General features: G+C 71.6%; 45 protein-coding genes, 1 tRNA gene and 1 pseudogene (1 of these 47 running past the window's edge). 29 read left to right on the top strand and 18 right to left on the bottom strand.

Going from position 1 to position 57,671, the window contains the following annotated elements; genetic code table 11:
• The 5 genes from AC3EUV_RS32370 to fxsT all read left to right on the top strand — a co-directional run.
• A protein-coding gene (locus AC3EUV_RS32370) for an AAA family ATPase (RefSeq protein ID WP_432146227.1) crosses the window boundary here: on the top strand, nt 1–809 show its 3' portion. It extends 247 nt beyond the left edge of the window; 809 of the gene's 1,056 nt are visible here — the last part of the coding sequence; its start codon lies beyond the left edge, outside the window; the stop codon is at nt 807–809.
• A 5-nt stretch (nt 810–814) separates the two neighbouring features.
• Complete coding sequence (locus AC3EUV_RS32365; protein WP_435604475.1) at nt 815–4,198, top strand: SAV_2336 N-terminal domain-related protein; 3,384 nt, start codon at nt 815–817, stop codon at nt 4,196–4,198.
• 105 nt (nt 4,199–4,303) lie between these two features.
• Nucleotides 4,304–4,522 carry a YxD-tail cyclophane-containing RiPP peptide gene (locus AC3EUV_RS32360; RefSeq protein WP_085922885.1) on the top strand — a complete coding sequence of 73 codons (219 nt, stop codon included), beginning with the start codon at nt 4,304–4,306 and terminating at the stop codon, nt 4,520–4,522.
• A gap of 159 nt (nt 4,523–4,681) precedes the next feature.
• Nucleotides 4,682–5,863 carry an FxsB family cyclophane-forming radical SAM/SPASM peptide maturase gene (locus AC3EUV_RS32355; protein ID WP_432146229.1) on the top strand — a complete coding sequence of 394 codons (1,182 nt, stop codon included), beginning with the start codon at nt 4,682–4,684 and terminating at the stop codon, nt 5,861–5,863.
• 133 nt (nt 5,864–5,996) lie between these two features.
• Nucleotides 5,997–9,008 (top strand): FxSxx-COOH system tetratricopeptide repeat protein, encoded by a 3,012-nt coding sequence (fxsT, locus tag AC3EUV_RS32350; protein WP_435604474.1) that lies wholly within the window; start codon nt 5,997–5,999, stop codon nt 9,006–9,008.
• Nucleotides 9,009–9,106: 98 nt separating this feature from the next.
• Here fxsT and AC3EUV_RS32345 read toward each other — a convergent pair whose 3' ends face one another.
• From AC3EUV_RS32345 to AC3EUV_RS32330, 4 genes are all read right to left on the bottom strand, one after another.
• Nucleotides 9,107–12,931 (bottom strand): multifunctional oxoglutarate decarboxylase/oxoglutarate dehydrogenase thiamine pyrophosphate-binding subunit/dihydrolipoyllysine-residue succinyltransferase subunit, encoded by a 3,825-nt coding sequence (locus tag AC3EUV_RS32345; protein ID WP_435604473.1) that lies wholly within the window; start codon nt 12,929–12,931, stop codon nt 9,107–9,109.
• Nucleotides 12,932–13,168: 237 nt separating this feature from the next.
• A complete protein-coding gene (locus AC3EUV_RS32340; RefSeq protein WP_386687869.1) occupies nt 13,169–14,293 on the bottom strand; it encodes a sensor histidine kinase in 1,125 nt (374 codons plus the stop codon).
• Nucleotides 14,290–15,030 carry a response regulator transcription factor gene (locus AC3EUV_RS32335; protein ID WP_042148648.1) on the bottom strand — a complete coding sequence of 247 codons (741 nt, stop codon included), beginning with the start codon at nt 15,028–15,030 and terminating at the stop codon, nt 14,290–14,292. The genes AC3EUV_RS32340 and AC3EUV_RS32335 overlap by 4 nt, the downstream gene beginning before the upstream one ends.
• Nucleotides 15,031–15,103: 73 nt before the next feature.
• Nucleotides 15,104–15,868 (bottom strand): spermidine synthase family protein, encoded by a 765-nt coding sequence (locus AC3EUV_RS32330; RefSeq protein WP_435604472.1) that lies wholly within the window; start codon nt 15,866–15,868, stop codon nt 15,104–15,106.
• A gap of 241 nt (nt 15,869–16,109) precedes the next feature.
• Here AC3EUV_RS32330 and AC3EUV_RS32325 point away from each other — a divergent pair, with 241 nt between their 5' ends.
• Nucleotides 16,110–16,973 (top strand): rhomboid-like protein, encoded by an 864-nt coding sequence (locus AC3EUV_RS32325; protein ID WP_435604471.1) that lies wholly within the window; start codon nt 16,110–16,112, stop codon nt 16,971–16,973.
• A 37-nt stretch (nt 16,974–17,010) separates the two neighbouring features.
• Here AC3EUV_RS32325 and AC3EUV_RS32320 read toward each other — a convergent pair whose 3' ends face one another.
• The gene (locus tag AC3EUV_RS32320; RefSeq protein WP_435604470.1) at nt 17,011–17,565 is read right to left on the bottom strand and encodes a hypothetical protein; all 555 of its coding nucleotides are present in this window, start codon (nt 17,563–17,565) and stop codon (nt 17,011–17,013) included.
• A gap of 98 nt (nt 17,566–17,663) precedes the next feature.
• Nucleotides 17,664–18,167 carry a YfbM family protein gene (locus tag AC3EUV_RS32315; protein WP_432146235.1) on the bottom strand — a complete coding sequence of 168 codons (504 nt, stop codon included), beginning with the start codon at nt 18,165–18,167 and terminating at the stop codon, nt 17,664–17,666.
• Nucleotides 18,168–18,277: 110 nt separating this feature from the next.
• On the opposite strand from AC3EUV_RS32315, the gene AC3EUV_RS32310 reads away from it, so the two are divergent.
• Nucleotides 18,278–19,171: a pentapeptide repeat-containing protein gene (locus AC3EUV_RS32310; protein WP_432146236.1), complete on the top strand. Its 894-nt coding sequence runs from the start codon at nt 18,278–18,280 to the stop codon at nt 19,169–19,171.
• 221 nt (nt 19,172–19,392) lie between these two features.
• Nucleotides 19,393–21,843 (top strand): endopeptidase La, encoded by a 2,451-nt coding sequence (gene lon / locus AC3EUV_RS32305; protein WP_432146237.1) that lies wholly within the window; start codon nt 19,393–19,395, stop codon nt 21,841–21,843.
• Nucleotides 21,844–21,964: 121 nt separating this feature from the next.
• Here lon and AC3EUV_RS32300 read toward each other — a convergent pair whose 3' ends face one another.
• On the bottom strand, nt 21,965–22,822 hold the full coding sequence (locus tag AC3EUV_RS32300; protein WP_432146238.1) for a lysozyme: 858 nt from the start codon (nt 22,820–22,822) through the stop codon (nt 21,965–21,967).
• A gap of 270 nt (nt 22,823–23,092) precedes the next feature.
• On the opposite strand from AC3EUV_RS32300, the gene AC3EUV_RS32295 reads away from it, so the two are divergent.
• Nucleotides 23,093–23,596 (top strand): MarR family winged helix-turn-helix transcriptional regulator, encoded by a 504-nt coding sequence (locus tag AC3EUV_RS32295; protein WP_432146239.1) that lies wholly within the window; start codon nt 23,093–23,095, stop codon nt 23,594–23,596.
• A gap of 94 nt (nt 23,597–23,690) precedes the next feature.
• On the opposite strand, the gene AC3EUV_RS32290 is transcribed toward AC3EUV_RS32295, so the two are convergent.
• Nucleotides 23,691–24,536 carry a hypothetical protein gene (locus tag AC3EUV_RS32290; RefSeq protein WP_432146240.1) on the bottom strand — a complete coding sequence of 282 codons (846 nt, stop codon included), beginning with the start codon at nt 24,534–24,536 and terminating at the stop codon, nt 23,691–23,693.
• A gap of 683 nt (nt 24,537–25,219) precedes the next feature.
• Between AC3EUV_RS32290 and AC3EUV_RS32285 the strand changes: the two genes are divergently transcribed.
• The 5 genes from AC3EUV_RS32285 (at nt 25,220) to AC3EUV_RS32265 (ending at nt 31,089) form a co-directional block, all read left to right on the top strand.
• On the top strand, nt 25,220–28,150 hold the full coding sequence (locus AC3EUV_RS32285) for a sensor histidine kinase (protein WP_435604469.1): 2,931 nt from the start codon (nt 25,220–25,222) through the stop codon (nt 28,148–28,150).
• Nucleotides 28,147–28,644 (top strand): roadblock/LC7 domain-containing protein, encoded by a 498-nt coding sequence (locus tag AC3EUV_RS32280; protein ID WP_435604468.1) that lies wholly within the window; start codon nt 28,147–28,149, stop codon nt 28,642–28,644. The genes AC3EUV_RS32285 and AC3EUV_RS32280 overlap by 4 nt, the downstream gene beginning before the upstream one ends.
• Before the next feature lie 73 nt (nt 28,645–28,717).
• Nucleotides 28,718–29,113, top strand: coding sequence for a DUF742 domain-containing protein (locus tag AC3EUV_RS32275; RefSeq protein ID WP_042148681.1), 396 nt, complete (start codon nt 28,718–28,720; stop codon nt 29,111–29,113).
• 37 nt (nt 29,114–29,150) lie between these two features.
• Entirely contained in the window at nt 29,151–29,765 is a 615-nt protein-coding gene (locus AC3EUV_RS32270) for a GTP-binding protein (protein WP_432146243.1), read from the top strand.
• Between the two features lie 70 nt (nt 29,766–29,835).
• Nucleotides 29,836–31,089, top strand: coding sequence for a styrene monooxygenase/indole monooxygenase family protein (locus tag AC3EUV_RS32265; RefSeq protein WP_432146244.1), 1,254 nt, complete (start codon nt 29,836–29,838; stop codon nt 31,087–31,089).
• Between the two features lie 91 nt (nt 31,090–31,180).
• Here AC3EUV_RS32265 and AC3EUV_RS32260 read toward each other — a convergent pair whose 3' ends face one another.
• From AC3EUV_RS32260 to AC3EUV_RS32250, 3 genes are all read right to left on the bottom strand, one after another.
• Nucleotides 31,181–31,444: a hypothetical protein gene (locus tag AC3EUV_RS32260; protein WP_042148688.1), complete on the bottom strand. Its 264-nt coding sequence runs from the start codon at nt 31,442–31,444 to the stop codon at nt 31,181–31,183.
• Nucleotides 31,445–31,480: 36 nt separating this feature from the next.
• Complete coding sequence (locus AC3EUV_RS32255; RefSeq protein ID WP_432146256.1) at nt 31,481–32,221, bottom strand: TetR/AcrR family transcriptional regulator; 741 nt, start codon at nt 32,219–32,221, stop codon at nt 31,481–31,483.
• A 73-nt stretch (nt 32,222–32,294) separates the two neighbouring features.
• Nucleotides 32,295–33,242 (bottom strand): AurF N-oxygenase family protein, encoded by a 948-nt coding sequence (locus tag AC3EUV_RS32250; RefSeq protein ID WP_435604467.1) that lies wholly within the window; start codon nt 33,240–33,242, stop codon nt 32,295–32,297.
• A gap of 180 nt (nt 33,243–33,422) precedes the next feature.
• Between AC3EUV_RS32250 and AC3EUV_RS32245 the strand changes: the two genes are divergently transcribed.
• Nucleotides 33,423–34,529 (top strand): ferritin-like domain-containing protein, encoded by a 1,107-nt coding sequence (locus AC3EUV_RS32245; protein WP_432146246.1) that lies wholly within the window; start codon nt 33,423–33,425, stop codon nt 34,527–34,529.
• Between the two features lie 30 nt (nt 34,530–34,559).
• Here the strand turns inward: AC3EUV_RS32245 and AC3EUV_RS32240 are convergent, their stop codons facing one another.
• From AC3EUV_RS32240 to AC3EUV_RS32215, 6 genes and pseudogenes are all read right to left on the bottom strand, one after another.
• A complete protein-coding gene (locus AC3EUV_RS32240) occupies nt 34,560–34,742 on the bottom strand; it encodes a hypothetical protein (protein ID WP_432146247.1) in 183 nt (60 codons plus the stop codon).
• A 186-nt stretch (nt 34,743–34,928) separates the two neighbouring features.
• On the bottom strand, nt 34,929–35,711 hold the full coding sequence (locus AC3EUV_RS32235; protein ID WP_432146257.1) for an ABC transporter ATP-binding protein: 783 nt from the start codon (nt 35,709–35,711) through the stop codon (nt 34,929–34,931).
• Between the two features lie 196 nt (nt 35,712–35,907).
• Nucleotides 35,908–36,393 carry an HD domain-containing protein gene (locus tag AC3EUV_RS32230; protein WP_432146248.1) on the bottom strand — a complete coding sequence of 162 codons (486 nt, stop codon included), beginning with the start codon at nt 36,391–36,393 and terminating at the stop codon, nt 35,908–35,910.
• A 69-nt stretch (nt 36,394–36,462) separates the two neighbouring features.
• Nucleotides 36,463–37,917: a penicillin-binding transpeptidase domain-containing protein gene (locus AC3EUV_RS32225; protein ID WP_432146249.1), complete on the bottom strand. Its 1,455-nt coding sequence runs from the start codon at nt 37,915–37,917 to the stop codon at nt 36,463–36,465.
• Between the two features lie 314 nt (nt 37,918–38,231).
• Nucleotides 38,232–39,590 (bottom strand): annotated as a pseudogene (locus AC3EUV_RS32220) (FtsW/RodA/SpoVE family cell cycle protein); the annotation flags it as partial.
• Nucleotides 39,591–39,705: 115 nt separating this feature from the next.
• Nucleotides 39,706–40,068: an SH3 domain-containing protein gene (locus tag AC3EUV_RS32215; protein WP_432146251.1), complete on the bottom strand. Its 363-nt coding sequence runs from the start codon at nt 40,066–40,068 to the stop codon at nt 39,706–39,708.
• Between the two features lie 798 nt (nt 40,069–40,866).
• Between AC3EUV_RS32215 and AC3EUV_RS32210 the strand changes: the two genes are divergently transcribed.
• Nucleotides 40,867–42,153 carry a cytochrome P450 gene (locus AC3EUV_RS32210; RefSeq protein WP_432146252.1) on the top strand — a complete coding sequence of 429 codons (1,287 nt, stop codon included), beginning with the start codon at nt 40,867–40,869 and terminating at the stop codon, nt 42,151–42,153.
• A gap of 413 nt (nt 42,154–42,566) precedes the next feature.
• Here the strand turns inward: AC3EUV_RS32210 and AC3EUV_RS32205 are convergent.
• Nucleotides 42,567–42,638 (bottom strand) — tRNA-Arg (locus AC3EUV_RS32205).
• Nucleotides 42,639–42,863: 225 nt separating this feature from the next.
• On the opposite strand from AC3EUV_RS32205, the gene AC3EUV_RS32200 reads away from it, so the two are divergent.
• The 13 genes from AC3EUV_RS32200 (at nt 42,864) to AC3EUV_RS32140 (ending at nt 57,670) form a co-directional block, all read left to right on the top strand.
• The gene (locus tag AC3EUV_RS32200) at nt 42,864–43,388 is read left to right on the top strand and encodes a response regulator (protein ID WP_432146420.1); all 525 of its coding nucleotides are present in this window, start codon (nt 42,864–42,866) and stop codon (nt 43,386–43,388) included.
• A gap of 99 nt (nt 43,389–43,487) precedes the next feature.
• Nucleotides 43,488–44,546 carry an ArgS-related anticodon-binding protein NrtL gene (nrtL, locus tag AC3EUV_RS32195; protein ID WP_432146421.1) on the top strand — a complete coding sequence of 353 codons (1,059 nt, stop codon included), beginning with the start codon at nt 43,488–43,490 and terminating at the stop codon, nt 44,544–44,546.
• Between the two features lie 26 nt (nt 44,547–44,572).
• The gene (gene lysA / locus AC3EUV_RS32190) at nt 44,573–45,964 is read left to right on the top strand and encodes a diaminopimelate decarboxylase (protein ID WP_432146422.1); all 1,392 of its coding nucleotides are present in this window, start codon (nt 44,573–44,575) and stop codon (nt 45,962–45,964) included.
• 137 nt (nt 45,965–46,101) lie between these two features.
• Entirely contained in the window at nt 46,102–47,394 is a 1,293-nt protein-coding gene (locus tag AC3EUV_RS32185; RefSeq protein WP_432146423.1) for a homoserine dehydrogenase, read from the top strand.
• Nucleotides 47,395–47,402: 8 nt separating this feature from the next.
• Entirely contained in the window at nt 47,403–48,479 is a 1,077-nt protein-coding gene (thrC, locus tag AC3EUV_RS32180; protein ID WP_042148722.1) for a threonine synthase, read from the top strand.
• Nucleotides 48,480–48,820: 341 nt separating this feature from the next.
• A complete protein-coding gene (gene thrB, locus AC3EUV_RS32175) occupies nt 48,821–49,738 on the top strand; it encodes a homoserine kinase (RefSeq protein WP_432146424.1) in 918 nt (305 codons plus the stop codon).
• Nucleotides 49,739–50,111: 373 nt separating this feature from the next.
• Complete coding sequence (rho, locus tag AC3EUV_RS32170; RefSeq protein ID WP_435604466.1) at nt 50,112–52,163, top strand: transcription termination factor Rho; 2,052 nt, start codon at nt 50,112–50,114, stop codon at nt 52,161–52,163.
• 410 nt (nt 52,164–52,573) lie between these two features.
• Nucleotides 52,574–53,698 (top strand): LCP family protein, encoded by a 1,125-nt coding sequence (locus AC3EUV_RS32165; RefSeq protein WP_432146437.1) that lies wholly within the window; start codon nt 52,574–52,576, stop codon nt 53,696–53,698.
• 174 nt (nt 53,699–53,872) lie between these two features.
• Entirely contained in the window at nt 53,873–54,094 is a 222-nt protein-coding gene (rpmE, locus tag AC3EUV_RS32160) for a 50S ribosomal protein L31 (protein WP_432146426.1), read from the top strand.
• Nucleotides 54,095–54,269: 175 nt separating this feature from the next.
• On the top strand, nt 54,270–55,349 hold the full coding sequence (gene prfA / locus AC3EUV_RS32155) for a peptide chain release factor 1 (RefSeq protein ID WP_432146427.1): 1,080 nt from the start codon (nt 54,270–54,272) through the stop codon (nt 55,347–55,349).
• Between the two features lie 86 nt (nt 55,350–55,435).
• Nucleotides 55,436–56,281 carry a peptide chain release factor N(5)-glutamine methyltransferase gene (gene prmC, locus AC3EUV_RS32150; RefSeq protein ID WP_042148741.1) on the top strand — a complete coding sequence of 282 codons (846 nt, stop codon included), beginning with the start codon at nt 55,436–55,438 and terminating at the stop codon, nt 56,279–56,281.
• 70 nt (nt 56,282–56,351) lie between these two features.
• On the top strand, nt 56,352–56,999 hold the full coding sequence (locus AC3EUV_RS32145; protein ID WP_432146428.1) for an L-threonylcarbamoyladenylate synthase: 648 nt from the start codon (nt 56,352–56,354) through the stop codon (nt 56,997–56,999).
• Complete coding sequence (locus AC3EUV_RS32140; protein ID WP_432146429.1) at nt 56,996–57,670, top strand: arsenate reductase/protein-tyrosine-phosphatase family protein; 675 nt, start codon at nt 56,996–56,998, stop codon at nt 57,668–57,670. The genes AC3EUV_RS32145 and AC3EUV_RS32140 overlap by 4 nt, the downstream gene beginning before the upstream one ends.
• Nucleotide 57,671 lies beyond the last annotated feature (1 nt).

The raw sequence follows: 57,671 nt of genomic DNA, 5'->3' as shown, positions 1-57,671 counted from the left end.
GCGCACCGGGCAGCGGCAAGAGCACCCTGGCCCATTCGGTGGCCTACGAGCTCGGGCTCGGCCGGGTGCTCGGCTGGCCGGTCGTCAGCCGCAGCACGCTCCGTGACGGTCTGTACGACTACGACGCCATCGGCCGCCTCCAGGATCTCCAGATCGCCCGTGCCGCCCCGGCCGCCGCGGAGGGCGCACCGGCGGCCCGCCCGGACCCCAGCGACGAACCCGGCGGCGGTATCGGCCGCTATATCCGCCTCGGCCCGCTGGGCACGGCCCTGTTGCCGGCCGCCCGGCCCCGGGTGCTGCTCGTCGACGAGCTCGACAAGAGCGATATCGATCTGCCCAATGACCTCCTCAATGTGCTGGAGGAAGGGGAGTTCCGGATTCCGGAGCTGGAGCGGCTGGCCGGATCCGCCCCCGAGGTGGAGGTGCTCAGCGACGACGGCACGCGGGTGACGGTGCGCGACGGCCGGGTGCGCTGCCGTGCCTTCCCCTTCATCGTCCTCACCAGCAACGGCGAACGGGACTTCCCCGCGCCGCTGTTGCGCCGCTGTATCCACCTCCACATCCCGGTGCCCGACAAGGAGCGGCTCGCCGCCATGGTGCGGGCGCATTTCGGCGAGGGGGCGGCGGAGCGCTACGAAGCGGTGATCGACCGCTTCCTGGACCGCGAGCCCGGCGATGTCCGCGCCGTCGACCAGCTCTTCAACGCCATCCACCTGACCCAGAGAGCGGGCTGGACGGACGAGGACGAGGAGGAGACGCGGCGGCGTCTGACGGCGGAGCTGATGCGGCCTCTTGACCGGACGAGGTGAGTCCGGTGCCCCCCGGGGAGCCCGGCCCGGGCCCCCTCGACGAACTCGTCGCCCGGCTGACCGCGGCGGGGCTGCCGGCCGACGCCCGCGGGATGGCCGATGCCCTCTGGCTCGCCCAGTGGATCACCCCGGGCCCCGCGCGGTCCGAGGGCGCCGCGGATGCCGGGCCCGCCCACGGGGACCCTCCGGACCGTACGGATTCAGCCACTTTCCGGGTGGGGCCCTCCGCATCCGCCGAGTCCGCGGGGACGGGTGGGACGGCACTGGCCAACGGGGCGGGGCCGGCGGACGGGGACCCCGCTGCGTCCGCGCTCCAAGAGGGCGCCCGACGCCGGGTCGCTGAGCTGCTGCCCACGCGTGACCCGGGGGAGCCGCCCGCGCGCTTCCCCGACCCGGACCGGCAGCGCCTCGGCGAGGTCGCGGTCCCGATCGCCTCCGCGTTCCCCGGCCTGCTGCCGCTCCAGCGCGCGCTGCGGCCCATTCAGCGCTACCGCCCGCCGGTCGCCCCGTTCCCCCGGAGGCTGGACGAGCCCGCCACCGCCGAGCTCTCCGCCCACGCCGAAATGATCATCCCGGTGCTGCGCGGGGTGCACCGCCGGGCGGCCGGCCTGCGGCTCCTGATGGACGGCTCGTCCTCGATGGCCGTCTGGGAGCAGATGCTGCACGACCTGCGCCAGGTCTGCGAGCGGGTGGGCGCCTTCCGCGATGTCACGGTGCACTACCTCCATCCGCACGGCCCGGACGTGGGGGTCGCGGCGGCCCCCGGCCCCGGCCGCCCGCTGCGCCCCGCCGACCAGCTGCACGACCCGACGGGCCATCACCTCACCCTCGTCGTCAGCGACTGCGCGGGCCCCCTCTGGCGGGACGGCCGGATGCAGCGGCTGCTCTACCGCTGGGCGGCCGACGCCCCGCTCGCCGTCGTCCAGCCGCTGCCGCAGCGGATGTGGGCGCGCACCCTGCTCCCCGCCGTCGCCGGCACCCTCGTCCGCCGCCAGGGCCCCTACCAGGCCCTCGGCTTCCGCCCGGCCCGGCGCCGCCGCCGTCCCGCCGGGCCTCCGGGCGCCGCCGAAGTGCCCCGCGAGCGCGCCATCCCGGTGCTGTCCGCCACCCCGTCCGCCCTCGGCTCCTGGGCCCGGCTGGCCGCCGCCGACGCCGGGCTCTCGCTGCGCGGCGCGGCCTCCGTCGTCCGGGCCGACCACGGCACCGAACACCCGGCCGGACCGCCGCCCGCCTCCGGGGCCGCCGGGCCGGCCCGTATGGTCCGCGAGTTCGACCAGCAGGCATCCCCGGCCGCCCGGCTGCTCGCCGTGCATCTGTCGGCCGTGCCGCTCGCGCTGCCCGTCATCCAGCTCGTCCAGCGCGCGATGCTGCCGCAGACCGGCCCGGCCGAGCTGGCCGAGGTGCTGCTCAGCGGACTGGTCACCCAACTCCCGCCGGACGAGCGGCCGTCGGGGGAGCAGGCCGGGGTGAGCGGCCCCTGGTACGACTTCGTGCCCGGTGTACGCGATGAACTCCTCGCCCGGCTCAGTGCGGGGGAGGCGGCCCTGGTGCTCAAGCACTGCTCGCTCTACGTCGAGCGCACCTTCGGCCGCAGCGCCCGCAACTTCCCGGCCGTCGCGGTCGCCATGCTTTCCGGCAGCGGCCGGGAGCCCGAGACCGGCCGGCGGGCCGTCCCCGAACCCTTCGCCCGGGTCTCGGAACGCGTGCTGCGCCGCTTCGAACCCGCGCTGCGCCCGCCCGCCCGGCGGCCGTACGCGACCGACGGACCCGCCGCGGAAGGCGCGGCCCTCCTGGAGCGCTACGAACAGGACCGCGCCGGCCGGGATCTGATCGAGGCGGTCCGGCTGCTGCGCGCCGCCACCGAACGCCTCCCGGTGGCCGGCACCGACCTGGCCCGCGCGCTGCTGCACGCCTGGGCGACCTGGCGCCAGCCGGACGCCCTGGAGGAGGCGGAGCACGCGGCCCGCGCCGCCGAACGCGCCACCGCGGGCGAGCCGGCCGCCGACGACCAGGAGGGCGCCACGGCCGGCCGGGAGGCCGAACGTACCCGGGCGCTGATCGTGCTCGGCCGGGTCGGCCACGCCCGCGCCCGGGAGCGCCGCACGGCCGGCACCCCCGCCGAGGAGCGCACCGCGCTCGCCGACGCCGCCCGTCATCTGCACGCCGCCTGCGGGCTGATGAGCCTGCTGGACCCCCGCGTCCTGGAGAGCATGGTGTTACGCACCGAGGTCCTGCGCCGCCTGGCCGCCCTGCCGCCCGTGCCGAGCACCGACGGAGCGACCGACCCCGACCCCCTCGACGAGGCGGAACGCTCCCTGACCACGCTCCTCGACCAGTGGCCCAGCGGAGAGCAGGTGCCCGGCGAGGTCTATGCCGCCCGCGGCGGCGTGCTGCTCGACCAGGCCCGGCGGGCCGCCCGCGGCGACACCGAAGGGCCGCGCCCCGCCGAGGCGCTCGCCGTCCGCGCCGCCGACGACCTCGACACCGCCGCGGTCCTGCTGCGCCGCCGCGGCGGCGCGGCCGACCGGCTGGTCTGCGAGACCCTGCTCGATCTCGCGGCGGCCCGCCAGCTCAACGGCGGCGCGGGCCTGCCGTCCGTGCTGCCCACCCTCGAACACGCCCGTGCGCTGGCCCATGAACTGGACGACCGGGCCCTGGAAGCGGACAGCCTGCGCCGTACGGCCGCCGCCCAGCGCGCGGTGCACACCCGCACCGGCGAGCTGACCGCGCTGGACGCCGCCATCGCCGCGCTGGCCGCCGCCCTCCGGCTGACCACCCCCGATTCGCCCGAGCACAGCGCGCTGCTCGCCGAGCGCGGCGCGGCACTGCTGCTGCGCGCCCGGCTGGAGCCGGCCGGGGAACCGGGCAAGCGGCTGGCCAACGAGGCGGTGCACGTCCTGCGCGAGGCGCTGGGCCGGGTCGCGCCGCAGGACCCCGACCTGGGCAACCACCGGCTGCTGTTCGGCCGCGCCCTGCGGCTGCGCTACGAACGCCAGCCCTCGCTCGCCGATCTGCACGAGGCCGACTGGATCCTGGAGCTGGCCGCCCGCGGCGCGGACGTACCGGACGCGGTGGCGGCCGAGGCCTGGCTCGAAGTGGGCGATGTGCAGCTGCTGCTGGACCGCCGCTTCGACTCCCGTGAGCGCCATGACCGGGCCGCCGCCTGCTACCGCCGGGCCGCCGCGGCCGCCCGGCGCGCCGACAGCGCCCTGCCGGCCGCCCGCGCCCACCACCGCCGCGGCGAGGTCCTGGAGGTCACCGCGGGACCCCGGCCCGCGCTGCACGCCTACCGCGAGAGCTGGGAGCAGTGGCAGCGGGCCGGCGAGGACACCGGCCCCGAGGCCCAGCGCACCCGCGCCCGTATGCGCGCCCTGGAATCCACCGCCTGACAGGTACTGGCACCCCGTCCGGCTGCCTGGCCGTCCGCACCGGAACGTGTTTCTGTGGACGGCAGTTCGGGAACACACCCGTCCAGCCGGCCAGAGGAGAGCAGCGTGGCGACTACCCCCCGCACCGAACCGGCTGTGGCCGCCCCGCCGGGGCCGTCGGCCGAGCGGCTGCCGGACTTTGCCGGGGTCGACGTGGGCGTTCTGGCGGCACGGACCGGCCATGCGGTGCTGGGCGAGGTGGCGGCGCTGCTGCTGCGCAACTGGCCGTCGGCGGAGGACGCCGTCGCCTATTACGAGGACGGTCCGGAGAAGGTCTTGCACTGAGGGTCGAGAACGGTTGTTTTTGGGCAAACGTGCAAGGAAACCGGCCAGTTGCCGGGGAAAATTGGTTCCTCGCCCGGGGGTGGAGCCATGTACCAGGCAACGGGCCGGAATGGACGGGCCCGTACCTCGACGCAGGCAGACGAGAGCAGGGGGCGACCCGTGGCGGGGGAGAAGACCGGCCCGACCGCTGTCGTGCCCTTCCGGCAGTTCGTGCTCAAGGTCCACAGCCGCTGCAACCTCGCCTGCACCTACTGCTACATCTACGCCGGGCCGGACCGCAGCTGGCGCGCCCGCCCGCCGACCGTCCCGGCCGCCACCATGCGCCAGACCGCCCTGCGGATCGCCGAACACGCCCGCACCCACCGGCTGCGCGAGGTCCGGATCGATCTGCACGGCGGCGAGCCGCTGCTCACCGGCCCCGGACCGCTGCTGGCCCAGGCCGCCGCGGTCCGCGCCGCGCTGCCCGCCGGCTGCACCGCCGAATTCGGGGTGCAGACCAACGGGACGCTGCTCACCCGGGACATGATCGACACCCTCGCCGCGGCCGGGTTCCGGCTCGGCCTCAGCCTCGACGGCGGCACCCCCGGCCTCAACCGCCGCCGTATCGACCACGCCGGGCGGCCCTCCTGGCCCGCGGCCTCCCGCGCCGTACGCCTGCTCCACGACCGGCCCGAGGTCTTCGCCGGCATCCTGTGCACCATCGACATCACCGCCGACCCCGCCGAGGTCTACGACTCACTGCGCGCCCTGGACCCCCCGATGGTCGACTTCCTCCTCCCGCACGCCAACTGGTCCAGCCCTCCCCCAGCTACCGCTGGGAGGGGCTCCCAGCCCGCCCCCCTCGGCCCGGCCGGCCGCACCCCGTACGGCGACTGGCTGTGCACCGTCTTCGACCTGTGGTGGGACGGCGGCCCCGGCCCCCGCGTACGGGTCTTCACCGAAATCCTCGGCCTCCTCCTGGGCCGCCCCAGCTCCAGCGAGGCGGTCGGGCTCTCCCCGGTCGTCGCCCTGGTCGTCGACACCGACGGCGCCATCGAACAGGTCGACTCGCTCAAATCCACCTACGAGGGCGCCGCCGCCACCGGCCTCGACGTCTTCCACCACACCTTCGACGACGCCCTGGCACACCCCGGGATGGCCGCCCGCCGCAGCGGCCGGGACGGCCTCTGCCCACAGTGCCGCGGCTGCGCCCTGGTGGAGGTGTGCGGCGGGGGCAACTACGCCCACCGCTACCGCGCGGACGCCGGCGGCTTCACCAACCCGTCCGTCTACTGCGCCGATCTGGAGCGCCTGATCCGGCACCTCGCGGCCCGCCTGGACGCCACGGTCGCCCTCAACTGACCTGCGGCCGAGATGACCTGACGCACTGTCGTCATATGGAGGGACACTTGGGCTATCGTGCCAAAAAGCCAGGGCGTGCCTGATGAGACAGCCTCTCCGCGCGCGCACCATCGCATCCCAGGGAGACGGTCGCATGGTCGATCAGGCCCACTTTTCCGGTCCCACCGGCTCCAACGAACACATCACCATCAGCTACGCGGGCTTCACCCGCCCCTGGGCCGCCTGGATCTCCCATCAGCTGGAGCAGCAGGGCCACGGCACGACCATGCTGCGCTGGGACCCGCAGGTGGACACCGCCCTGGCGGAGGAGCTGTCGGGGCTGCTGGCGGCCGAGGGCCGGCTGCTGATGGTGCTGGACGACTGGTACTTCCGGCTGGGCCCCAAGACGCAGGAGGAGTGGACGGCCGCGCTGCGCGAGGTGGTCCCCGCGCACGCCGACCGGTTCGCCGCGGTGAGCGTGGCCACCCAGAGCCTGCCCGCCACGGCATCCCTGCTGCGCCCCGCCGACCTGCGCGACCTGGATGCCCACGAGGCCAACCGCCGGGTACTGCAACGGCTCGGCATCGCGGCGCCGGGCCGGGCCGTGGACGAGGACGCGCCCGGCGCGCCCCGCTTCCCGAACAACCCGCCCGAGGTGTGGAACATCCCGCGCCGCAACAACCGCTTCACCGGCCGCGACCAGGTCCTCGAAGCGCTGCACGGCAAGCTGGCCGGCTCCGGCGCGGGCGCCGGCCCGCCCCTGGAGACCCGGATCGCGCTCTACGGCACCTCCGGCGTCGGCAAGAGCCAGATCGCCGCCGAATACGCCCACCGCTTCGGCAACGACTACGACGTGGTGTGGTGGATCAGCGCCACCAACCGCGGCGCCGCCCGCGAGCAGCTCGCCGAACTCGCCACCCGGCTCGGCCTGCCCGTGGGCCGTGAGCTGGGCGACCGCATCCGCGCCGTCCACGAAGCGCTCCGGGTCGGCCGCCCCTACCGCCGCTGGCTGCTGATCTTCGACAGCGCCGACGACATGGAGCAGATCGAGGACCTGGTGCCGGACGGCCGCGGCCATGTCCTGATCACCACCCTCACCCGCGACTGGTCCGGCTCCGGCAGCGCCCAGGAGATCGAGGTGCCGCCCTTCGACCGCGTCGAGAGCGTCGCCTATGCGCGCCGGCGCGCCCCACGGCTGACGCCGATGGAGGCCGATCTGCTCTCCGAGGCGGTCCAGGACCTGCCGCTGCTGCTCGCCCAGACCGCCGCCTGGCTCGACGCCAACCCGATGTCCCCCAAGGAGTACATCGAGCTGATCCGCCGCGGCGAGCCCAGCCTCGTCGGCATCCGGATCTCCTCCGACTACCCCATGGCCTTCCAGACCAGCTGGGCCATAACGCTCAACACGCTGCGCGAACGCAGCCCGGCCGCGGTCGAACTCCTCAAGCTGTTCGCGTTCTTCGCCCCGGATACCATCCCCGTCCCGATGCTCGCCCGGGCCCGCCGCGGTGACCTGCCCGAGCACCTCGCCGACCTGGCCGCCGAGCCGATCAGCTGGAACACCGCGCTGCGCCGGCTGACCGAGTCCACCGCCGTACGCCTGGACTACCAGGTCTCCCAGGACGCCGACCCGGCCGTGGAAACCGCGCTGATGCACCGGCTCTACCACCGGTTCCTGCGCAGCGACATGACCGAGGACGAGCGCGATCTGATGTCGGCGTGCGCCTGCCGGGTGCTGGTCACCGCCGACCCGCAGAACCCCGCCGACACCCGCTACTGGGAGCGCTACGCCGAACTCATCCCGCATCTGGAGCCGGCCGGCGTCCTCGACAGCCCCGAGCCCACCGTCCAGCAGCTGCTGCTGAACTGCGTGGAGTATCTGCGGGTCCGCGGCGAATACCGCATGGGCCTGCGGCTGTGCGAACAGTTCATGTCCCGCTGGCGCACCCGTCTCGCGGCCACCCAGCGCACCATGCTCGTCCTCACCCACCAGCACGCCAACATGCTGCGCCGGCTCGGCCGCTACCGCGAGGCCGAGGCGGTCGGCAGCGCCGTCGTCGACCAGCTCGCCGCCGAGCGGGACCCCTCCGACGCCGATCTGCTGCGGGCCCAGGACGGGCTGGCCGGCACGCTGATCGCGCTGGGCTCCTACGAGCAGGCCTACGACCTCTTCGACGCCGTCTGGCGGGCCTACACCGAGCTGCTCGGCCCGGAGGCGCCCCGTACCCTCTCCTCGCGGCACAACCTCGGCAGTGTCCTGGCGCTGCTCGGCCGGTACGAGGAAGCGCTGGTCACCCATCGCGAGGTGCTGTCCTTCCGGGAGCGCGAGCTGCGCGCCCGCCACCACCTCACGCTCAACGCGGGCACCGCCTACGCCCGCACCCTGCGCCTGCTCGGCCGCTACCGCGACGCCACCTCCAGCCAGGAGCTCAACGCCCGGCTGCATCTCCAGGTGATGGGCGCGCACACCCCGCAGACCCTGCGCGCCGAGCACAATCTCGCGCTGTGTCTGCGCCGCTCCGGCGAGGTCACCCGGGCTGCCGGCCTGCTGGCCGACCTCGTCGAGCGCTCCCGCCGGGTGCTGGGGCCCCGCCACCCCGAGACGCTGATGGTGCGCGCGGACCATGCCACCTTCCTGCGGGAGCACGGCGATCTCGGGCACGCCCGCGACCTCGCCGAGGAGGTCGCCGAGCGCTATCGCGCACTGGCCGGCGAGCGCCATCCGTACACCGTCGGCACCCTCGGGAACGTCGGGCTGGTCCGCGGCGAGTTCGGGGACCCGGCGGACGCGCTGGACCTCGCCGAACGCGCACTGAGCGGGATGGCCGAGGCCATGGGCCCCGGCCACCCCTGGACGCTGGGCTGTGCGCTGAACGCCGCCGCGGCCCGCAACCGGGTGGACGACGAGGAGGGCGCGGTGGAGCTGGGCCGCGACACCCTGGAGCGGGCCAAGGTGAGGCTGGGCGAGACCCATCCGCTGACCCTCTCCGCGAAGACGGCGCTGTCCGAGGACCTGCGGGCGCTCCGCCGGGGCCAGGAGGCGGCCAAGTTCGAACAGGAGGCGATCGGTCAGCTCGCCGAGACCCTGGGCGCCGAGCATCCGCACACCCTCTCCGCCCGGCGTCGCCGCCGCCCGTACTGGGACTTCGAACCGCAGCCCGTGTAGCGAGCCGCGCGGGCGCGCCACGCACGCGGAAGGGCCCGCCCCCACCGGGGACGGGCCCTTCCGCTGCTGCCTGCCGGTTCTCCGGCGGCCCGGGACACCTAGGCGTCGAAGGCCTCCGCGACCAGCTGTGCCTGCTCTGCCTGGTGGCGCTTGGCGGAGCCGACGGCCGGCGACGAGGAGTGCGGCCGGGAGATCCGGCGCAGTCGCTCACCGTGCGGGACATCGGCGCCGACGGCCAGGTCGAGGTGGTCGATCAGGTTGAGGCCGAGGAACGGCCAGGCACCCTGGTTCGCCGGTTCTTCCTGGGTCCACAGGTACTTCTCGGCGTTCGGGAACTTGGAGATCTCCGCCTGGAGCTCCTTGCCGGGAAGCGGGTAGAGCCGCTCGATACGGATGATCGCGGTGTCGTGCGCACCGCGCTTCTCCCGCTCGGCCTCCAGGTCGTAGTAGACCTTGCCGGAGCAGAAGATGACCTTGCGGACATCCTCGGGCTTGACCGTGGAGTCGCCGATGACGGGGCGGAAGCCGCCCGTCGTGAACTCATCCGTCCGCGACGCCGCCGCCTTCAGACGCAGCATCGACTTCGGGGTGAAGACGACCAGCGGCTTGTGGTGCGGGTTGTGGACCTGCCAGCGCAGCAGGTGGAAGTAGTTCGACGGCAGGGTCGGCATGGCGACCGTCATGTTGTTCTGCGCGCACAGCTGGAGGAACCGCTCGATACGGGCCGAGGAGTGGTCCGGGCCCTGGCCCTCGTAGCCGTGCGGCAGCAGCAGGGTGACGCCGGACGTCTGGCCCCACTTCTGCTCCGCCGAGGAGATGAACTCGTCGACGACCGTCTGGGCGCCGTTGACGAAGTCACCGAACTGCGCCTCCCACATGACCAGCGCCTCCGGGCGGGCCAGGGAGTAGCCGTACTCGAAGCCCATCGCCGCGTACTCGCTGAGCAGCGAGTCGTAGACGTTGAAGCGGGCCTGGTCCTCGGAGAGGTAGAGCAGCGGCGTGTAGTCGTCGCCGGTCTCCCGGTCGATGAGCACCGCGTGCCGCTGGCCGAAGGTGCCACGGCGGGAGTCCTGGCCGGCGAGCCGGACCGGGGTGCCCTCCATCAGCAGCGAGCCGACGGCCAGGGTCTCGCCCATGCCCCAGTCGATGGTGTTGTCCTCGACCTGGGCCGCGCGGCGCTGGAGCTGGGGCAGCAGACGCGGGTGGACGGTGACCCGCTCGGGGATGTTGACCTGCGACTCGGCGATCCGCTTGACGACCTCCTGGGAGATCGCGGTGTCGACGTAGACCGGGAACTCGGCCTTCGGCTGCGGCACCTCGGGGGCGGCCGGAGCCGTCGTGGCGTCGCGGACCTCGGTGAAGACCTTCTCCAGCTGGCCCTGGAAGTCCTGGAGCGCCTGCTCGGCCTCTTCCAGCGTGATGTCGCCGCGACCGATGAGGGACTCGGTGTAGAGCTTGCGCACCGAGCGCTTCTTGTCGATCAGGTCGTACATCAGCGGCTGGGTGAAGGCCGGGTTGTCCGACTCGTTGTGACCGCGGCGGCGGTAGCAGATCAGGTCGATGACGACGTCCTTGTTGAACGCCTGGCGGAACTCGAAGGCCAGACGGGCAACGCGGACGACGGCCTCGGGGTCGTCGCCGTTCACATGGAAGATCGGCGCCTCGATCATGCGGGCCACGTCGGTGGCGTACATGGACGAACGCGACGACTCCGGGGCGGCGGTGAAGCCGACCTGGTTGTTGATGACCACGTGCACCGTGCCGCCGGTGCGGTAGCCGCGCAGCTGGGACATGTTCAGCGTCTCCGCGACCACGCCCTGGCCGGCGAACGCCGCGTCACCGTGCAGCTGGATCGGCAGGACCGTGAAGTCCGTGCCGCCCTTGTTGATGAGGTCCTGCTTGGCGCGCGCGATGCCCTCGACGATCGGGTCGACGGCCTCCAGGTGGGAGGGGTTCGCGGCCAGCGAGACCTTGATCTGCTCGCCGTCCAGACCGGTGAAGACGCCCTCCTGGCCCAGGTGGTACTTCACGTCGCCGGAGCCGTGCATCGACTTCGGGTCGAGGTTGCCCTCGAACTCGCGGAAGATCTGCGCGTACGACTTGCCGACGATGTTCGCCAGGACGTTCAGGCGGCCGCGGTGGGCCATGCCGATGACGACCTCGTCGAGGCGCGACTCGGCCGCGGAGTCGATGACCGCGTCCAGCAGCGGGATGACGGACTCGCCGCCCTCCAGCGAGAAGCGCTTCTGGCCGACGTACTTCGTCTGGAGGAAGGTCTCGAACGCCTCGGCGGAGTTCAGCCGGCGCAGGATGCGCAGCTGCTCCTCGCGCTCGGGCGACTTGTGCGAGCGCTCGACCCGGTCCTGGATCCACTTGCGCTGCTTGGGGTCCTGGATGTGCATGAACTCGATGCCGGTGGTGCGGCAGTACGAGTCACGCAGCACGCCCAGGATGTCGCGCAGCTTCATCATGGACTTGCCGGAGAAGCCGCCGACCGCGAACTCGCGCTCCAGGTCCCACAGGGTGAGCCCGTGCTCGGTGATGTCGAGGTCGGGGTGCTTGCGCTGGTGGTACTCCAGCGGGTCGGTGTCGGCCATGACGTGGCCGCGGACCCGGTAGGAGTGGATCAGCTCGAAGACCCGCGCGGCCTTGGTGACATCGTCGTCGTGCGAGGCGTCGATGTCCTTGAGCCAGCGGACCGGCTCGTAGGGGATCCGCAGCGACTTGAAGATGTCGTCGAAGAAGTCGTTCTCGCCGAGCAGCAGCTGGCTCATGATCCGCAGGAATTCGCCGGAGGCGGCGCCCTGGATCACCCGGTGGTCATAGGTGCTGGTCAGCGTCATGACCTTGGCGACACCCAGCTTGTTCAGGGCGTCCTGGGAGGTGCCCTGGAACTCCGCGGGGTAGTCCATCGAGCCGACGCCCATGATCATGGACTGGCCGGGCATCAGGCGGGGCACGGAGTGCACGGTGCCGATGCCGCCCGGGTTCGTCAGCGACGCGGTGACCCCGGTGAAGTCGTCCATCGTCAGCTTGTTGTCGCGGGCCCGGCGGACGATGTCCTCGTAGGCCTGCCAGAACTCGAAGAAGGTCAGCGTCTCGGCCTTCTTGATGGCGGCGACGACGAGCTGGCGGTCGCCGTTCGGCTTCACCAGGTCGATGGCCAGACCGAGGTTGATGTGCTCGGGCTTGACCAGCGTCGGCTTGCCGTCCTTCTCCGCGAAGGAGTAGTTCATCGACGGCATGGCCTTGAGGGCCTGCACCATCGCGTACCCGATGAGGTGGGTGAAGGAGACCTTCCCGCCACGGGCGCGCTTGAGGTGGTTGTTGATCACGATGCGGTTGTCGAAGAGCAGCTTCACCGGGACCGCGCGGACGGACGTGGCCGTCGGCAGCTCCAGGGAGGCGTTCATGTTCTTCGCAACGGCGGCCGAGGGGCCGCGCAGGGTGACGAACTCGGGACCGGCCGGAGCCTCGCCCTCCTCGGCGGCCGGCTTCGCGGCGGGCTTGGCCGGAGCCGCCTTCGCGGGCTCGGCCTTCGCCGGAGCGGCCTTCGCCGGTGCCGGAGCGCTCGCGGCGGGCTTCGCCGGGGTGGCCGGCGCGGCGGAGGCCGGCTTCGGCTCGGCCGCGGGCGACTGCGCCGGGGCGGCCGCGGAGGACTGCGCGGCGTCAGCCGCTCCAGTGGAGCCGGTGCTCGCACCGGGAGAGCCCTCCGCCGGCTGGCTCGGCGCGGTGGCGCCGCCCGGCTTGTAGTCAGCGAAGAAGTCCCACCAGGCTCGGTCTACCGAGTTCGGGTCCTGGAGGTACTGCTGGTAGATCTCGTCGACGAGCCACTCATTGGGACCGAACGCAGCAGCAGGGTTCTTACCCTGCCCCTCTGGGTCGGTCGAGATGCTCGAGCTGTTGGGGGACTGTAGCGACACGGCGGCAACCGCCCTCTTCCGCTTCCTAAGGTGGTGGACAGCGGGAATAAAGGCTACGCCTGTTGTGACCCTTGGTGCAGGCCGGGAGGGGCACTCGTCGCGTACGTCACATTCCCGGTCGGGTTTCAGGGCATGACTTGGCGGGAAACACACGAAGTTTGCCTCTGAGCGGGCGAGGAGTGATCGCCACCACACCCGGAGGATGTGCTTCCACCACCGACCCTACGTCAGCGGCCGTCAGCTTCGAGCTGACTCCAGCCCCGGAAGAGTGACCCGGATCCGGCAACCGCGGGACGATTCCGCGACACCGATGCGCCCGCCGTGCAGATCCACCGCCCAGCGCGCGATGGCCAGGCCCAGGCCCGTACCGCCGTCGCTGCCGGGGCCCGAGGGGGCCGGGCCGCCGCGGTTGAACCGCTCGAAGACCCGGTAGCGCTCCGCCTCGGGGATGCCGGGGCCCTCGTCCTGCACCTCCAGCACCAGGCTCTGCGGCCCCTCGCCCCGCCGTGCGTGCACCGTGACCCGGCCGTGCCGGGGGCTGTGCTTGATCGCGTTGTCGATGAGATTGGCCACGACCTGGTGCAGCCGCTCGGCGTCCGCGTGCGCGGTCAGCTCCGGCGGCGAGACATCGAGATGCAGATGGACGTCCGTACGGGTGTGGGTACCGGAGCCGGCCACCCCGGCGAGGGTGGCGGCGCCCCGGCTCATGTTGGCCTCCTTGAGCACCCCGGACAGATACGGCCAGACCTCGAAGCGGCGGGAGTGCAGCGGCACCACCCCGTTGTCCAGCCGGGACAGGTCCAAAAGGTGCTCGACCAGCCGGCCCAGCCGCTCGGTCTGCTGCAGTGCCGTACGCATCGTCTCCGGGTCCGGCTCGCAGACGCCGTCGACGACGTTCTCCAGGACGGCCCGGAGCGCGGCGATGGGGGTGCGCAGCTCGTGCGAGACATTGGCGACCAGCTCCTTGCGGTGGGTGTCCACCGCTTCCAGGTCGGCCGCCATCCGGTTGAAGGCGTTCGCCAGGTCCCCGAACTCGTCGCGGCGCTCCGAGCGGACCCGGCGGCTGTAGTTACCGTGCGCCATCGACCGGGTGACATCCGTCATCTCGTCGAGCGGAGCGGTCAGGCTGTTGGCCACGAACTGGGTGATCAGCAGCGAGGCGATGATCGAGAAGATCGTGATCACCCGCAGCTCGGTCGCCGAGTGCATCGCGACGAACACCAGCAGGGTGGTGATGATCACCGAGACGCTGACCAGCGCCCCGAGAGCGGCCTTGACGGAGCGGTACGGGTCCAGCGGGCGCAGCCCCTCCCAGACCCGCTGCCACAGCTCGGTCAGGCGAGTGCGTGGCGACCGCGTCATGCGGCGGGGGTCTCCAGGGCGTAGCCGACGCCGTGGACCGTGCGGATCCGCTCGGCGCCGATCTTGCGGCGCAGCGCCTTGATGTGGCTGTCGACCGTACGGGTCCCGGAGGCGTCGGCCCAGTCCCACACCTCGGCCAGCAGCTGCTCACGGGAGAGCACCGCGCGCGGGGTGTTCGCCAGGCAGACCAGCAGATCGAACTCGGTGGGCGTCAGATGGACGTCCGCGCCGCGCACCCGCACCCGGCGCTGGGCGTGGTCGATCTCCAGCTCGCCGAGGCGCAGGATGCCGCTGCGGGGGGTGTGCGCGGCCAGTGCGGCGCGCTCGACCCGGCGCAGCAGGACATGCACCCGGGCGGCCAGCTCCCGCATCGAGAACGGCTTGGTCATGTAGTCGTCGGCGCCGACGCCGAGGCCCACCAGCATGTCGGTCTCGTCGTCCCGGGCGGTGAGCATCATCACCGGCACCGGACGCTGGGCCTGGACCCGGCGGCACACCTCCAGGCCGTCGAAGCCCGGCAGCATCACATCGAGGACCAGCAGATCGGGCTGCCAGGCCTCGGCGGTGTCCACGGCGGCCGGGCCGTCGGTGGCCGTCTGCACCTGGAAGCCCTCGGCGCGCAGCCGGGCCGCGATGGCCTCGACGATCGTGGGGTCGTCCTCCACGACCAGCACCCGGCGCTGGGCACCCGGCGTGGCCGCGGCGGCGCCGCCCTGCGTTGTCTGAGTCTGGTCCATCGCCCGCCCCTGCATGTCCCTGCGTGGTCGCGTCTTGCTGGGCAGCAGCGTACGGGCATGGTGTGACTGTCGGCTACGCGCCCTTGCGCGCGAGATGGACCGCGTCGGGGACGCCTCGGACAACGGGGATCTCTTCCGTATGTACCCCGCTGAAACCGGCATTTCGCAGTGCGTCCTCGAAGGCCGGCGAGGGTTGCGCGGACCAGACGGCGAGCACTCCGCCGGGGGTCAGACGGTCCCGGCAGGCGGCGAGCCCGTCGGGGGAGTAGAGGCTGTCGTTGTCCTCGGTGACGGTCCAGTCGGGGCCGTTGTCGATGTCCAGGCACAGCGCGTCGTAGGTGTCCTGATCTGCTTCCGTACGCAGATGGGCGACGAGGTCGGTGTGCCGGATCTCGCTGCGCGGATCGGCCAGCGCGGCCGCCGAGACGGCCGACAGCGGGCCCGTGCGGTGCCAGTCGATGACCGCCTCCTCGCGCTCGACGACGACGATCCGGCCCCAGCGCGGCTGCCGGGCGGCGCGGGCCAGGGAGAAGCCGACGCCGAGGCCGCCGATCAGGATGGAGGGGTGGGCGCGGGCGGCCGGCAGCGCGTCCAGCGCGGCATCGATCAGCAGCCGCTCGGACCGGCCGTCGGAGGTGTCCATCAGGAAGCAGCCGTTGGCGATGATCTCGTAGATCACCGGCGGCGCGGGAGTGCCGGCGCCGTCGGTCCCGGGCGTCGCGGCGGGCCCGCCCCGCTGCCGCAGCACCACCTCGCCGGACGGGCCCTGGCGGCGGTCGAGCGTGCGCGGGGCCTCGGGGGCGCCGGTCGTTGCCTGCGGCGGTGTCACGGGAGCCATGGCGCCATCGTGACCAATACGGGGTACGCCGGTCCAACGCTTTGGGGGCGCGTCCCCCGTCGTCTGCCCGGACGCGAAGCACCCGCCGGAGGTTGCCTCATGTGATGGATCTCACTCTCACAGGTTCTTCATGGGTTGAGCGTGCAGGGTGGTCCGGGACGTAGGACAGGGCAGAGATTCACGGCCGAGGGGGCACGGGCGTGGCTCACCGGATGCGCCAGGACGGAAGGGGCCTCGGACTGTGAGCTGGCTGGGAACCGCCGAGAGGATACGGACCGGTCGCGGGCCGGCTGCCGACGCGGCGCCGGACACCGGCCCGGCCGGTGTGCCGGGTCTGCTGCCCGGCATCCCCCGGCAGCCCGGGGGCGGGGAGACCGTGGCCCGCGCCGCCGCCGAGGCGGGGCCGAACGCCCTTGGCGCGGCCGCGCGTTGGCGGCCCTGGCGGCTGCTGCCCACCCCCGTCGGCACCCCCTTCACCTTCGGCTACGCCGTGCTCCTCGTGGCCACCTCGCTGTTCGCCGAGCACGCCGACCCGGGGCTGGTCTCCGACCTGCTGCGCGGCTCCAGCACCGATGTCGCCCATCTCGCCCAGGCCCCGCTGGTGGTGCTGATCGCCAGCGCCCTGTGGATCGCCGGCGGGATGACCTCCGGGTACGCCCTCGCCTTCGTCTTCGTGCTGACGGCGCTGGAGCGGCGGATCGGCGCCCGGGCCGCCGTCGCGGTCTTCTTCGGCGGCCATGTGCTCGCCACCCTCGCCACCGAACTCCCCGTCGCCTTCTCGGTCGCCGCCGGCGGGCTGCCGGAGAGCTCGCTGCACCGCCTCGACTACGGCATCAGCTTCGGCGTGATGACCTGCACCGGAGCCCTCGCCGGGCTGCTGCCCGCCTGGCCGGGCCGGCTGCTGGTGGCCGGCGTCGGCTATCTGGCGCTGACGGATCTGTTCGCCTACGCCGACCCGCTCTCCGACTGGGGGCATCTGCTCTCGCTCACCCTGGGGGTGGCGAGCTGGCCGCTGCTGCGCCGCTGGCGCACCCGTCGCGCCGCGCCCGCACCGCTCCTCGGCGACCTGGGCCATCCCGCCCTGCGGGGCGCGCGGATGTACTGAGCGTTCCCGCGGCGCGGCCGGTCCGGGGGGACCGGCCCTACGGTCGCGCCGTCGCCCGGTAGGTGTGGGTGATGGCGTAGGCGCAGCCGCCCAGGAGCGCCACACCGGAGAGCACACCGCTGACGAACGGCACCCACGCCACGGCGGAGGTGGCCGCCATGCCCAGGCCGATCGCGCCGAGCGCGGTCAGTGCGGCCCCGGGGACGGCGATGCTGCGCCGCTTCCAGACCGCCGTCAGGGCGATGAAGTGCAGGCCGACGATCAGCGCGATCCAGGCCACCGCGGTCTGTTCGGGCGCGCCCGCCGCCCGCAGCGCGAGATTGCCGCCGACCAGCAGCACCGCCTCGGCCCCCACGACGAACGCGAACTTCCCCCGGAACCAGTCCGCCTGAGGGGCCTCGGGGTCGTCCGCCGCGGGCTGCCCGCGGCGCCCCGCCCGCAGCGCGAGCGTGAGCAGCCCGGCGAAGGTGAGCACCGCGAGCACCCGGAGGGCGATCCCGATCGCCGGATTCAGCGGGTCGTGCGCGTTGGCGACCACGAAGACCGTCCCGAAGAGTGCGCCGATGAAGACTCCGGACATCCGCTGCAACATGCCGTGAAGGTAGCAGTCATGACGGTGTGTGAGGTGGTGTGAGCGGCCCTCCGCACGGCGGTGCCGGACCGGGCGGCGCCAGGGCGTGTCTTCAGGCCCTAGCCGAGCCAGTGGAGCATGCCGTCCCCCTCGTCCGCCGCCGCGCGGAAGAACGGCCGCAACTGCTCGTAGTGCTCGCAGACATAGTCCAGCGGCTCGCCGCGCTCCCAGACGATCGACGGATAGATCCGCGCCGCGGCCAGGTCCGCCGGGCCGGCACCGGCCGTCAGACGCGCGGCGGGTATCTCCGCGAGGGCCTCGGCGCCGGCCCGCACCTGCGCGGGGGTGAGGTAGCGGGGCGGACCGTAGCCCCAGTCGTCGGCATCCGGAATGGCCTGTTCGCCATGGACGAGGTCCACGGGGACGGCCGCGCGGCGCAGCAGGAAGGCGAGGGCGTCCCAGGTCTTGTCGATGTCCAGGCAGCGCGCCGACGCGGGCTCCGGGCAACGGGCGGCTTCCGCTTCCATCCGCCCCTGGACCAGCTTCAGCGCCCACTCGGGATCGCCCAGGGCGCGGTCGAGTTCGGCAGGAGTGACACGTGCGTACTCTCCGATCATGCTCATGGACCCGACGTTAGGGCCGGCCACTGACAACGCCCGGTGCGCGGCGGGGCGGTGGCCGGCCGCCACGAGCGGAACCGGCCGGGCACGGCGGTCCTCCGGCGCCTGGAAGAATGGCGGCCCCTTCCCGGCACCCCTCGTGCCGTGCCCGCCGACGCAGGAGTGCACCCACCTTGTCCTCAGAGCGCGAGCCCTCGACTCCGGACGTCACCGACCTCGGCCTGACGTCCGACTGCGGCAGCTGCTTCGGGCTGTGCTGTGTCGCGCTGCCGTTCGCGGCCTCGGCGGACTTCGCCATCGACAAGGACGCCGGCCGGCCCTGCCCGAACCTTCAGCAGGACTTCCGCTGCGGCATCCACCGCGAGCTGCGCCCGCGCGGCTTCACCGGCTGCACCGTCTTCGACTGCTTCGGCGCCGGGCAGAAGGTCTCCCAGGTCACCTTCGGCGGACAGGACTGGCGGCGGGCCCCGGGGACCGCCCGGCAGATGTTCGATGTCTTCCCCGTCATGCGGCAGCTGCACGAACTCCTCTGGTACCTGGCCGAGGCGCTGACCCGGCCGGCGGCCCGCCCGGTGCACGCCGAGCTGCGCGCCGCCCTGAAGAAGACCGAGCGCCTCACCCGGGGCAGCGCCGAGGAGCTGAGGGAGCTGGATGTGGCGGCCCACCGGGGCGAGGTCAACGCCCTGCTGCTGCGCACCAGCGAACTCGTCCGGGACCGGGTCCCCGGCCGTAAGAAGGAGCGCCGGGGCGCCGACCTCATGGGGGCTCGCCTCAAGGGCGCCAACCTCCGGGGCGCCAACCTCCGTGGGGCCTACCTGATCGCCGCCGACCTCACGGGCGCCGATCTGCGCACGGCGGACCTGATCGGCGCCGATCTCCGCGCCGCCGACCTCGCCGGCGCCGATCTCACCGGCGCGCTCTTCCTCACCCAGTCGCAGCTGAACGCGGCCAAGGGCGATGCCACGACCGAGCTGCCGCAGACCCTGAGCCGGCCCGCCCACTGGTAGCGCGGCCCCGGGGACCACTGCCCCGCGACCCGGCCGGCCGCGCCCGGCCGAACCCGCCGTTGATCCACCGGAGCCCGGCCCTGCCCGCCCGACCGCCGAGGGCCCGGCCCGCCGAAACGGCAACTCCCCTGATCGCTCACAGCGAACGCCCCTGCGGGAACATCTCCCACCCCGGCCGCATTGAGTGAGTACAGCTCAACTTGCTTGCCGAAGGGGAGATCATGGCTTCGACGTCCACATCGCTCACTCTGCCCGTGCTGCCCCTCGATGACGAGGTCGTGCTCCCCGGCATGGTGGTGCCCCTGGACCTGTCCGACGCGGAGGTGCGGGCAGCGGTGGAGGCCGCTCAGGCGGCCGCCTCCTCGGGGAACAAACCGCGGGTGCTGCTTGTGCCCCGCATCGACGGGGAATACGCCGCGCTCGGCACGCTCGGGCGGATCGAGCAGGTCGGGCGGCTGTCCGACGGCGATCCCGGCGCGCTGATCCGGGGCCTGGGCCGGGTGCGGATCGGTTCCGGCACCACCGGGCCCGGGGCCGCGCTCTGGGTGGAGGGCACCACCGTCGAGGAGAAGGTGCCCGATCCGCTGCCCGGCGCGGTGGCCGAACTCGTCACGGAGTACAAGGCGCTGGCCACCAGCTGGCTGCGCAAGCGCGGCGCCTGGCAGGTCGTCGACCGGGTCCAGCAGATCGAGGACGTGCCGACGCTCGCCGACAACTCCGGCTACTCGCCGTTCCTGACCATCGAACAGAAGGTCCAGCTGCTGGAGACCGCCGACCCGGTCGCGCGGCTGAAGTACGCCACCGAGGTGCTGCGGGAACACCTCGCCGAGCAGGATGTCGCCGAGTCCATCGCCAAGGACGTCCAGGAAGGCGTCGACAAGCAGCAGCGGGAGTTCCTGCTGCGGCGGCAGCTGGAGGCGGTCCGCAAGGAGCTCGCCGAGCTCAACGGCGATCCGGAGGACGAGGGTGACGACTACCGCGCCCGCGTCGAGGCCGCCGATCTGCCCGAGGATGTCCGCAAGGCCGCCCTCAAGGAGGTCGACAAGCTGGAGCGGTCCAGCGACCAGAGCCCCGAGGGCTCGTGGATCCGCACCTGGCTGGACACCGTCCTCGAACTCCCGTGGAACGAACGGACCGAGGACGCCTACGACATCGCCGGCGCCAAGGAGATCCTGGACGCCGACCACTCCGGCCTGGAGGACGTCAAGGAGCGGATCACCGAATACCTGGCCGTCCGCAAGCGGCGGACGGAGCGGGGCCTCGGCCTGGTGGGCGGGCCCTCGAAGGGGGCAGCGGGCAAGGACGGTGGCGGGCGGCGGGCCGGCGGAGCCGTGCTGGCGCTGGTCGGCCCGCCCGGTGTCGGCAAGACCTCGCTCGGGGAATCCGTCGCACGGGCCATGGGCCGGAAGTTCGTCCGGGTCGCGCTGGGCGGCGTCCGGGACGAGGCGGAGATCCGCGGCCACCGCCGGACCTATGTCGGCGCACTGCCCGGCCGCATCGTCCGGGCCGTCAAGGAGGCCGGTTCCATGAACCCGGTCGTCCTCCTCGACGAGATCGACAAGGTGGGTTCCGACTTCCGGGGCGACCCGGCCGCCGCCCTCCTGGAGGTCCTGGACCCGGCGCAGAACCACACCTTCCGCGATCACTACCTGGAGGTCGAACTCGACCTCAGCGATGTGGTCTTCCTGGCCACCGCCAATGTCCTCGAAGCCATCCCCGAGCCGCTGCTCGACCGCATGGAGCTGGTCCGGCTGGACGGCTACACGGAGGACGAGAAGGTCGTCATCGCCCGGGACCATCTGCTGCCGCGCCAGCTGGAGCGGGCCGGTATGGAGCCCGGCGAGGTGACTCTGGAAGACGGGGCGCTGCGCAAGCTGGCGGGCGAATACACCCGCGAGGCGGGCGTACGGAATCTGGAGCGCGCGGTCGCCAGGCTGCTGCGCAAGGTCGCCGCCCAGCACGAACTGGGGGAGCGGGAGCTGCCGTTCACGGTCGGCGTGGACCAGCTGCGCCCGCTGATCGGGCGGCCGCACCACACCCCCGAGTCGGCCCAGGACCCGGCCGAGCGGCGCACCGCGGTGCCCGGCGTGGTCACCGGCCTCGCGGTCACCGGCGCCGGCGGCGATGTGCTCTATGTGGAGGCCTCGCTCGCCGATCCGGAGACTGGGGCGTCCGGGCTCCAGCTGACCGGCCAGCTCGGCGACGTGATGAAGGAGTCCGCGCATATCGCGCTGTCGTTCCTGCGCTCCCACGGCGCGGAACTGGAGCTCCCGGTCGCCGACCTGAAGGAGCGCGGGGTGCATCTGCACGTACCGGCGGGCGCCGTTCCCAAGGACGGGCCGAGCGCGGGCGTGACGATGACGACGGCGCTGGCCTCGCTGCTGTCGGGCCGGCAGGTCCGGCCGGATGTGGCGATGACCGGCGAGGTCTCGCTGACCGGGCGGGTGCTGCCGATCGGCGGCGTCAAGCAGAAGCTGCTGGCGGCGCACCGGGCCGGCATCGGCACCGTCATCATCCCCCAGCGCAACGAACCGGACCTGGACGACGTACCGGCCGAGACCCTCGCAGCCCTGGACGTCCACCCGGTCGCCGATGTCCGCCAGGTGCTGGAGCTGGCACTGACACCGGCGTCGAACGGGGCCGCACCGGAGGTGGAGCGTCTTAGCGCCTGAACCGGCGTCGCTCTCGCGGAGGTGGCTGGGCGCCGTGGGGGGTTCTCAATTGATGGTTGCGGTAGGGGGAGCGGCCCGTGCTCACGTACGCGAGCACGGGCCGCTCCCCGATGGAACCTGCTCAGCCGTTCGCCAGTGCGCGGAGGCGGTCCAGCGCGCCGTTGAAGCGGTTGTGGTCACCGACGGTCGGGCCGGACGAGGTGTACTGCCAGATGGTGTGGAAGCCCCAGCCGGCCGGGAGTTCACCGGCCGAGGAGCCGTAGCGCGGGATCCACAGGGGGTTGACGGCGCCGAAGGCGGCGGAGTTGCCGGTGCACTGTTTCCACCAGCTGGTGGAGGTGTAGAGGACGGCGTCCCGGCCGGTGCGCGCCTTGTAGGTGGCGAACCAGTCCTTCATCCAGTTGACCAGCCCGGCCGCGCTCAGCCCGTAGCAGGTCGCGCCGTAGGGGTTGTACTCCATGTCGAGCGCGCCGGGCAGCGTCCTGCCGTCCTTGGACCAGCCGCCGCCGTGGTCGGCGAAGTACCTGGCCTGGGCGGCGCCGCTGGAGGTGTTGGGGGTGGCGAAGTGGTAGGCGCCGCGGATCATCCCGGTGTTGTAGGAGCCGTTGTACTGCTGCGCGAAGTACGGGTTGGTGTAGCTGGTGGACTCCGTCGCCTTCACATAGGCGAAGCGGACACCGCTGTTCCAGAGGGTCGACCAGGCGACATTGCCGTTGTGGCTGCTGACGTCCACCCCTTCGACGGAAGCGAGGGAGGCGGCCGGCGGCGCCCCGCCGGCCGCCGTGCCCTCGTGCCGGGCGATCTGGGAACCGGCCCAGTCCTGCCCGGGGTGGGTGGGTTCCGGTGCGCGCTGCGCGGCCGCGGCGCCGGCGGTGCCGGGCAGTCCGAGGAGGAGGGAGACGAGGGTGAGCAGGATCCCGGCCACGGTCGCGAGGGAGCGTGCGGGGCGGTGGGGGGAGCCGGATCTGAGCACGGACATACGTGCCTCCGAAGATCTCGGTGGATGACCTGAGGGGGGAGGTGCTGACGGCATGGCGCAGGCGTGCTGACACGGATGTGCGAGGTGCATGACGCCGCGGCGGGATACCCGGGCCGCTTGGTATGGCCATGCCAGAAATGACGATACGCGCGTAGACCCAGGTGGCAAAAGAGGGGCCGTGGGCTGCCGTTGGTCTAATCCTGCGAAATACTGGCCGAGCTGCGGCTTCGACCGCCGCCGGCAGAAACTTTCAGGTGAGGAAACGCGGGAATGGGCGCTGACGTGCACAACACCGGAGCCGAGGGAACGACGGCGGATGGTGAGCCGACTGGTGTGGACCACGTATTTCTCGCCCTGGAACGGGAATTGGCGGTATTTCTCCGCCGCGCCCGGGCCTCTTCCGGCGAACTGGCACGAGAGGTGCATCCCGACCTGGAGCCCGCCGCGTATGGCCTCCTCGTACGGCTGGCGGACGCCGGCGCCCAGCGCGCCACCGACCTCGCCGGCTACTTCGGGGTCGGCAAGGCCACGATGAGCCGCCAGCTGCACGCCCTGGAGAAGCTCGGACTCGTCGCCCGCGAACCGGACCCCGCGGACGGCCGCGCGGTCCTGGTGCGCCTCACCGACGAGGGCCGCGAACGCTTCACCCGCGTCCGCACCGGCCGCCGCGCCCGGTACGCCCGCCGCCTGGCCTCCTGGGACCGCGGCGAGGTCGCCGAACTCGCCCGTCTGCTGCACCGGCTGAACGCGGAGAAGGAGAGCGACGAGGTGTAGGGCGACGAGGTGTAGGGCGACGAGGTGTAGGGCGCGGCGCGCCGGGAGGCCGTGCCCACGCGCCGGGAAAACATGCCCCGCTCGTCCGCGATTGTCACGGCGCCACAAAAATCACCGCCGCATCGTCCCGAGCCTTACCGCGCGGAAACGCCGTGCGCGCCGGGTCCGCCGCCTCCGCGGCCCGCACCCGGTCGATGAGTGCCTGCGGGCCCTGCCCGGCCACCAGGGCCACACAGTCCGCCCAGGACCCCTCCCGGAAGACCTCGACCCAGCGGCTCGCGCCGTCGCTGAGCGCGGTCAGGGAGCGGACCTCGGCGCGCGGGGTGCTGCCGGTCACCGCGCGGGCGGCCACCGACGGATCGGCGGCCGCGGTGAAGAAGCCGCCCTCCGCATTGCGCAGCGCCTCGACCGCCCGGCCGTACTCCCGGCCCAGCGCGGCCCGTTCCGCCGAGCCGAGGGGCAGCGCCCGTACGGCCGCCCGCAGCTCCCGGACCGCGGGCGGCAGTTCGTCCAGCCGTGTGTCGAGCACCGGATCCACCGAGCCGTCCGCCCGCTCCAGCAGCAGCACGGAATCGGACAGGACGAGGTGCTCGACACTGACCCCGGACCATCGTGCGGCGATCACGGTTGCTTGCGGGGTGCGGACGTGAGAAAGGTCACAGGATTGCCGGTGACCGTCGGCCGTCCGGGAGATGGCCGCGGCGAGTGCCTCAGTGAGCGTCATATCCCGGTGTGAAACCGACAGTTCGAGCATTGCGCCGCCGAGTCGCGCGGTGAACCACGGCACTCCGTGGACGCAGCCGTGGTCCTCCTCCGGTGGCGTCACGCCGTCCAGCAGGACCAGCGCGCCGCCCTGGCCGGAGGCAGGCAGAGCTACCGATGCGTAGTCCTCATTTGGGTGTTGGGGGTCGCCCGGCTCGGTGGCGAGTGCGATGTGCATAGCCGGAAGTCTGCCGGAGGTGGCCGTCCCGGCCCGGCCGGCGGGCGCCGGCGGCGGCGTCGGAGCCCGGGCGGCGCAGGGGCTTACCGACGGTAGGGGGCGCCGGTCCCGCGGCGTGCGGGCGGGCATCTTTCCAGGACCGGGACGCATCTCCAAACCCGTTCGGGGGTTGCGCGGGGTTGCGGCAGAAAACATCGGCGCACGGAAGTTGATGGTCAAACTCCGAGTGATGTTCACTCGTTCAAGTGGCCGGGCATGTGTTGCCGAGCCACTGCGCGGCGCCGGTGGAATGGTCGTTGCCCGAATCATGGGGTGAGGTCAGGACATTCGTCGCGACGCGCAGAGCCGGGCTGTTTCCCTCGCGGAAGTGTGCGCTGCTGCGGTCTTCGCGCAGGTCCGCTCCGCGAGCGGAGAGCGAGCCGGGTCCGCGACGCCATTTGGCGTGAGCAGGCGAGACAGGAATGCGAGCAGCGGTGCGGAAGATGCGGCTTCGAGGCGGCGCAGGGAAGCCGGGTTCACCGGCCGGTTCGATCCCGGGCCCGGGATCGGCTCCTGGTAAGGGCCCCGACGCGAAGGGCGGTCCCGGCGCGAAGGGCGGCCCGGACGCGACGGGCCGTGACGAGAGCCCCACGGGACGGCGTCCCGCGCGGGTGCGCAATCGGCTGGTCGGGGCGGTGGCCGTCGTGGCAGCCGCCGTCATCGGCGCCGGCGTCCCCGGTCTGACGGCGACCGCCGACGCGGCCAACACCGGCCAGCAACTGGTCGATCTCGCCGAACTGAACGCCCGCGCCCTCGCGCTCGCGCACTCCCTCGCCGATGAACGCGACGGGATGACCGCGTACGCCGCCACCGGGCGGGGCGGCCGGACCGCCGCGAGGACGGGCACCACCGGGGCCGACGCGGCCGCGGCCGCCCGGGCCCAGCGCACCCGGGTGGACCGGCAGATCGACGAGCTGCGCTCCGAGGCCCAGGACGCCACCGGCGACACCGCCGTGTACCGGGCCGCCGCCAAGGCGCTGGCCACCCTGCCGCAAACCCGTCAAAAGGCGCTGTCCGGGCCCGCATCGGCCGAGCAGACCTACGCCGCCTATACCGAGGCACTCCAGGCACTCGGCGCGATCAGCGACGACATCGCCCGCGGACTGCCGGCCCGCGCGGACTCCGCCGACGCCGCCACCCGCGCGCTGCCCGCCCTCGGCCGCGCCGCCGAACAGGCCGCGGGCGCCCGCGGCCTGCTGCTCGCCGGGCTCGGCGCGGGCGGCAGCCAGCCCCGGCTGACCGCCCTGGCCCAGGTCGCCCACGTCCGCGAACAGGGCGCGCTGGGCGACTTCCGGCAGACCGCGGGCCAGGCCGCCCGGGACCGCTACGACCGCACCGTCACCGGCGCGGACGTCACCACCGCCGAGCGCTATCTGACCCGGCTGACCGACCAGCCCCGGCTGGACGCCCTCGATCTGCGGCTCAGCCACCGGCGGGTCCAGCAGACCCTCACCACCCGCATCGGCCTGATGCGGGGCGTCGAATCCGCCATGGCCACCGCCGACATCCAGCGGCTCGGCGCGCTGCGCGACGACGAGGTGACGGAGCTGGAGATCCGCATCGGTCTCGAAGCGCTGTGCCTGCTGCTGGCCGTCGGTGCCGGGGTGTGGGCCGCCCGCTCCCTGACCCAGCCGCTCGCGGCGCTGCGGATCGGCGCCAAGCGGGTGGCCGAGGACCCCGCGCACGAGGAGCCCATCACCTACAAGGGCCGCAACGACGAATTCGCCGCCGCCGTACGGTCCGTCAACGCGCTGCACGCCCAGGTCGGCGAGCTGGCGCGGCGCACCACCGAGCTGGAGGGCGAGCGCAAGCGGCTGGTCGGCGGCCGGCAGCGGCTGGTCGCCGAGCGCGAGGTGCTCCAGGAGCAGGGCGAGACGCTCAGGGAGGAGATCGCCGATCTCACCGAGCGGCTGGCGGCCCTGCACAACGGGGTGCACGGCCGGTTCGTCAACCTCTCGCTGCGCACCCTCGGGCTCGTGGAGCGCCAGCTCGGCGTCATCGAGTCGCTGGAGGAGAGCGAGCAGGACCCGGAGCGGCTGGAAACCCTCTTCAAGCTGGACCACTTCGCCGCGCGGATGCGCCGCAACAGCGAGAACCTCCTCGTCCTCGCGGGCGCGGAACAGCACAGCACCAACCACCAGGGCCCGGTGCCGCTGCTGGACGTGCTGCGCGCCGCGATCAGCGAGATCGAGCGCTACGACCGGGTGCGCATCCAGTCGCTGCCGCCGCACTCGCAGGTCGCCGGGTTCGCCGCGGACGACCTCAGCCACCTGGTCGCCGAACTCCTGGAGAACGCCACCGGGTTCTCGCCGCCGAACGCCCATGTGGAGCTGTCCGGCTGGCTGCTGGAGAGCGGCGAGGTCATGCTCTCGGTCCAGGACGAGGGCATAGGGATGACCTCGGAGCGGATGGCCGAGCTCAACGAGCGGCTGGTGGACGTCGACGCCGCCTCGTCCTCGGAGAGCATCGACGACGCGCTGGGCCTCGGGCTGTACGTCGTGGTGCGGCTGGCCGCCCGGCACGGCGTCCGGGTCCAGCTGCGGGACGCCAAGCAGGGCGGCGTCACCGCCGTCATCGTGCTGCCCGGCTCGATCCTGCCCACCCGCCCCGCACCGTCGGCCGCCTCGCCCAGCGGGTCCCAGGACGTGGCGCACACCCCGAGCCTGCCCGGCTCGGTCGCCGAGGCGAACTCCAACGCGCTGCCGGCCCGGGCCGCGCGGACCGAACCGGCCACGGCGGACGGCGCGGCGGCCCCCGCCGCGTCCCCGGCCCCGGACGCCCCCCGCACCGACGGGCCGCCCGCGGGACCCGACGCCGCACCGGCAACCGGCCAGGAGGGCACGCCGGACGCGGAACCGGCGCCCGCCACCGACCCGTTCGTCGCCGCCGCGGAGCGCGCGATCGACGCCGCCGGGCTCGGCGCCCCGGATGGACCGGCCCCGGCGCCTGCCGTGCAGCAGCCGTCCGGCCCCACCACCCACGCCGTGTCCGAGAGCCCGTACGGTCCCGGGTCGCCCGGCCCGTACGGCGCCACCACCAGCGGCAGCGGCGAGCATGTGCGGCCCGAGGAGGAGCCGCGCCCGGCCGCGGACCCGGCGCCCGCGGACACCGGCGGGCCCGCCGCCCCGGCCGACGGGCCCACCACGTCCGACGCGCCCGCGGCCGACCCATACGCCATCGGCCCCGACCAGCACACGCATGCCGGGCCGGACGCGGCACCCACGGACGCGGCGGCACCCGCCGACGCGTCCCCGGCCGGTACGCCGGCCGACCCACAGACCGCTGCCGCCCCGCCCGAGGGGAAGCAGCGGACGACCGAGATGGGGCTGCCCAAGCGCACCCCCAAGGTCGTGGCGCAGCAACAGGCGCCCGCCGCCCCGCGCAAGAGCGGAGCGGCCAACGCCGAGGCGCTGCGGCGCCGGCTCGGCGGATTCCAGGCGGGGGCGCGAGTCGGCCGGCGTGATGTCGAGGCCGAGATCGCGGAACGTACAGCGGAGCAGACCATCCCACAGACGGACACCGACGGAGCGGGGGCCCCGGGAGAGAGCCACGTTGTCGAGGAGGCACGCGATTGAAAGCGCAAGCGCCCACTGCTTACGGACAGGGCCTGAGCAGTCAGGCACAGAGCCTGCACTGGCTGCTGACCAACCTGGTGGACGAGGTACCGGGTATCCGCTCGGTCGCGGTGGTCTCCTCCGACGGTCTGCTGCTGCTGTCGTCCGACCCGGACCGGGTGGACGAGGCGGCGGCGGGGCCGGGCGGCGGTGACGGTCCCCGGGGGTCCAGCGCGGACCTGGCCACCATCGTGTCCGGACTCGGCAGCCTCACCAACGGGGCCGCGAAGCTCATGGACGGCGGGCCGGTCAAGCAGACGATGATCACGATGGACGAGGGCAGTGTGTTCGTCATGTCGATCAGCGACGGTTCGCTGCTCGGCGTGCACGCCACCCCGGACTGCGACATGAACGTCATCGCCTACCACATGGCGCTGTTCGTCGGCCGGGCCGGCCACGTCCTCACCCCCGAACTCCGCAGCGAATTGCGCAAGTCGATGGAGAACGTCCAGTGAGCGAACGTAGTGAGCGACCCGTGAAGGGGTGCCTGCTGAGCGGATGCGAGGCCGAGCGGAACGGGGTTTCGGCATGAGCAGTCCCAAACTCCCCGTACGCGGGGACCGCAAACCCGCGCGTGTGCGGCCGTACTCGCTCACCGGCGGCCGTACCCGCTTCGGCCATGTGCTGCTGGTCGAGACGTTCGTGGCGGCGCTGGAGGCGCCCGAGGAGCGCCGCGAGCTCACCTCCGGCGGCTGGGGCGACCGGGTGATGCCGGAGATGCGGGCGATCGTCGAACTGTGCCGCCGGATGCGCTCGGTCGCGGAGATCTCCGCGCTCCTCAAGATGCCGCTGGGCGTGGTCCGGGTACTGCTCAGTGACCTCGCCGACCAGGGAAAGATTCGCGTCTACGGCACCGGGCACGGCTCCGGCCGGCCCGACCGCGCGCTGCTCGAAAGGGTGCTGAGTGGACTTCACAGGCTCTGACACGATATCGGCCGGGCCGACGGCGACCGCCGGTTCCGTGGGTCAGGCCGACCCGGCGGCCACGGCCGACGCGGGGCTACAGAGCTGGCAGACGGACCGTTCGCGGGCGCCGATCGCCACCAAGATCGTGGTGGCGGGCGGCTTCGGCGTCGGCAAGACGACGTTCGTCGGATCGGTCTCGGAGATCACCCCGCTCCAGACCGAAGCGGTGATGACGCAGGCCAGCGCCGACACGGACGATCTGACCGCCACCCCGGAGAAGACCACGACCACGGTCGCGATGGACTTCGGGCGGATCACCCTCGACCAGGAACTGGTGCTGTACCTGTTCGGCACGCCCGGCCAGCAGCGCTTCTGGTTCATGTGGGACGACCTGGTGCGCGGCGCGATCGGCGCGATCGTGATGGCCGACACCCGGCGCCTGGAGGACTGTTTCCCGGCGCTCGACTACTTCGAGAGCTGCGGGCTGCCGTATGTCGTCGCGGTCAACCACTTCGAGGGGACCGAGGCGTACGCCGTCGAGCATGTCCGCGACGCACTGACCGTGCCGCCGCAGGTACCCGTAGTGATCATGGACGCGCGGCAGCGGCCCACGGTGATCAAGTCGCTGCTCGCGCTGGTCGGCCACGCCCTGGAGACCACACCGGAGTAACCGGTGGGTAAGGTCTCGCTCTCCCCCCACTCTCCCCGAACCACCAGCAGTAATAGAGAAGAGTCCCGCCATGCGGAAAATACTCATCGTCGGAGCCGGCCAGTCCGGTCTCCAGCTCGCCCTGGGCCTCCAGTCACAGGGCTATGAGGTCACCCTCATGTCCAACCGCACCGCGGACGAGATCCGCGCCGGCCGGGTCATGTCGACGCAGTGCATGTTCGACACCGCGCTCCAGCACGAGCGCGACCTCCAGATCAACTTCTGGGAGAGCCAGGCCCCGCGCATCGAGGGCCTCGGTGTCTCGGTCGCCGCACCGGGCAGCCACGAGTCGCCCGAGGGCTCGCAGCGTGCCATCGACTGGGTCGGCAAGCTGGACGGTTACGCCCAGTCCGTCGACCAACGGGTGAAGATGGCCGGCTGGATGGAGACCTTCGCACAGCGCGGCGGCCAGCTCGTCATCCATGGCGCGGCCGTCTCCGACCTGGACTTCTTCGCGAGCCGCTACGACCTGACGCTGGTCTCGGCCGGCAAGGGCGAGCTGGTGTCCATGTTCGGCCGCAACGCCGAGCGCTCCCCGTACGACGCCCCGCAGCGCGCGCTGGCCGTCGCCTACGTGCACGGACTGGGCCCGCGCCCCGAGCACCCCGACTACGACGCGGTGCGCTGCAACCTCGTGCCCGGCGTCGGCGAGCTGTTCGTGATGCCGACGTACACCACCTCCGGCCGCGCCGACATCCTCTTCTGGGAGGGCATACCCGGCGGCCCGCTGGATGTCTTCCAGGGCGTCAAGGACCCCGATGAGCACCTCGCGGTCACGCTGGAACTGATGGAGAAGTTCCTGCCCTGGGAGTACGCCCGCGCCACCAAGGTCGAACTGACCGACGCCAACGCCACGCTGGCCGGCCGCTACGCTCCCACCGTGCGCAACCCCGTCGGCAAGCTGCCCTCCGGCGGTCTGGTGCTCGGCGTCGCGGATGTCGTGGTCGCCAACGACCCGATCACCGGCCAGGGCTCCAACTCGGCCTCCAAGTGCGCTGCCTCCTACCTCGCCTCCATCGTGGAGCGCGGGGACCAGCCGTTCGACGGGGACTGGATGCGGACCACCTTCGAGCGGTACTGGACCACCGCCCAGCACGTCACCAAGTGGACGAACGCGATGCTGGCGCCGCCGCCGGAGCACATCCTGAACCTCATCGGCGCGGCCGGGCAGCTTCAGCCCGCCGCCGACCGGTTCGCCAACGGCTTCAATGACCCGTCGGACTTCGAGAACTTCTTCTACGACCCGGAGAAGACGAATGCGTATCTGGCGTCGCTGACGAAGTGACGGGCCCGCCCACGTTTTCGGGTGCGGCAGCCGTGCGCGTCCCTCCCCGCTTCCGGCGGGGAGGGACTTTTCGCTGCTGCGGCGCTCCGGCTCAGTGAGGCTTGCGCCAGGGCCACTTGGGGCCCGTGGAGGGTTTTCCGGCGGGGTCGTACTCGTACTTCCAGCCGCTGGGCAGGCCGAGGCGGCCCACCCGGGCCGGGACGCGCCGGTAGAAGTGGACGGTCGGGGGCCGGCCGTCATCGTGGGGTTCGGGCACCTCGTACGTCTTGGGCGGCTGGCCCGTCATGCCGACCAGTACGGGCAGGACCCGGCCGTCCAGCGGGCCGCCGACGAAGAGGGTGTTCTCGCTTCTCACGCCCTCAGTGTCACACCGGCCCGCCCCGGCGGCGGCTCACAGCAGATGCGCGGCGTCGCTCACGACGGGCAGGGTGCGGCGGGCCAGATCGCCGGCCGGGCCGTCGGAGGTCTCCAGCTTCAGCGCCGCCCGGGTGACCCGGGCGGTCTGCGGGTCCCCGGCCGCGGTCGCGGTGAGCAGCGCGATGAAGTGGTCGACCAGCCAGTTCCGCAGCTCGTCGAGGCCCGGCTGCTTGTCCTCGTCGAGCCAGATCAGCGAGGCCGCCTCGACCGCGGTGATCCACATCCGGACGGTCATCCGCAGCCGCAGGCCCGGCTCCGGCTGGCCCAGGTGCCGCAGGATCTGATCGGCCGCGGCCCGCCGCACCTCGTCGACGATCGCGGTCGTACGGGTGGTCTCCACGACGCTGCCGCCCTGGAGCAGTGCGCTGAACCCGGCGTCGTGCTCGTCGACGAACGCCAAGTAGCGGTCCAGCGCACGGGACAGCCGCTGGGTGAGCGGCCCGGTGTCCGGCTCGGCGAAGCAGCGCTCCAGGATGTCGGCCGCGCTGCGCAGCGCGGCCTCGTACAACTGCTGCTTGCCGCCGGGGAAGTAGCGGTAGACGAGCGGCCGGGAGACCCCGGCGGCCAGCGCGACATCGTCCAGGGAGACGTCCTCGGGCGCGCGCTGGGCGAACAGGTCCAGCGCGGCGGTGAGCAATTGGCTGCGGCGCTGCTCCACGCTCAGCCTGCGGTAGGCGGGTCGGGGTACTGCTGGGGCCGTGCCGCTGCCGTTCATGAACAGCAGCGTAACCGGCCCGGATGTCGGCTCGTACAGGTGCTCGGGGTCTACGGGGTCCATGCCGCCCGCTTCAGGCCAGCAGGCCCGAGCTGCGCCACAACCGGCGGCCCATACCGCGCAGTACGCCGATCTCGTCGAGGAACTCGGTGAGCCGCCGGGCGCCGGACTGCATCACCTCACGGCGGTGGCCACTGGCCCTGACCTGGGCGACAGCCTCTCGCCGGTCCAGCCCCACCTGGGCGTAGACGTCCGGATTGACGAAGGCGACGGAGAACACCCGGGCCGCCTCGCCGGAGCTGATCCGGGTCAACTCCCGCTCCCAGCGCGGCGCGGTGACCATCTGGCGGCGCAGCTCCTCGCGGGCGTAGCGCACATGCCGGGCCTCCTCGACGACATGGATACGGGTCACCCCGCGCACGATGCTCTGCACCCGCTCGTCCGGGAAGGTCAGCCGCTGCATCCAGTCCAGGATCTCCTCGCCGAGCAGGGTGCAGGCGAACGACCCCGGGGTGGTGGAGACCGTCTTGAGCACCCGGGCGAGGCTGTGGTTGAGCCGGGAGACCGGATACGCCGGTGCGCCGCCCTTCTGGATCATGCGCGCGAACATCTTGGAGTGCCGGCACTCATCGGCGATCTCGGTGAGCGCGTAGCGGACATGGGCGCTGGTCACCGGCTTGTCGTAGATGTGCCGGACGAGCAGCTGCATCAGGATGATCTCGAACCAGATGCCTAGCGAGGCGAGCGCGGCGGCCTCGTGCCGGGACAGATCCTGCTGCTGCTCCAGGGACATCTTCCGCCACAGCGGGGTGTCGTAGAGCGAGACCAGCTCCGGCGGCCAGAACCACTTGCCGTCCTCCAGGGGCGCGTCCCAGTCGAGTTCGGTATCGGGGTCGAAGGAGTGCTTGGCGGAGGAGTCGAGCAACCGCTCGGCGACCTGCTCCCGGTCCTTGAGCAGACCGAGGGCGTCCCGCAGCACTTCGGTGTCCGTCTCGGTCATTGCGGTGGGCGCGCTCGTCATCGCTGTGGCTACCTCGCTCTGCGGTCGGGGCCTGTCCTGCCGGTGCTCATCTCTTATGAGACTCTGCGTCAGCAAGCTCGTCAATCCCCCGTGCACGACTTATTGACCCGTCGGTAAGAAACGTGTGAGCCTGCCAACGACCGCCCATGACAAGGCGTTTGGCGACCGTAGGAGGCGTCCGTGTCGACCCGAGAGCTCTACGTGCAGGACCCAGGCGACCCCGTGTGGAAGGTGCCCGCCACCGGTGCGGCCCGCTTCAGCTGGGACTACGACGACGGACGCGAACGGCTGCTCGCGCTCTACCAGAAGGGCAAGGACAAGCAGTGGGACGCCAATCTGCGGATCGACTGGGACCTGGAGGTGGACCCCCAGGACCCGCTCGGCACCCCGGATGAGTCCATGTCCCTGTACGGCACCAAGTACTGGGACAAAATGACCGAGAAGGACCGGGGCGATCTGCGCCGGCACTACACCTCCTGGCAGTTCAGCCAGTTCCTGCACGGCGAGCAGGGCGCGATGGTGTGCGCGGCGCGCATCGTCGAATCCGTACCGGACCTCGACGCGAAGTTCTACTCGGCCACCCAGACCATGGACGAGGCGCGGCACGCCGAGATATACAGCCGCTTCCTCCAGGAAAAGATCGGGATGCTCTACCCGGTCAACGACAACCTCCAGGCACTGCTCTCCGACACCCTCAGGGATTCCCGCTGGGACATGCCGTACCTCGGTATGCAGGTGTTGATCGAGGGCCTGGCGCTGGCCGCCTTCGGCATGATCCGCGACACCACCACCAAGCCGCTGCCCAAGCAGATCCTCGCGTACGTCATGCAGGACGAGGCGCGCCATGTCGCCTTCGGGCGCATGGCGCTGCGGGACTACTACAAGCAGCTCACCGATGCCGAACTGCGCGAACGCGAGGAATTCGTCATCGAGGGCTGCTACTTGATGCGCGACCGGCTGCGCGGTCTGGAAGTCCTGGAGAACTTCGGTATTCCGCACGACGAAGCCGCCGAATTCACCGAGAACTCCGAATTCCTGCATCTCTTCCGCAAGCTGCTCTTCAGCCGGATCGTGCCCTGCGTCAAGGACATCGGCCTGTGGGGCGAACGTCTCCAGCGCGCGTACGTCGACATGGGCGTCTTCGAGATGGGCGACTCCAACCTCGATCTGCTGATGGCCCAGGACGAGGAACTCGCCGAGAAGCTGGACGCGGAGCGCTTCGCGGCCGAGGAGGAGGCCCGTACGGCGGAGGTCGCGGCGGCCATCGAGCAGGGCGCGGAGGGCTGACCGCCGGGCGGCCGGACCTCCGCCCGGCCGTCAGGGGGTCCCGCCGGGAAGCCCGGCGGGCAGAAAGCCGAGCACCTGACGGACGAGCCCGTCGGGGTCGGCGTACGGCAGCGAGTGGTGTGTGACCCCCGCCAGGGTCGCGACCCGTACGCCCGCCAGGGTCCGTTCGGCCTGCGCCGCGACCCGTCGGGGATCGTGCGTCCGGCTCGCCACTTTCGAGGCCGGCGAACAGGCGGCGATCCGGCGGTTCCTGAGCGGGGTGGGGGAGGCGGTGGGGGAAGAGGTGACGGAGGAGGGGGCTTAGGGGCGCCTGAAGGGGCGCGGGGAACTGCGCGACCAGCCACCCGCCGCCGCAGATGCAGGACGGCGGACGGCGTGCCCGGCCCGTCCCGCGGAACGTCAGCGCCTGCCCGACCGCGCCAGCCAGCGCCCCTCGTGCCGGGACACCTCGATCGGACGGCCGAAGCAGGCCGTCATCCGCTCACCGGTCAGCACCTCGTCCACCGGGCCGCCGGCCTGCACCCGGCCGTCACGCAGCAGCAGGGCGTGGCCGATGGCCGGGGACAGCTCCTCCAGGTGGTGGGTGACCGTCACGGTCGCCAACTCGGGGCGCCCCACGGCCAGTCGGTGCAGCGCATCGATCAGATCCTCACGGGACGGCAGATCGAGCGCGTTGAAGGGCTCGTCGAGCAGCAGCAGCCGGGGCTCGGCCATCAGTGCGCGGGCGATCAGGATCCTGGCCCGCTGGCCGCCCGAGCACACCCCGAACGGGCGGTCCGCCAGCTCCTTGCAGTCCAGCTCGGTGAGCAGCTCATGGGCGCGCTCGCGGGTGGCCGCGTCGTACTTGCGCCACAGCGGCTGGACGGTGCCGGTCGCGCCGGTCAGCACGACCGTGTGGCCGGTCGCGTCCTGCGGAACCTTCTGCGCGCCGGAGACCAGACCGATGACGGCCCGCAGTTCACGGACGTCCACCGTGCCGAGGCGGTGGCCGAGCACCTCGACGGTGCCGACGGTCGGGAACATCAGCGCGCCGACGAGCCGCAGCAGGGTGGTCTTTCCGGCGCCGTTCGCACCGAGCAGCGCCCAGTGCTCACCGGACCGTACGGTCCAGTCGACGGCATCGAGGATGACCTGCCCGGTGGAGGAGCGGCGGACGCCGACGCCCTCCAGGGCGGCGATCACCGGGGCGGCTTCGGGGGCCGGCTGCGGCGCGGACCGTGCGGACGGCGGCGCGGACCGTGCGGGCTCCGGGGGCTGCGAAGGCTGCGGAGGCTGCGTAGGGCTCATCGCCACAGATTAGCTTCGTAGGGCATCTTTCTGGGCGGCCGTCCGAGGTGCGGACCCGGTCCCCGCAGCGTCCCGTCCGTACCTGTGGTGGCTACGGCGCGGACAGCCCCAACAGCCCCCGCACCCGCGCGTACTTCGCCGTCAGCCGCTCGCGCGTCGGCGCGTCCAGTACGGCCAGCCGGTCCGGATCGGCGTTGTGCGCCAGATCGGCCTCCTTGACCAGCAGCGCCCCCGGCGTGGCCAGAATGCGTGCGGTGTACTCCTCGACCGGTTCGCCCGCCCGCTTGGTGACGGCCAGGATCATCGCCTTGACCGCCTCGCTGAGCGCCGCACCGGCCAGCCACTCCTCGCTCAGCGCCCCGTCCTCGACCGCGTCGTGCAGCCAGGCCGCGGCGATCTGCTCGTCACTGCCGCCCCGTTCGCGTACGCCCGCCGCGACCGCCGCCAGATGCCCGGCATACGGGCGGCCCGCCTTGTCCGTCTGCCCCGAGTGCACGCGCCGCGCCAGCGCCTCCACTTCGGCGAGGGACAGCAGCGGGGGCGGGGCGGGTTCCATGGGCGGGATCGCGTCAGCCATACGGCCATTGTGACGCGGACGGCCGGGTACGCGGCAAGGCACCGGCGGCCCAGACGTCTCACGGACGTCTTAGCGCACCGCCGCCGCCATCACCGCCCGCGCGATCGGCGCCGCGCTGCCCCCGCCGCTGATGTCCGCGCGGTCGGCGGCCGCGTCCTCGACCACCACGGCCACCGCCACGGCCGGCTCGTAGCTGTCCTTCGCCCGCGCCCAGGAGATGAACCAGGCGTACGGCGTCCCCTCGTTGCGCACCCCGTGCTGCGCGGTACCGGTCTTGCCGCCGACCGTGACGCCCTTGATGGCGGCCCGTTCGCCGCTGCCGTGCGCGACGACGTCGATCATCATCTCCTGGATCTGCTGTGCGGCGACCGGGCCGATCACCTGGCGGGTGGCGCGGTGCGGACCGGCCGCGATCATGACGCCCCTGGCATCGGTCACCTTGTCGACCAGCGTCGGCGGCGCCAGCCGGCCCCCGTTGGCGACCGTCGCCGAGACCATCGCCATCTGGAGCGGCGTGGCGGCGGTGTCGTACTGCCCGATGGCGGACAGCGCGACCTGCGAGGCATCCATCCGGGTATCGAAGTTGCTAGGCGCGACCGGTGAGGGGATACGCAGCCGGGCGTCGTTGAAGCCGAACCGCCGGGCCATGCCGACCATGTCCCGCAGCCCGATCCCGGCACCCAGCCGCGCGAAGACGGTGTTGCAGGAGGCCCGGAAGGCGCCCTTCAGCGAGGCGTCCGCACAGCCCTCCGCGGCATTGCCGAGCAGGGTGGCGGTGCCGGGCAGCGGGTAGGGATCGGGCGAGTCCGTCCGGGCATCGATATCGGTGACCTGGCCGCTCTCCAGCGCGGCCGCCGCGGTAATGACCTTGAAGGTGGAACCGGGCGGATAGGTCTCCTGAAGCGCCCGGTTGAGCATCGGCCGCGGCCCGGCGGTGTTCAGCCGGTGCCAGGCCGCGCCGACCGCGCCGTCGTTGCCGGACAGCTCACCCGGGTCGTACGAGGGCGTGCTCACCAGCGCCAGCACCCTCCCCGTACGCGGCTCGATCGCGGCCACCGCGCCCTTCTTGCCGCCCAGCCCGTCGAACGCGGCGCGCTGCATACGGGGGTCGATGGTGGTGTGCACGCTGCCGCCCGGCCGGTGGGTGCGGGTCAGCTGGTCCCACCAGGGGAAGGTGGCGAGCCGGTCGTCGAAGCCGGAGAGGATGCCGTCCTCGGCGCTCTCCAGCAGCGAGGTCCCGTAGATCTGCGAGGAGTAGCCGGTGACCGGTGCGTACAGCGGTCCGTCGGTATAGGTGCGCTCGTAACGCAGCCGCCCCCCGCTGTCCCGGGAGCCGGTGACCGGCCGGCCCGCAACGAGCACGGCACCGCGCGGCTGCTCGTAACGGGCGATCACCCCCCGGCGGTTGGCCGTATTGGCGCCGTATCTCTCCGTCTCGAAGACCTGCACCCGCGCCGCGTTGACCAGGAGCGCGACAAGGAGCAGGAAGGAGAACGCGGCGGTGTGCCGAATACAGCGGATCAACGGCCCGCCTCCGGTGACGCGGCGTCATCGGCGGAGGCCGGGGGCGGGCCGTCCGGGGGCCGCTCCTGGGGCTGGGCCCGGGCCTCGGCCCCCGGCGTGTGGGACCGCGTCGGGGTCTGGGACCGAGCCGGCGTCTGGGACCGCGTCGGCTTCAGAAACCCCACCACCCAGCTCCGCGCCCCGAACCCCGCGTCACTTCCCCCGTCCTGCGCCACCAGGCTCCTCGCCGGACTCCCCGAAGAGCTCCCGGCCGGGGCGCCCGCCCCCGCCCCACTACGGCTCCCCACCACCCCGCTACGGCTCCCCACCGCGCCCCCCGAACCGCCCCCATCCGGCCGAGGTGTCCGCGCCCGATCGCTGATCCGCAACAACAGCGCGACGATGATCCAGTTCGTGACGACCGACGACCCGCCCTGCGCCAGAAACGGCATCGCCATCCCCGTCAGCGGAATCAGCCCTGTCACCCCGCCCGCGATGACGAAGACCTGAAGGGCGGGCAGCGCCGCCAGCCCCACGGCCAGCAGGCTGCCGAACGGGTCCCGCAGCCCGAGCGCGGCCCGGTAGCCGCGGGCCACCAGCAGCGCGTACAGCAGGAACAGCGCGGTCAGCCCGGCCAGCCCGAGTTCCTCGCCGAAGGTCGCCAGGATGAAGTCGGACTTCATGGCGAAGCCGATCAGATACGAGTGGCCCTGGCCGAGGCCGGTGCCGAGCATCCCGCCGGCCGCGAACGCGAACAGCGACTGGGCGAGCTGACCGGGCCCCCGGCCCGCCGCGATACCGGCGAACGGATGCTGCCAGTCCTCGACCCGGCTGTGCACATGCGGCTCCAGCGTGCCGACGGCGGCCGCCCCGACGCCGGCCAGGACCAGCCCGACCGCGATCCATCCGGTCCGCCCGGTGGCCACGTACAACAGGACGACAAAGATCCCGAAGAACAGGAGCGAGGTGCCCAGATCCCGCTCCAGCACCAGCACCGCGACGCTGATCAGCCAGATCGCGACGATCGGTCCGAGCACCCGGCCCGTGGGGAGCCGCAGCCGCCCCATCCGGCGTCCCGTGTGGGCCAGCGCGCTGCGGTTGGCGGCCAGATAGGCGGCGAAGAAGACGGTGATCAACACCTTGGCGAACTCGCCCGGCTGAATGGAAAATCCGGCGATACGGATCCAGATCTTCGCCCCGTTGATCGCGGGGAAGAGAATCGGCGCGGCCATCAGCACCAGCGCGAGCGCCGCACAGACATAGGCGTACCGCTGGAGCACCCGGTGGTCGCGCAACATCACCACCACCGCGATGAAGAGCCCGACACCCACCGTCGACCACATCAGCTGGGTGGGCGCGGCATGGTCGCCCGGGGTGTCCAGATCGAGCCGGAAGATCAGCACCAGCCCGATCCCGTTGAGCAGTACGGCGGTGGGCAGCAGCAGCGGATCGGCGTACGGGGCGCGGAAGCGGACGGCGAGATGCGCGAGCAGCGCCAGCCCGGCGAGCCCCGCCCCGTACCGGACCGCACCGCCCGGCAGCGCATGCCCTCGGGCCAGCCCCACCACGAGATACCCGCAGACGCTGATCAGGACCGCGCCTACGAGGAGGGCCAGTTCGATGCCCCGCCGCTTGGGCAGCAGCGGCAACGGGGGAGGGGTGTCCGCCGGGCGCGCGGCCGCCGCCCTCGCCATTGCCGTCATGCCTGGCAACGTAGCAAGCGGCAGCCGCTATTTCCGTTATGTCCGATGCGACGTTCGGGGTGTACGCAGCGGACGCACCACCTGGGCACGCCGCCTCAACGCCACCTCAGCACCACCGCGGCTCCGCCCCCTCGTTCACGATGTGCCGCGTCGAGGACCAGACGTACGAGGCATCGCTGAGCCTGTACCAGACCGGGTTGTCCTCGACGAGCTGCCCGTTGAGCCGGCAGGAGATCCCGACGACGGACCCGTACTCCTTCACGCCGATCGCACGGAACTCGGTACTCGGCCCGGTGCGCAGCACCAGGCCGTCCTTGGCGACGACCCGCCCCTCGTACTCCGTGAGCTCGTCCCCCTCGCCGTCGTGGGCCGCCAGGGCGGGGCCGGCTACCAGGACCCCGGCCAGCGCACCGGACAGAAAGCAAAGGGCGAACGTGCCGAACTTGCCGGACTTCGACTTCGGAAACATGCGCTTCCTCCTGCGAAGGGAGAGTCCCAGGGGAATCCCTGTGGGGTGAACCGATGCGGAGTTGCCGGGCGTCACTGAACGGACGGGCCGGGGCGGACGCCCCGCCGGTGCGGTGCCTGTCGCACCCTTCCCCGGCTGCGAGTGCGGCCTCTCCGTCACGCGCCGCCCTCTCGCACCGCGCCGTGCCGCTGCCCCGCTCTCCTCTCACGCTAAGGAGGGCGCGGAGAGTCCGCAACTCGTCACGTTCTGTGACCATCGAGGGTGCGGGGACCAGGCCGGGCCGGCACTCAACGCTCAGCACGTCGACACTCGGCACGCCGACTCTCGCCACACGACACTCACCACATCGACACTCACCGCCTCCACAACTCCACCCGAACCGCCCGTCATCCGGACATCGGCCGGCCGAAGGTGAGGTGGTCCACAGGGAAGTGTGCGGGGGTGGAGGCAACGTGGAGCGGCTGACGCATGTCTAAGAGAGGGGTCAGGGAAGAGTCAGGGATGAACCAGGGGTCCCCCAGGGGCATCCCGGGTTGTTCCGTGAACGCCGCCAATGGCACTTTGTAAACTCGTCCGGACCGAATAGAAGAAGAAGGCCGAGGCCGAGCTCGTCACGCTGATGCGGACGACCGAAGACTCCGGTCGATGGCATGGACCTGTGCCATGACCACCGCAAGCGAGGGGCTATGGCGTACGTCACACCCGTAGACGCCGAGTGGGGGTTCCGTGCTGTCCCGGCCGTCTTGGGCCGCCGAGCGCGGGTGACCGTCCCCCTCGACGAAAGGCAGTATTAGCGTCATGACGACTCTCCGTTCCCGGATCATCGCCTGGGCCGGCCGCATGTATCTGGCGAGAACACAGAAGAAAGGCTTCGACCTGTCTCGAATGTCTTTCTTGCCCGAGTCCGTCCTGATGCCATTGCGGCGCGACGGCCTCAACCCGGTGGGCGATTTGGCGGCCGTCCGGGAGCGGGAGCCCGTCAGCAAGCTTCCCGTGCCGATAGCCGCCAACGTCTGGCTGGTGACCGGCTACGACGAGGTCAAGGCGGTGCTGGGAAAGGCCAATGCCTTCAGCTCCGACTTCACCAACCTCGTCGGCAAGGCGGGCGCCGGTGCCGAACAGAACCCCGGTGGACTCGGATTCGCCGACCCGCCCGTGCACACCCGTCTCCGCCGGCTCCTGACGCCCGAATTCACCATGCGGCGCCTCGGGCGGCTCACACCCCGCATCCATGAAATCGTCGAGGAGCGCCTCGACGCGATGGAAAAGGCGGGAAAGAACGGCGACCCGGTCGACATCGTCCACTCTTTCGCCCTTCCCATCCCCTCCCTCGTCATTTGTGAACTCCTCGGCGTCCCTTACGAAGACCGCGCCGACTTCGAACGCCTCAGCGCCGCCCGTTTCGACCTTTTCAGCGGAGCGAACGCGTCCTTCGGCGCCATATCTGAATCCCTTTCCTATTTCCGGGACATCGTCAAGAAGCAGCGCGAAAACCCGGGCGACGGCCTGCTTGGCATGATCGTGAAGGAACACGGCGACACGGTCAGCGACGAAGAACTGGCCGGCCTCGCCGACGGCGTCCTCACCGGCGGCTTCGAAACCACCGCCAGCATGCTGGCCCTCGGCGCCCTGGTCCTCCTCCAGGACCCCAAGCACTTCGCCGCCCTCCACGACGACGATGACGTCGTGGACGGCTACGTCGAAGAACTCCTCCGCTACTTGACCGTCGTGCAGGTCGCCTTCCCGCGCTTCGCCCGCGAGGACCTGGAAATCGGCGGCGTCCAGATCGCCTCCGGAGATGTGGTGCTGTGCTCACTGAGCGGTGCGGACCGGGACGGCAAACTGGGCCCGGAAATGGAACAGTTCGACCCCACCCGCAACGTTCCCTCCCATCTCGCCTTCGGCTACGGAATTCACCGCTGCGTAGGCGCGGAACTGGCCCGCATGGAACTCCGCGCCGCCTACCCCGCCCTGGTACGCCGCTTCCCGAACATGCGCCTCGCCGCCAAACCCGAGGACCTCGAATTCCGCAAACTCTCCATCGTCTACGGAATCGAATCCCTCCCGGTCCACCTCAACAACTGACCCCACCCCACCCCCGCGCCCCTCACTGACCGGGCACTTGGCCGAGGCGCCTGGTGCCCGGTTTTGCGGTGTCCCGGACCGTGTCCAGCCGCCGTCCCGCCCGAATGTGGCGCACCGTCATTCCCCGCCGGACCCAACTCACGCAAAATGCACAGCGGTTCCCGCCGCCGGGCTCAGGAACTCCTGGGGCAATCCCTCGAATGCGACGGAGACGTGGCCCGGTACACGCGCTTAGCGGGACCCACCGACCGTCGTCCCTGCCGTCCCCGTCGCCCCCGAGTGCGCCGGACACGGTGCGTATCCGCTCGCATCACACCAGCTACTCGCGCTTCACCATCGAGGGTGCGCAGACATGAAAAAGACCCCGCCCAGCGTCTCTGCGCTGGCGGGGTCTTCAGGCACCTCATTCAAGGTGCCCCCGGCAGGATTCGAACCTGCGCACACGGCTCCGGAGGCCGTTGCTCTATCCCCTGAGCTACGGGGGCGTTGCCGCCTGTGTTCTCGTGGCGACGGGTAGAACACTACCAGCTCTGATGGGGTGTTCATGAACAGGTTTCGTCGGCGGTATGTACGGGGGTGCGACGGGGTGGCCAGGGCGCCTAGCGCATGTGAGGGCCCCGGTGCGGGACGCTCGGGGAAAGGTCCCTCGCACGGGGGCGGAAGTGGGGAAAACCGGGACGCAGTCGCAGGTGGGGTCCTAGTCTCATGGTGTGCCTGGCTTGTCCGGTCGGATCCTTGTTGTCGATGACAACAAGGTGATCCGCCAGTTGATCAGGGTCAATCTCGAGCTGGAGGGCTTCGAGGTCGTGACCGCGGCTGATGGTGCCGAATGTCTGGATGTCGTGCACCACGTGAGACCTGATGTCGTGACCCTTGATGTCGTGATGCCGCGGCTCAACGGTCTGCACACCGCGGCGCGATTGCGCTCCGATCCGCGGACGTGGGACATCCCGATCGCCATCGTCAGTGCGTGCACCCAGGGTGAGGTGGACAACGGCGAATCGGTGGGCGTGGACGCGTTTCTCGCGAAGCCCTTCGAGCCGGCCGAGCTGGTGCGGATCGTGGGGATGCTGGTGCGGGAGGGGCGGCAGCGGCAACGGGAGCGTGGGCCCGAGGGGGCCGATGACGAGGACGGGGAGAGCGACGGGGGCGGGGGAGGGGCGGGGCGTGGTGCCACGTCCGGTGGGGTCGCGGCGTCCGGTGGGGTCGGTGTGGTGGATGCGGGCGGGGAGTAGCCGGGAAGCGGTGACCGGGCGCCCCGGAGCGTGACGTGGAGTGTCCACAGGACGAAACCGGGTCGCATAGGTACCCCGGGTCTCCCATACGCTTGTCCTGTGACCCCGGCTGAGCTCTCCCGCACCGTTCTGCGCTCCGTGCGTGGTGCGGTGGAGGAGCAGGAGCTCTCCGTGTCCGTGCCGACGCGGATCGTGGTGCAGCCGCCACCGCGGCCCGGGTGTGGGGACTACGCCTCCAATGTCGCGCTCCAGCTCGCCCGGCAGGCGGGGCGGCCGGCCCGGGAGGTCGCCGAGATTCTGCGGAAGCGGCTGAGCGGAAGCGCCGGGATCGCCCGGGTCGAGATCGCCGGGCCCGGGTTCTTGAACTTCACGTTGGGGGACGGGGCGCAGATCGCGCTGGTGCGGGAGGTACTGGCGCGAGGGGACGGCTACGGGGGAACGGCTGCGGGGCAGAGCCCGGTGGCGGCCGACCCGGTGGCCGGCTCTGCGGCCGGTCCGGCGGGTGACGCCCGTGCCGCCGTGGTCGCCGAGGCGCTGGCGCGGATCGACGCGGCGGCCGGGCCCGGCGGCCGTCGGGCCGGTGAACAGCCCGTTCTCGCGCCCGCTCGGTACGACTTCGCCACCCTCCTCGCCCGCCTCGGCGCCGACGAAGCGCGCTGGGTGCTGCTGCGGCCGGCCGCGCAGGATCCGGTGCGGGTGCCCAAGAGGCCCGTGCAGCGGGAGAGCAATCCGCGGTTCCGGGTGCAGTACGCGCATGCGCGGGCGCGGGCGCTCGGGCGTCACGCGCGGGATCTGGGTTTCGGGAGTGAGCCGGGGGACGTGGGTGCTCCGGTTCGCGGGCAGGCCGCGGACGACGGCTCGTCGGACGGGGCCGGTTCCGCCGCGCAGGACCTGAAGAGTTTTCACACCCTCCTCGCCACCTACCCCTCCGTCGTCGAGAGCGCCGCGCGGCTGCGGGCGCCGGACCGCGTGGTCCGGCACCTGGAGGCGACGGCGGACGCGTTCTTCCGGTGGCATGACGACTATCCGCCGCTGCCCGTCGGGGAGCAGAAACCCTTGGCCGTGCATCGCGCCCGGCTGGCCCTTGCCGAGGCCGGCCGGACGGTGCTCGCCAACGGCCTGCGACTGCTCGGCATCTCCGCTCCCGAACACCTCTGAACGATTTTGAGGGGATCTCCACTGTTATGAGCCGTTCCGCGCACCCCGCAGGACCCCGGCACGCCGATGTGCTGCCCGAGGGCCATTACGCCGGGCCGCCCGCCGATCTGAACACCCTTGACCCGCAGGTCTGGTCCCGTACGGTCCAGCGCGACGCCGACGGTGTGGTCACCGTCGGCGGGCTGGACGTCGCCGCGCTCGCCGCGGAATTCGGCACCCCGGCGTATTTCCTGGACGAGGACGATTTCCGGGCCCGCTGCCGGGCCTGGAAGGACGCCTTCGGGCCGGGAGCCGATGTGTTCTACGCCGGGAAGGCATTCCTTTCCCGGGCCATCGTGCGGTGGCTGCACGAAGAGGGCCTGAATCTCGACGTCTGTTCCGGCGGCGAGCTGGCGACGGCGCTGGCGGCCGGAATGCCGGCCGAGCAGATCGCGCTGCACGGGAACAACAAGAGCACCGAGGAGATCACCCGGGCCGTCGAGGCGGGCGTCGGGCGGATCGTGCTCGACTCGTTCCAGGAAATGGTGCGGGTCGCCCATGTTGCGGAGCGGCTGGGAAAGCGGCAGCGGGTGCAGATCCGGGTCACGGTCGGCGTCGAGGCGCATACCCATGAATTCATCGCGACCGCGCACGAGGACCAGAAGTTCGGTATCGCGCTGGCCGGCGGGCAGGCGGCGGAGGCCGTGCGCCGGGCGCTCAAGCTGGACGGCCTGGAGCTTGTCGGAATTCACAGCCATATCGGGTCGCAGATTTTCGATATGGCGGGATTCGAGGTCTCGGCCCGCCGGGTGGTGCAGCTGCTGACCGAGGTACGGGACGAGCACGGCATCGAGCTGCCCGAGATCGACCTGGGCGGCGGCCTCGGCATCGCGTACACCTCGGACGACGATCCGCGCGAGCCGCACGAGATCGCGACGGCGCTGGGCGACATCGTGCGCCGGGAGTGCGAGTCGGCGGGGCTGCGGGTGCCGCGGCTGTCGGTCGAGCCGGGGCGCGCGATCGTCGGCCCGACGGCCTTCACGCTCTACGAGGTCGGCACGGTCAAGGAGCTGGACGGGCTGCGGACGTATGTGTCCGTGGACGGCGGGATGTCGGACAACATCCGCACGGCGCTCTACGACGCGGAGTACAGCGTCGCGCTGGTGTCGCGCACCTCCGAGGCCCAGCCGATGCTCTCGCGCGTGGTCGGCAAGCACTGTGAGAGTGGCGACATCGTCGTACGCGATGCCTTCCTGCCGGCGGATGTGGCGCCCGGGGATCTGCTCGCGGTGCCGGCGACCGGCGCGTACTGCCGTTCCATGGCGAGCAACTACAACCACTCGCTGCGGCCGCCGGTCGTCGCGGTGAAGGACGGTGCGGCCAGGGTGATCGTCCGGCGGGAGACGGAGGAAGATCTCCTGCGGTTGGATGTCGGGTAGGGCCGGATCGCCGGATCCCGACCCCTGGTGAAATAAATGTCTCGGCATCTGGACGACGGGCGGAAACTGCCGTCCGGTGCGTGAGACTTGTGCATGAGCAAGCTGGAATTCGCTGATCGATGAGAAGCAGAGGTCGAATGATGCGTACGCGTCCGCTGAAAGTGGCGCTCCTGGGCTGTGGTGTGGTCGGCTCAGAGGTGACGCGCATCATGACGACGCACGCCGACGACCTCGCCGCCCGTATCGGTGCGCCCGTGGAGCTCGCCGGGATCGCCGTCCGCCGCCCCGACAAGGTGCGCGAGGGCGTCCCGGCCGAGCTGGTCACCACCGATGCGACCGCGCTCGTCAAACGCGGCGACATTGATGTCGTGATCGAGGTCATCGGCGGGATCGAACCGGCCCGCACGCTGATCACCACCGCTTTCGAGCACGGCGCCAGCGTGGTCTCCGCCAACAAGGCGCTGGTCGCGGCGGACGGCGCGGCGCTGCACGCGGCGGCCGAGGCCAATGGCGCGGACCTGTATTACGAGGCCGCCGTCGCCGGTGCGATCCCGCTGGTGCGGCCGCTGCGCGAGTCGCTGGCCGGGGACAAGGTCAACCGGGTGCTCGGCATCGTCAACGGCACCACCAACTTCATCCTCGACAAGATGGACTCCACCGGGGCCGGCTACAGCGAGGCCCTGGACGAGGCCACCGCGCTCGGCTACGCGGAGGCCGACCCGACCGCCGATGTCGAGGGCTTCGACGCCGCCGCCAAGGCCGCGATCCTGGCCGGTATCGCCTTCCACACCCGCGTGACCATCGATGATGTGCACCGCGAGGGCCTCACGGAGGTCACCGCCGCCGATATCGCCTCCGCCAAGCGGATGGGCTGCACGGTCAAGCTGCTGGCCATCTGCGAGCGGGCCGCGGACGGTGCGTCGGTGACCGCGCGGGTGCACCCCGCGATGATTCCGCTGACGCATCCGCTCGCCTCGGTCCGCGAGGCGTACAACGCCGTCTTCGTCGAGGCCGAGGCGGCCGGGCAGCTGATGTTCTACGGGCCCGGGGCGGGCGGTGCGCCGACCGCCTCCGCGGTCCTCGGCGACCTCGTCGCGGTCTGCCGCAACAAGCTCGCCGGGGCCACCGGACCGGGCGAGTCCGCCTACACCCGGCTGCCCGTCAGCCCCATGGGCGCGGTCATCACGCGCTACCACATCAGCCTCGATGTGGCCGACAAGCCCGGCGTGCTCGCGCAGGTCGCGAACATCTTCGCCGAACACGGCGTATCGATCGATACGGTCCGTCAGCAGGGCAAGGACGGCGAGGCATCCCTCGTCATCGTCACCCACCGAGCGGCGGACGCGGCCCTGTCGTCGACCGTCGGGGCACTGCGCGAGCTGGACACCGTGCGCGGTGTCGCCAGCATCATGCGGGTCGAAGGGGAGTAAAGGAACCCATGTCTGCCAATTCCACCGCGAGCCGTCAGTGGCGCGGAATCATCGAGGAATACCGTGACCGGCTGCCGGTCAGCGACACGACCGAGGTCGTCACCCTCCGGGAGGGCGGCACCCCCCTCGTCCCGGCGCAGCTGCTCTCCGAGCGCACCGGCTGCGAGGTGCACCTCAAGGTCGAGGGTGCCAACCCCACCGGTTCCTTCAAGGACCGCGGCATGACGATGGCCATCACGCGGGCCAAGGAGGAGGGCGCCAAGGCGGTCATCTGCGCCTCCACCGGCAACACCTCCGCATCGGCCGCCGCCTACGCGGTCCGGGCCGGCATGGTCTGCGCCGTCCTCGTCCCGCAGGGCAAGATCGCGCTCGGCAAGATGGGCCAGGCGCTGGTCCACGGCGCGAAGATCCTCCAGGTCGACGGAAATTTCGACGACTGTCTGACGCTGGCCCGGAGCCTGTCCGACAACTACCCCGTCGCACTTGTGAACTCCGTGAACCCGGTGCGCATCGAGGGCCAGAAGACCGCGGCCTTCGAAATCGTCGACATGCTCGGCGACGCCCCCGACATCCATGTGCTGCCCGTCGGCAACGCCGGCAACATCACGGCGTACTGGCGGGGCTACAAGGAGTACGCGGCCGACGGCATCGCCTCGCACACCCCGCGGATGTGGGGCTTCCAGGCGTCCGGCAGCGCGCCGATCGTGCGCGGTGAGGTCGTCAAGGACCCGACCACCATCGCCACCGCGATCCGCATCGGCAACCCGGCCTCGTGGTCGTACGCCCAGCAGGCGCGGGACGAGTCCGGCGGCTTCATCGACGACGTGACCGACCGTCAAATCCTGGCCGCATACCGTCTGTTGGCGGCGCGGGAGGGCGTCTTCGTGGAGCCCGCCTCGGCCGCGTCGGTGGCCGGTCTGCTCAAGGCCGCTGAGGAGGGCAAGGTCGACCCCGGCCAGCGCATCGTCTGCACGGTCACCGGCAACGGCCTCAAGGACCCGGACTGGGCGGTGGCCGGAGCGCCGCAGCCGGTCACGGTCCCGATCGACGCGGACGCCGCGGCCGAGCGCCTGGGCCTCGTCTAGGACCCGGCGGCCGTACGGGCGGATGCGCGCGTACGGCACCCGGTGACGGGGCGGCTCGTGCCCCGTCACCCCCCGCGCAGCAAATTGCGCAAAGGCTGCAAAGATCACCAAAGGAAGCGTCGGGGCACAGGAGGCGCGCGACACGCATCGTGCGCCTCCTGTGCGCCCTATGTCGCGACAGAACCTTCCTTCGATAGGCTGGCAGCCAACTCCCCTCCCCACGGCATAACGCAGTGGTGTTCAGGGCAGGTCAGAACAGACCCCAGGAACCGGCCGGGCACTTCGGTGCCGCGGCGCTCCGGGGCAGTACCGCAGCATCAATCAAGGAGAGTCATCGAGCGATGGCCGGTCCCGCGTTCCGCGCCGCCGCCGTCCGGGTGCGCACCCCCGCTACCAGCGCCAATCTCGGTCCCGGCTTCGATGCCCTGGGTCTTTCCCTGGGCCTGTTCGACGATGTCGTGGTGCGCGTCGCCGACTCCGGACTGCACATCGACATCGCAGGTGAGGGCGCCGACACCCTCCCGCGCGACGAGAGTCATCTGCTCGTACGGTCGATGCGCGCCGCCTTCGAGCTGCTCGGCGGGCAGCCGCGCGGCCTGGAAATCGTCTGCGCCAACCGTATTCCGCACGGCCGCGGCCTGGGGTCCTCCTCGGCCGCCATCTGCGCGGGCATCGTCGCCGCCCGCGCCGTGACGATAGGCGGTGAACAGAAGCTCGACGACGCCGCGCTGCTGGAGCTGGCCACCGAGATCGAGGGCCACCCCGACAACGTCGCCGCCTGTCTGCTGGGCGGATTCACGCTCGCCTGGATGGACACCGGAACCGCGCATGCGATCCGGATGGATCCCGCTGATTCCATCGTTCCGGTGGTCTTCGTCCCCGGGAAGCCGGTGCTGACCGAGACCGCCCGTGGACTGCTGCCGCGCACCGTCCCGCATGTGGACGCCGCGGCCAACGCCGGCCGCGCCGCACTGCTCGTCGAGGCCCTGACCAGGCGCCCCGAGCTGCTGCTAGCCGCGACCGAGGACCGACTCCACCAGGAGTACCGCGCCCCCGCGATGCCGGAGAGCGTGGCCCTGGTGAACCGACTGCGTGCGGACGGCGTCCCCGCAGTCGTGTCCGGTGCGGGCCCCACGGTGCTCGCGCTGGTCGAGGACGCGGCGGCCGACAAGGTCGCGGCACTGGCGGGAGAGGGGTGGGCGGCCAACCGGCTGACCCTCGATGCGGCGGGCACCTGCGTACTGCCGCTCGCCGGGTGATCACGCGGGTGATCGACGATTGCCGGTCTTGGAGAGGGGGAATGTTTGTTGGACCCGGTAGTGTTAACCTCAAGTCAGTACTCGACGCCTGAGTGGCGCGGTGCTTCGTGTCCCCCATAGGGACCACTTTCTTCCGGGAGCCTCCCAAACTGCTCGGAGCAATGGCCTGAGCAGGTGTGAGCACGCTCCGGAATCGGCGTGACGACATGGGCCACTCTGCATCTCTTCACGCCGGCGCCATGAACTGATCTCTCCGCCACTTCCGGCGGGACCACCGCCCCGGCACCGGTCCACAAGACCAAGGACCCAGCCGGACAGCACAACCGGTCGCCGAGCCAGACAGGCCGACGCCCGCTCCAGGGAAGGACCCTTCGTGAGCGACACCACCGATCTGATGGGCGCGCGCACCGATGGCAGTGCCACCGCGCCCGCCACGGACGCTCCCGCCGCGCCTGCTACCACGCGGCGCCGCCGTTCCGGCACCGGCCTTGACGGCATGGTCCTGGCGGAGCTTCAGCAGGTCGCCTCAGGCCTCGGTATCAAGGGCACCGCGCGGATGCGCAAGAGCCAGCTGATCGAGGTCATCAAGGAGAAGCAGGCCGGAGGCTCAGGCTCCGCAGCCAAGGCCGACGCGCCTGCCGACACCGAGACCAAGCCCAAGCGCCGGACCACCTCCAAGGCCCGTACCAGCGACGACGGCGCGGAGCAGGCGGCCGGCAAGGCCGCCAAGTCCGCCAAGGGCGACAAGGCCGCGGACCAGGCCCAGCAGCAGATCGACATCCCCGGTCAGCCGGTCAGCGACGAGCAGCCGGCCGGCGAGCGCCGCCGGCGTCGCGCCACCTCCGCCGCGGGCAGCCCCGAGGCCGCCTCGGGCGACCTCAAGACCGACACCAAGGTCGAGGCGAAGACCGAGGTCAAGGCGGAAGCCAAGACCGACACCGCGGTCTCCCCGCAGGAGACCGGCGAGGGCCGGCCCGGCAAGGGCGAGCGCCAGGACCGTGGCGACCGTCAGGACCGCGGCCAGAAGGGTGACCGTGGCGACCGCGGTGACCGCGGCCAGCGCCAGCGCGACCGCCGTAAGGGCGACGCCGGCGACGGCGGCGGTCAGGGCGGTCAGGGCGGTCAGGGCGGCCAGCGCCAGCGGGACCGCGGCGACCGCCGTCCCGATGACGACGACGACTTCGAGGGCGGCCGCCGGGGCCGTCGCGGCCGCTACCGCGACCGCCGGGGCCGTCGCGGCGGCCGTGAGGACTTCGGCAACGAGCCGCAGGTCTCCGAGGACGACGTCCTGATCCCGGTCGCGGGCATCCTCGACATCCTCGACAACTACGCGTTCATCCGGACCTCCGGCTACCTGCCCGGCCCGAACGACGTCTACGTCTCGCTCGCTCAGGTCCGTAAGAACGGTCTGCGCAAGGGTGACCACGTCACCGGCGCGGTCCGCCAGCCCAAGGACGGCGAGCGGCGCGAGAAGTTCAACGCGCTGGTCCGCCTCGACACGGTCAACAGCGTGGCGCCCGAACAGGGCCGCGGACGGCCGGAGTTCGGGAAGCTGACGCCCCTCTACCCGCAGGAGCGGCTGCGCCTGGAGGGTGAGTCGGGCGGCCTGACGACCCGGATCATCGACCTGGTCACGCCGATCGGCAAGGGCCAGCGAGGGCTGATCGTGGCCCCGCCGAAGACCGGCAAGACCATGATCATGCAGGCGATCGCCAACTCGATCACCCGCAACAACCCCGAGTGCCACCTGATGGTCGTCCTCGTCGACGAGCGTCCGGAAGAGGTCACCGACATGCAGCGGTCGGTGAAGGGCGAGGTCATCTCCTCGACCTTCGACCGCCCGGCCGAGGACCACACCACCGTCGCCGAGCTGGCCATCGAGCGCGCCAAGCGCCTCGTCGAGCTGGGTCACGACGTGGTCGTCCTGCTGGACTCGATCACCCGTCTGGGCCGTGCGTACAACCTCGCCGCCCCGGCCTCGGGCCGCATCCTGTCCGGTGGTGTCGACTCGACCGCGCTCTACCCGCCGAAGCGCTTCTTCGGTGCGGCGCGCAACATCGAGGACGGCGGCTCGCTGACCATCCTGGCCACCGCGCTGGTCGAGACCGGCTCGCGGATGGACGAGGTGATCTTCGAGGAGTTCAAGGGCACCGGCAACCTGGAGCTCAAGCTCGACCGCAAGCTCTCGGACAAGCGCATCTTCCCGGCGGTGGACGTGGACGCGTCCAGCACCCGTAAGGAAGAGATCCTCATGGGCAGCGACGAGCTCGCCATCGTGTGGAAGCTGCGCCGGGTGCTGCACGCCCTGGACCAGCAGCAGGCCATCGAGCTGCTGCTGGACAAGATGAAGCAGACGAAGTCCAACGCGGAGTTCCTGCTCCAGATCCAGAAGACGACCCCGACCGCGGGCAACGGCAACGACTGACGCCCGCCGGGCGCGTCCTGGCGCCGTACACCGAGCCCTCCTCGCCCTCACGGGTGAGGGGGGCTTTGTGCTGAGCGGCCCCCGGCCTCTATGGCCACGGTCCGCGGACGGTGATCTGTGACCTGAGCCGCGCCCCGGAGGCCGCCTCACGGGCGCGCTTGAGACCTTCCGCACAGATCCGCGCAAGCCGCACAGTTTCAGCCATGGCGGAAAAAGGGTCGAAAGCCCAGGTAGGGAAGGCGAAGGTCCCGGGGCCGGCTGCCCGGCCGCCGCGGATTTCTAAGAAAGCGCTCATGACCCGCTGTGCAACCCTTCCCGTCGACCTCCCGTCTGACAAGGAGCAAAACGCCGTGGCAGCACTCCGCACGGCGGCGGCGAGGGCAGCCGAGCGAACGAGGACTGAGGAGCAGATGGCGGACAGCAGCGGGACCGTGGAGACGGCCGAAAGCCGTGCCCGCGCCATACGTCCCACGGGACGTCGGCGCAAGGGGCCGACCCGGCGCCGCCGAGTAGTGACCATCACTGTGTGCGCGTTGACCAGTGTGGTGCTGCTCGGTGGTGCCGGACTCGGCTACGTCTACTTCAAGCTCAACGGCAATCTGAAGGGCGTCGACATCAACGCCGCCCTCGGACACGACCGGCCGAAGAACGTCGACGACGGCTCGATGGACATCCTCGTGATGGGCTCCGACTCCCGCGCCGGCAAGAACAACGAGTACGGCAGGGACGAGGGCGCCGCGCGCTCCGACACCGCGATGATCGTGCACGTCTACAAGGGCCGTAAGAAGGCCAGTGTGGTCAGCGTCCCCCGGGACACCATGATCAAGCGCCCCGACTGCTCCAAGGACGGCAAGGACGTCCCCGGAGCGAACCGGGCGATGTTCAACACCGCGTTCGAGGTCGGCGGCCCGGCCTGCGCCGTCAAGACCGTCGAATCGATCAGCGGCATCCGGATGGACCACTTCCTCGAGGTCGACTTCACCGGCTTCAAGAAGCTCATCGACGCGCTGGGCGGGGTGGAGATCACCACCAGCAAGGCGATCGACGACAACAGCAGCCATCTGCATCTGAAGCCCGGCACCCACACGCTGGACGGTGAGCACGCCCTCGGCCTCGTCCGGACCCGGCACGGCGTCCCCGGCGGCGACGGCAGTGACCTCGGCCGCATCCAGCTCCAGCAGACCTTCATCAAGGCCCTGATGAAGCAGGTCAAGAACGTCGGGGTGCTCACCAACCCCACCAAGCTCTACGACATCGCCGACACCGCCACCAAGGCCATCACCACCGACACCGACCTCAACTCGGTGAGTGAACTGACCGGCCTGGCCAAGAGCCTGGGCAACATAGGCACGGAGAACATCGACATGATGACGCTGCCGGTGACCTACGACCCCCAGGACCCCGACCGGGTGCTGCCGCTGACCAAGCAGAGCCGCCAGGTCTGGGACGCGCTCCGGCAGGACAAGGAGATCCCCAAGTCCGCCATCAAGGGCTCGGCCGGTGACAAGGGCGGCACGGAGAACTACGTGAAGTAGCCGATGCCCTGCCGTTCCGGGGTCCGGCGGCCCCGGAACCGGGCAGGGAATAGTTGCGGCCGCACCCCGGTTTTGGGAGATACGGCTAGTCCTGGCAGACTGGACCGTCGGCCCCGGTTCACGTGACGCAACCCGCGACACGACCCGGTGCACTCCCGAACCTAGGAGAATCCCTTGAAGCGCGACATCCACCCGGAGTACGTCGAGACCCAGGTCAGCTGCACCTGTGGCGCGTCCTTCACCACCCGTAGCACGGTCGCCAGCGGCACGGTCCGCGCCGACATCTGCTCCGAGTGCCACCCGTTCTACACGGGCAAGCAGAAGATCATGGACACGGGCGGCCGCGTGGCCCGCTTCGAGGCCCGCTTCGGCAAGGGCGCCGCTCCCAAGAAGTAGCGACCCTCAAGGCGCCGGTCTCCGGTCGCCCCTGCTCAGGGGTGACCGGACCGGCGTTTTGTCGTCCTGGCCCTTGGCCCCCGTACGGGGGTCCCGGGGCCCGCGGCGCAGCACCCCCGACGGGCCGGCGCCCCGGTACTCCGGTCATCACAGCAGCCAGTAGAGGAACTCCACGATGTTCGAGGCGGTCGAAGAACTGGTCGGCGAGCACGCCGATCTCGAGAAGCGGCTGGCCGATCCCGCGGTCCACGCCGACCAGCGCGAGGCCATGCGGCTCAACAAGCGCTATGCCGAGCTGACCCCGATCATCGCGACGTACCGCGACTGGAAGCAGACCGGCGAGGACATGGAGACCGCGCGCGAACTCAGCCAGGACGACCCGGACTTCGCCGATGAGGTCAAGGAGCTCGACGCCCGGCGCGAGGAGCTGACCGAGAAGCTGCGGCTGCTGCTCGTCCCGCGCGACCCCAGCGACGACAAGGACGTCATCCTTGAAGTCAAGGCCGGTGAGGGCGGCGAGGAGTCCGCGCTGTTCGCCGGCGACCTGCTGCGGATGTATCTGCGCTACGCCGAGCGGGCCGGCTGGAAGACCGAGATCCTGGAGGCCAACGAGTCCGACCTCGGCGGCTACAAGGACGTCCAGGTCGCCGTGAAGACCAAGGGCGGGGGCGGCGCCACCGAGCCCGGTCAGGGCGTCTGGGCGCGGCTGAAGTACGAGGGCGGGGTGCACCGCGTCCAGCGGGTGCCCGCCACCGAGTCGCAGGGCCGCATCCACACCTCCGCGGCCGGTGTGCTGGTCACGCCCGAGGCCGAGGAGGTCGAGGTCGAGATCGGCCCCAACGACCTGCGGATCGACGTCTACCGCTCCTCCGGCCCCGGCGGCCAGTCGGTCAACACCACCGACTCCGCGGTGCGCATCACGCACCTGCCCACCGGCATCGTCGTCTCCTGCCAGAACGAGAAGAGCCAGCTCCAGAACAAGGAGCAGGCGCTGCGCATCCTGCGCTCCCGGCTGCTGGCCGCCGCCCAGGAAGAGGCCGAGCGGGAGGCGTCGGACGCCCGGCGCAGCCAGGTCCGCACGGTCGACCGCTCCGAGCGCATCCGGACGTACAACTTCCCGGAAAACCGCATCTCGGACCACCGGGTCGGCTTCAAGGCGTACAACTTGGACCAGGTACTCGACGGCGAGCTCGACCCGGTCATCCAGGCGTGTGTCGACGCCGACTCGGCCGCCAAGCTCGCCGCCGCCCAGTAAGCCCGCACGACCCGGTCCCCGCCGGCCCCGGCCGCTCGACGGCGAACCCGCACCATGAAGACGCAGCGCACTAGGAGGAAGGCCCCGTGAACCTTCTGCTCGCCGAGGTGGCTCAGGCCACCCAGCGGCTGGCCGACGCCGGTGTGCCCTCGCCGCGCTTCGACGCCGAGGAACTCGCCGCGTTCGTGCACGGCGTCAAACGGGGGGAGCTGCACCACGTCAAGGACGCGGACTTCGACGCCCGCTACTGGGAGGCCGTCGCCCGCCGTGAGGCCCGTGAGCCGCTCCAGCACATCACCGGACGGGCGTTCTTCCGCTACCTCGAACTCGCCGTCGGGCCCGGGGTGTTCGTGCCCCGCCCGGAGACCGAATCGGTGGTCGGCTGGGCGATAGACGCGGTCCGGGCCATGGATGTCGTCGAACCGCTGATCGTCGACCTGTGCACCGGCTCGGGGGCGATCGCCCTCGCCCTGGCACAGGAGGTGCCCCGCTCGCGGGTGCACGCCGTGGAGCTGTCCGAAGAAGCCCTTGACTACGCCCGTAAGAACGTCGAGGGGTCCCGCGTCGTTCTCCATCACGGCGACGCGCTGACCGCGCTTCCCGAACTGGACGGGCAGGTCGACCTGGTCGTCTCCAACCCGCCGTACATCCCGCTGACCGAGTGGGAGTACGTCGCACCCGAGGCCCGCGACCACGACCCCGAGCTCGCGCTGTTCTCGGGCCAGGACGGCCTGGACACCATCCGGGGCATCGAGCGGACCGCACACCGCCTGCTGCGGCCCGGCGGCGTGGTCGTCATCGAGCATGCCGACACCCAGGGCGGGCAGGTGCCGTGGATCTTCACCGAGGAGCGGGGCTGGGCCGATGCGGCCGATCACCCGGACCTCAACAACAGGCCCCGTTTCGCCACCGCCCGCCGGGCGACGCCATGACGTGGCCCGCTTCGGCGCCTGATGCAGCCGATGCATCCGAAGTATTCGTTTCGCACGAGGAGGTCCCGTAATGGCACGGCGATACGACTGTAGCGACGCGACCGACCGCACCACCGGTCTGCGCGAGGCCGCCTCGGCCGTCCGCCGCGGTGAGCTGGTCGTGCTGCCGACCGACACCGTCTACGGCATCGGCGCGGACGCCTTCAGCGCCGAGGCCGTCGGCGACCTGCTGGAGGCCAAGGGCCGCGGCCGCGGTATGCCCTCCCCGGTTCTCGTCGGGTCCCCCAACACCCTGCACGGCCTGGTCACCGACTTCTCCGAGCAGGCCTGGGAGCTGGTCGACGCCTTCTGGCCCGGTGCGCTCACCCTCGTCGCCAAGCACCAGCCGTCGCTGACCTGGGACCTGGGCGAGACCCGCGGCACGGTCGCCGTACGGATGCCGCTGCACCCCGTCGCGATCGAGCTGCTCACCGACTTCGGTCCGATGGCCGTCTCCAGTGCCAACCTCACCGGCCACCCTTCCCCGCAGGACTGCGACGCCGCCCAGGAAATGCTGGGCGACTCGGTCTCCGTCTACCTGGACGGCGGCCCGACGCCCGCCGCCGTTCCGTCCTCGATCGTCGATGTCACCGGCAGGATCCCGGTGCTGCTGCGCGAGGGCGCGATCAGCGCGGAAGAGCTGCGCAAGGTGGTACCCGAGCTCGAGGTGGCCAATTGATGGCGCCCCTGGGGCGTGGCATAGCGGGACCAGGCGGCGACACCCCTGTATCCCCCTCCCCTTTTCGGATTCTCCACGTCAGCACCGGCAACGTCTGCCGCTCGCCGATCACCGAGCGGCTGCACCGCCATGCCCTGGAACTGCGGCTCGGTGCCTCCCGCAGTGGTGGGCTGCTCGTGGAGAGCGCCGGAACCTGGGGCCACGAGGGCGCCCCGATGGAGACGCACGCCGCCACGGTGCTCACCGACTACGGCGCCGACCCGGCCGGCTTCCTCGGCCGTGAGCTGCTCGACGAGCACGTCATCCGCGCCGACCTGGTGCTCACCGCCACCCGCGACCACCGCGCCCAGGTCATCTCGATGGGCCATTCGGCGGGGCTGCGCACCTTCACGCTGAAGGAGTTCAACCGGCTGGTGCGGGCCATAGACCCGGCCACGCTGCCCGAGCCCGATCCGGACCTGCCGGACGGCGGGCTGGTCGAGCGCGCCCGTGCGCTGGTCGGCGCCGCCGCGGCGCTGCGCGGCTGGCTGCTGGCGCCCAACCCGGAGTCCGACGAGGTCTACGACCCCTACGGCGCCCCCATCACTTTCTTCCGCTCCATCGGCGACGAGATCAACCAGGCACTCGACCCGGTCGTCACCGCCCTCACGGGGCTCCCGGCGCGCGCCTAGA

The organism is Streptomyces sp. bgisy130 (assembly GCF_057708345.1).
This window is presented reverse-complemented; position numbering and strand designations above follow the sequence as displayed.

Excerpts from the sequence above, each read along its gene's own strand:
- fxsT (WP_435604474.1), top strand. The coding sequence starts at position 5,997 with ATGGTCGATCAGGCCCACTTTTCCGGTCCCACCGGCTCCAACGAACAC.
- AC3EUV_RS32340 (WP_386687869.1), bottom strand. The coding sequence starts at position 14,293 with ATGACGCGGTCGCCACGCACTCGCCTGACCGAGCTGTGGCAGCGGGTC.
- AC3EUV_RS32335 (WP_042148648.1), bottom strand. The coding sequence starts at position 15,030 with ATGGACCAGACTCAGACAACGCAGGGCGGCGCCGCCGCGGCCACGCCG.
- AC3EUV_RS32330 (WP_435604472.1), bottom strand. The coding sequence starts at position 15,868 with ATGGCTCCCGTGACACCGCCGCAGGCAACGACCGGCGCCCCCGAGGCC.
- AC3EUV_RS32320 (WP_435604470.1), bottom strand. The coding sequence starts at position 17,565 with ATGTTGCAGCGGATGTCCGGAGTCTTCATCGGCGCACTCTTCGGGACG.
- AC3EUV_RS32315 (WP_432146235.1), bottom strand. The coding sequence starts at position 18,167 with ATGAGCATGATCGGAGAGTACGCACGTGTCACTCCTGCCGAACTCGAC.
- AC3EUV_RS32310 (WP_432146236.1), top strand. The coding sequence starts at position 18,278 with ATGGCGGCCCCTTCCCGGCACCCCTCGTGCCGTGCCCGCCGACGCAGG.
- lon (WP_432146237.1), top strand. The coding sequence starts at position 19,393 with ATGGCTTCGACGTCCACATCGCTCACTCTGCCCGTGCTGCCCCTCGAT.
- AC3EUV_RS32300 (WP_432146238.1), bottom strand. The coding sequence starts at position 22,822 with ATGTCCGTGCTCAGATCCGGCTCCCCCCACCGCCCCGCACGCTCCCTC.
- AC3EUV_RS32295 (WP_432146239.1), top strand. The coding sequence starts at position 23,093 with ATGGGCGCTGACGTGCACAACACCGGAGCCGAGGGAACGACGGCGGAT.
- AC3EUV_RS32290 (WP_432146240.1), bottom strand. The coding sequence starts at position 24,536 with ATGCACATCGCACTCGCCACCGAGCCGGGCGACCCCCAACACCCAAAT.
- AC3EUV_RS32275 (WP_042148681.1), top strand. The coding sequence starts at position 28,718 with ATGAGCAGTCCCAAACTCCCCGTACGCGGGGACCGCAAACCCGCGCGT.
- AC3EUV_RS32265 (WP_432146244.1), top strand. The coding sequence starts at position 29,836 with ATGCGGAAAATACTCATCGTCGGAGCCGGCCAGTCCGGTCTCCAGCTC.
- AC3EUV_RS32255 (WP_432146256.1), bottom strand. The coding sequence starts at position 32,221 with ATGAACGGCAGCGGCACGGCCCCAGCAGTACCCCGACCCGCCTACCGC.
- AC3EUV_RS32250 (WP_435604467.1), bottom strand. The coding sequence starts at position 33,242 with ATGACGAGCGCGCCCACCGCAATGACCGAGACGGACACCGAAGTGCTG.
- AC3EUV_RS32230 (WP_432146248.1), bottom strand. The coding sequence starts at position 36,393 with ATGGCTGACGCGATCCCGCCCATGGAACCCGCCCCGCCCCCGCTGCTG.
- AC3EUV_RS32215 (WP_432146251.1), bottom strand. The coding sequence starts at position 40,068 with ATGTTTCCGAAGTCGAAGTCCGGCAAGTTCGGCACGTTCGCCCTTTGC.
- AC3EUV_RS32210 (WP_432146252.1), top strand. The coding sequence starts at position 40,867 with ATGACGACTCTCCGTTCCCGGATCATCGCCTGGGCCGGCCGCATGTAT.
- lysA (WP_432146422.1), top strand. The coding sequence starts at position 44,573 with ATGAGCCGTTCCGCGCACCCCGCAGGACCCCGGCACGCCGATGTGCTG.
- AC3EUV_RS32185 (WP_432146423.1), top strand. The coding sequence starts at position 46,102 with ATGATGCGTACGCGTCCGCTGAAAGTGGCGCTCCTGGGCTGTGGTGTG.
- thrC (WP_042148722.1), top strand. The coding sequence starts at position 47,403 with ATGTCTGCCAATTCCACCGCGAGCCGTCAGTGGCGCGGAATCATCGAG.
- thrB (WP_432146424.1), top strand. The coding sequence starts at position 48,821 with ATGGCCGGTCCCGCGTTCCGCGCCGCCGCCGTCCGGGTGCGCACCCCC.
- AC3EUV_RS32165 (WP_432146437.1), top strand. The coding sequence starts at position 52,574 with ATGGCGGACAGCAGCGGGACCGTGGAGACGGCCGAAAGCCGTGCCCGC.
- prfA (WP_432146427.1), top strand. The coding sequence starts at position 54,270 with ATGTTCGAGGCGGTCGAAGAACTGGTCGGCGAGCACGCCGATCTCGAG.
- AC3EUV_RS32145 (WP_432146428.1), top strand. The coding sequence starts at position 56,352 with ATGGCACGGCGATACGACTGTAGCGACGCGACCGACCGCACCACCGGT.